The sequence below is a fragment of the Nitrospirillum amazonense genome, assembly GCF_029594735.1.
In the GTDB taxonomy this organism is placed as follows: domain Bacteria; phylum Pseudomonadota; class Alphaproteobacteria; order Azospirillales; family Azospirillaceae; genus Nitrospirillum; species Nitrospirillum amazonense.
The window spans coordinates 1,322,900-1,379,982 of sequence record NZ_JARPAF010000004.1 but is presented as its reverse complement, the minus strand read 5'-3'; the positions used below and the strand labels follow the sequence as shown (position 1 = coordinate 1,379,982).

Annotated in this window: 48 protein-coding genes and 1 riboswitch (2 of these 49 running past the window's edge); of the genes, 21 read left to right on the top strand and 27 right to left on the bottom strand. The window is 68.1% G+C overall.

Annotated features, from left to right (window positions below):
• Positions 1–2,678 carry the 3' portion of an ATP-binding protein gene (locus P5F91_RS26835; protein WP_145610244.1) on the top strand. It extends 253 nt beyond the left edge of the window, so the window shows 2,678 of its 2,931 coding nt (coding positions 254–2,931); the start codon falls outside the window, past its left edge; its stop codon occupies positions 2,676–2,678.
• 15 nt (positions 2,679–2,693) lie between these two features.
• On the opposite strand, the gene P5F91_RS26830 is transcribed toward P5F91_RS26835, so the two are convergent.
• The 8 genes from P5F91_RS26830 to P5F91_RS26795 form a co-directional block, all read right to left on the bottom strand.
• The gene (locus P5F91_RS26830; RefSeq protein WP_145610243.1) at positions 2,694–3,458 is read right to left on the bottom strand and encodes an SDR family NAD(P)-dependent oxidoreductase; all 765 of its coding nucleotides are present in this window, start codon (positions 3,456–3,458) and stop codon (positions 2,694–2,696) included.
• A gap of 63 nt (positions 3,459–3,521) precedes the next feature.
• The gene (locus tag P5F91_RS26825; RefSeq protein WP_145610242.1) at positions 3,522–4,079 is read right to left on the bottom strand and encodes a response regulator transcription factor; all 558 of its coding nucleotides are present in this window, start codon (positions 4,077–4,079) and stop codon (positions 3,522–3,524) included.
• On the bottom strand, positions 4,066–5,394 hold the full coding sequence (locus tag P5F91_RS26820) for an ATP-binding protein (RefSeq protein WP_145610241.1): 1,329 nt from the start codon (positions 5,392–5,394) through the stop codon (positions 4,066–4,068). The genes P5F91_RS26825 and P5F91_RS26820 overlap by 14 nt, the downstream gene beginning before the upstream one ends.
• A 233-nt stretch (positions 5,395–5,627) precedes the next feature.
• On the bottom strand, positions 5,628–5,999 hold the full coding sequence (gene cyoD / locus P5F91_RS26815; RefSeq protein ID WP_040849428.1) for a cytochrome o ubiquinol oxidase subunit IV: 372 nt from the start codon (positions 5,997–5,999) through the stop codon (positions 5,628–5,630).
• Positions 5,999–6,637: a cytochrome o ubiquinol oxidase subunit III gene (gene cyoC, locus P5F91_RS26810; protein WP_145610240.1), complete on the bottom strand. Its 639-nt coding sequence runs from the start codon at positions 6,635–6,637 to the stop codon at positions 5,999–6,001. Before cyoC ends, cyoD begins: the two co-directional genes overlap by 1 nt.
• Positions 6,638–6,641: 4 nt before the next feature.
• The gene (cyoB, locus tag P5F91_RS26805; protein WP_145610239.1) at positions 6,642–8,621 is read right to left on the bottom strand and encodes a cytochrome o ubiquinol oxidase subunit I; all 1,980 of its coding nucleotides are present in this window, start codon (positions 8,619–8,621) and stop codon (positions 6,642–6,644) included.
• Between the two features lie 3 nt (positions 8,622–8,624).
• Positions 8,625–9,521 carry a ubiquinol oxidase subunit II gene (gene cyoA / locus P5F91_RS26800; RefSeq protein WP_145610238.1) on the bottom strand — a complete coding sequence of 299 codons (897 nt, stop codon included), beginning with the start codon at positions 9,519–9,521 and terminating at the stop codon, positions 8,625–8,627.
• A gap of 651 nt (positions 9,522–10,172) precedes the next feature.
• Positions 10,173–10,940, bottom strand: coding sequence for a FadR/GntR family transcriptional regulator (locus tag P5F91_RS26795; protein ID WP_277908736.1), 768 nt, complete (start codon positions 10,938–10,940; stop codon positions 10,173–10,175).
• Between the two features lie 297 nt (positions 10,941–11,237).
• Between P5F91_RS26795 and P5F91_RS26790 the strand changes: the two genes are divergently transcribed.
• The 4 genes from P5F91_RS26790 to P5F91_RS26775 are packed head-to-tail and all read left to right on the top strand — an operon-like array spanning position 11,238 to position 17,230.
• Complete coding sequence (locus P5F91_RS26790; RefSeq protein ID WP_145610236.1) at positions 11,238–12,041, top strand: SDR family oxidoreductase; 804 nt, start codon at positions 11,238–11,240, stop codon at positions 12,039–12,041.
• 22 nt (positions 12,042–12,063) lie between these two features.
• The gene (locus P5F91_RS26785) at positions 12,064–13,896 is read left to right on the top strand and encodes an acyl-CoA dehydrogenase (RefSeq protein WP_145610235.1); all 1,833 of its coding nucleotides are present in this window, start codon (positions 12,064–12,066) and stop codon (positions 13,894–13,896) included.
• A gap of 27 nt (positions 13,897–13,923) precedes the next feature.
• Positions 13,924–15,102 (top strand): acetyl-CoA C-acyltransferase family protein, encoded by a 1,179-nt coding sequence (locus P5F91_RS26780; RefSeq protein WP_277908735.1) that lies wholly within the window; start codon positions 13,924–13,926, stop codon positions 15,100–15,102.
• A gap of 31 nt (positions 15,103–15,133) precedes the next feature.
• A complete protein-coding gene (locus tag P5F91_RS26775) occupies positions 15,134–17,230 on the top strand; it encodes a 3-hydroxyacyl-CoA dehydrogenase NAD-binding domain-containing protein (RefSeq protein ID WP_277908734.1) in 2,097 nt (698 codons plus the stop codon).
• A 6-nt stretch (positions 17,231–17,236) separates the two neighbouring features.
• Here the strand turns inward: P5F91_RS26775 and P5F91_RS26770 are convergent, their stop codons facing one another.
• Positions 17,237–17,419 carry a hypothetical protein gene (locus P5F91_RS26770; protein ID WP_145610232.1) on the bottom strand — a complete coding sequence of 61 codons (183 nt, stop codon included), beginning with the start codon at positions 17,417–17,419 and terminating at the stop codon, positions 17,237–17,239.
• Positions 17,420–17,761: 342 nt separating this feature from the next.
• Here P5F91_RS26770 and P5F91_RS26765 point away from each other — a divergent pair, with 342 nt between their 5' ends.
• Positions 17,762–18,235, top strand: coding sequence for a hypothetical protein (locus P5F91_RS26765; RefSeq protein WP_145610231.1), 474 nt, complete (start codon positions 17,762–17,764; stop codon positions 18,233–18,235).
• Positions 18,236–18,289: 54 nt separating this feature from the next.
• Here P5F91_RS26765 and P5F91_RS26760 read toward each other — a convergent pair whose 3' ends face one another.
• Positions 18,290–19,876, bottom strand: a complete 1,587-nt coding sequence (locus tag P5F91_RS26760; protein ID WP_277908733.1) for a porin — start codon at positions 19,874–19,876, stop codon at positions 18,290–18,292.
• A 595-nt stretch (positions 19,877–20,471) separates the two neighbouring features.
• Between P5F91_RS26760 and P5F91_RS26755 the strand changes: the two genes are divergently transcribed.
• Both P5F91_RS26755 and P5F91_RS26750 read left to right on the top strand, forming a co-directional pair.
• Positions 20,472–21,242 carry an AraC family transcriptional regulator gene (locus P5F91_RS26755; protein WP_277908732.1) on the top strand — a complete coding sequence of 257 codons (771 nt, stop codon included), beginning with the start codon at positions 20,472–20,474 and terminating at the stop codon, positions 21,240–21,242.
• 85 nt (positions 21,243–21,327) lie between these two features.
• A complete protein-coding gene (locus P5F91_RS26750; RefSeq protein WP_277908731.1) occupies positions 21,328–22,329 on the top strand; it encodes a DMT family transporter in 1,002 nt (333 codons plus the stop codon).
• A gap of 4 nt (positions 22,330–22,333) precedes the next feature.
• On the opposite strand, the gene P5F91_RS26745 is transcribed toward P5F91_RS26750, so the two are convergent.
• Both P5F91_RS26745 and P5F91_RS26740 read right to left on the bottom strand, forming a co-directional pair.
• Positions 22,334–24,070 (bottom strand): tannase/feruloyl esterase family alpha/beta hydrolase, encoded by a 1,737-nt coding sequence (locus tag P5F91_RS26745; protein WP_145610227.1) that lies wholly within the window; start codon positions 24,068–24,070, stop codon positions 22,334–22,336.
• A gap of 25 nt (positions 24,071–24,095) precedes the next feature.
• A complete protein-coding gene (locus tag P5F91_RS26740) occupies positions 24,096–26,231 on the bottom strand; it encodes a TonB-dependent receptor (protein WP_277908730.1) in 2,136 nt (711 codons plus the stop codon).
• Between the two features lie 404 nt (positions 26,232–26,635).
• Here P5F91_RS26740 and P5F91_RS26735 point away from each other — a divergent pair, with 404 nt between their 5' ends.
• Positions 26,636–27,934, top strand: coding sequence for an MFS transporter (locus tag P5F91_RS26735; protein WP_145610225.1), 1,299 nt, complete (start codon positions 26,636–26,638; stop codon positions 27,932–27,934).
• Positions 27,935–27,960: 26 nt separating this feature from the next.
• On the opposite strand, the gene P5F91_RS26730 is transcribed toward P5F91_RS26735, so the two are convergent.
• The gene (locus tag P5F91_RS26730) at positions 27,961–28,602 is read right to left on the bottom strand and encodes a YbhB/YbcL family Raf kinase inhibitor-like protein (protein WP_145610224.1); all 642 of its coding nucleotides are present in this window, start codon (positions 28,600–28,602) and stop codon (positions 27,961–27,963) included.
• Between the two features lie 408 nt (positions 28,603–29,010).
• Between P5F91_RS26730 and P5F91_RS26725 the strand changes: the two genes are divergently transcribed.
• Positions 29,011–29,976 (top strand): GlxA family transcriptional regulator, encoded by a 966-nt coding sequence (locus P5F91_RS26725; RefSeq protein WP_145610223.1) that lies wholly within the window; start codon positions 29,011–29,013, stop codon positions 29,974–29,976.
• 9 nt (positions 29,977–29,985) lie between these two features.
• Here the strand turns inward: P5F91_RS26725 and P5F91_RS26720 are convergent, their stop codons facing one another.
• On the bottom strand, positions 29,986–30,621 hold the full coding sequence (locus tag P5F91_RS26720; protein ID WP_145610222.1) for a helix-turn-helix domain-containing protein: 636 nt from the start codon (positions 30,619–30,621) through the stop codon (positions 29,986–29,988).
• Positions 30,622–31,131: 510 nt separating this feature from the next.
• Between P5F91_RS26720 and P5F91_RS26715 the strand changes: the two genes are divergently transcribed.
• On the top strand, positions 31,132–34,188 hold the full coding sequence (locus P5F91_RS26715; RefSeq protein WP_145610221.1) for an ATP-binding protein: 3,057 nt from the start codon (positions 31,132–31,134) through the stop codon (positions 34,186–34,188).
• 84 nt (positions 34,189–34,272) lie between these two features.
• Here the strand turns inward: P5F91_RS26715 and P5F91_RS26710 are convergent, their stop codons facing one another.
• Complete coding sequence (locus P5F91_RS26710; RefSeq protein ID WP_145610220.1) at positions 34,273–35,022, bottom strand: SDR family NAD(P)-dependent oxidoreductase; 750 nt, start codon at positions 35,020–35,022, stop codon at positions 34,273–34,275.
• A gap of 337 nt (positions 35,023–35,359) precedes the next feature.
• Between P5F91_RS26710 and P5F91_RS26705 the strand changes: the two genes are divergently transcribed.
• Positions 35,360–36,286 (top strand): Gfo/Idh/MocA family protein, encoded by a 927-nt coding sequence (locus P5F91_RS26705; protein WP_145610219.1) that lies wholly within the window; start codon positions 35,360–35,362, stop codon positions 36,284–36,286.
• On the opposite strand, the gene P5F91_RS26700 is transcribed toward P5F91_RS26705, so the two are convergent.
• The 3 genes from P5F91_RS26700 to P5F91_RS26690 form a co-directional block, all read right to left on the bottom strand.
• Positions 36,271–37,677: an MFS transporter gene (locus P5F91_RS26700; RefSeq protein ID WP_246134333.1), complete on the bottom strand. Its 1,407-nt coding sequence runs from the start codon at positions 37,675–37,677 to the stop codon at positions 36,271–36,273. The genes P5F91_RS26705 and P5F91_RS26700 overlap by 16 nt on opposite strands.
• Positions 37,678–37,807: 130 nt before the next feature.
• Positions 37,808–38,239, bottom strand: a complete 432-nt coding sequence (locus tag P5F91_RS26695; RefSeq protein ID WP_246134332.1) for a 6,7-dimethyl-8-ribityllumazine synthase — start codon at positions 38,237–38,239, stop codon at positions 37,808–37,810.
• Between the two features lie 110 nt (positions 38,240–38,349).
• Positions 38,350–38,829, bottom strand: a complete 480-nt coding sequence (locus P5F91_RS26690; protein ID WP_145610218.1) for a MaoC family dehydratase — start codon at positions 38,827–38,829, stop codon at positions 38,350–38,352.
• Positions 38,830–38,957: 128 nt separating this feature from the next.
• Here P5F91_RS26690 and P5F91_RS26685 point away from each other — a divergent pair, with 128 nt between their 5' ends.
• Genes P5F91_RS26685 through P5F91_RS26675 form a run of 3 tightly spaced genes read left to right on the top strand, consistent with a single transcriptional unit; the run spans position 38,958 to position 42,266 of the window.
• A complete protein-coding gene (locus P5F91_RS26685) occupies positions 38,958–39,500 on the top strand; it encodes a winged helix-turn-helix transcriptional regulator (protein WP_277908729.1) in 543 nt (180 codons plus the stop codon).
• 13 nt (positions 39,501–39,513) lie between these two features.
• Complete coding sequence (locus tag P5F91_RS26680; protein WP_277908728.1) at positions 39,514–40,659, top strand: HlyD family secretion protein; 1,146 nt, start codon at positions 39,514–39,516, stop codon at positions 40,657–40,659.
• Complete coding sequence (locus P5F91_RS26675; RefSeq protein ID WP_277908727.1) at positions 40,656–42,266, top strand: DHA2 family efflux MFS transporter permease subunit; 1,611 nt, start codon at positions 40,656–40,658, stop codon at positions 42,264–42,266. The genes P5F91_RS26680 and P5F91_RS26675 overlap by 4 nt, the downstream gene beginning before the upstream one ends.
• 35 nt (positions 42,267–42,301) lie before the next feature.
• Here the strand turns inward: P5F91_RS26675 and P5F91_RS26670 are convergent, their stop codons facing one another.
• From P5F91_RS26670 to P5F91_RS26660, 3 genes are all read right to left on the bottom strand, one after another.
• On the bottom strand, positions 42,302–42,694 hold the full coding sequence (locus P5F91_RS26670) for a catalase-related domain-containing protein (RefSeq protein WP_145610214.1): 393 nt from the start codon (positions 42,692–42,694) through the stop codon (positions 42,302–42,304).
• A gap of 176 nt (positions 42,695–42,870) precedes the next feature.
• Positions 42,871–43,935, bottom strand: coding sequence for an EAL domain-containing protein (locus P5F91_RS26665; protein ID WP_145610213.1), 1,065 nt, complete (start codon positions 43,933–43,935; stop codon positions 42,871–42,873).
• Positions 43,936–44,127: 192 nt separating this feature from the next.
• Complete coding sequence (locus tag P5F91_RS26660; RefSeq protein ID WP_277908726.1) at positions 44,128–45,324, bottom strand: cytochrome-c peroxidase; 1,197 nt, start codon at positions 45,322–45,324, stop codon at positions 44,128–44,130.
• Positions 45,325–45,484: 160 nt separating this feature from the next.
• Here P5F91_RS26660 and P5F91_RS26655 point away from each other — a divergent pair, with 160 nt between their 5' ends.
• Positions 45,485–47,026: an acid phosphatase gene (locus tag P5F91_RS26655; protein ID WP_422394498.1), complete on the top strand. Its 1,542-nt coding sequence runs from the start codon at positions 45,485–45,487 to the stop codon at positions 47,024–47,026.
• A gap of 74 nt (positions 47,027–47,100) precedes the next feature.
• Here the strand turns inward: P5F91_RS26655 and P5F91_RS26650 are convergent, their stop codons facing one another.
• Entirely contained in the window at positions 47,101–47,829 is a 729-nt protein-coding gene (locus tag P5F91_RS26650) for a hypothetical protein (RefSeq protein ID WP_277908725.1), read from the bottom strand.
• A 228-nt stretch (positions 47,830–48,057) separates the two neighbouring features.
• Between P5F91_RS26650 and P5F91_RS26645 the strand changes: the two genes are divergently transcribed.
• The gene (locus tag P5F91_RS26645; protein WP_277908724.1) at positions 48,058–48,777 is read left to right on the top strand and encodes a 4'-phosphopantetheinyl transferase family protein; all 720 of its coding nucleotides are present in this window, start codon (positions 48,058–48,060) and stop codon (positions 48,775–48,777) included.
• Here the strand turns inward: P5F91_RS26645 and P5F91_RS26640 are convergent, their stop codons facing one another.
• Complete coding sequence (locus P5F91_RS26640; RefSeq protein ID WP_277908723.1) at positions 48,778–50,820, bottom strand: TonB-dependent receptor; 2,043 nt, start codon at positions 50,818–50,820, stop codon at positions 48,778–48,780.
• 137 nt (positions 50,821–50,957) lie between these two features.
• Positions 50,958–51,187: riboswitch (cobalamin riboswitch) on the bottom strand.
• 397 nt (positions 51,188–51,584) lie between these two features.
• On the opposite strand from P5F91_RS26640, the gene P5F91_RS26635 reads away from it, so the two are divergent.
• The 3 genes from P5F91_RS26635 (at position 51,585) to P5F91_RS26625 (ending at position 53,999) form a co-directional block, all read left to right on the top strand.
• A complete protein-coding gene (locus P5F91_RS26635) occupies positions 51,585–53,192 on the top strand; it encodes a DEAD/DEAH box helicase (RefSeq protein ID WP_277908722.1) in 1,608 nt (535 codons plus the stop codon).
• A gap of 49 nt (positions 53,193–53,241) precedes the next feature.
• Entirely contained in the window at positions 53,242–53,478 is a 237-nt protein-coding gene (locus tag P5F91_RS26630) for a hypothetical protein (RefSeq protein WP_145610207.1), read from the top strand.
• 110 nt (positions 53,479–53,588) lie between these two features.
• Positions 53,589–53,999, top strand: a complete 411-nt coding sequence (locus tag P5F91_RS26625; protein WP_277908945.1) for a DUF2177 family protein — start codon at positions 53,589–53,591, stop codon at positions 53,997–53,999.
• Here the strand turns inward: P5F91_RS26625 and P5F91_RS26620 are convergent.
• The 4 genes from P5F91_RS26620 to P5F91_RS26605 form a co-directional block, all read right to left on the bottom strand.
• Positions 53,978–54,466: a hypothetical protein gene (locus P5F91_RS26620; RefSeq protein WP_277908721.1), complete on the bottom strand. Its 489-nt coding sequence runs from the start codon at positions 54,464–54,466 to the stop codon at positions 53,978–53,980. The genes P5F91_RS26625 and P5F91_RS26620 overlap by 22 nt on opposite strands.
• A gap of 92 nt (positions 54,467–54,558) precedes the next feature.
• The gene (locus P5F91_RS26615) at positions 54,559–55,374 is read right to left on the bottom strand and encodes a DUF1295 domain-containing protein (protein WP_277908720.1); all 816 of its coding nucleotides are present in this window, start codon (positions 55,372–55,374) and stop codon (positions 54,559–54,561) included.
• Between the two features lie 3 nt (positions 55,375–55,377).
• Positions 55,378–56,049, bottom strand: coding sequence for a ChrR family anti-sigma-E factor (locus P5F91_RS26610; RefSeq protein WP_186454685.1), 672 nt, complete (start codon positions 56,047–56,049; stop codon positions 55,378–55,380).
• Between the two features lie 8 nt (positions 56,050–56,057).
• Positions 56,058–56,684 carry a sigma-70 family RNA polymerase sigma factor gene (locus P5F91_RS26605; protein WP_246134330.1) on the bottom strand — a complete coding sequence of 209 codons (627 nt, stop codon included), beginning with the start codon at positions 56,682–56,684 and terminating at the stop codon, positions 56,058–56,060.
• Positions 56,685–56,900: 216 nt separating this feature from the next.
• Between P5F91_RS26605 and P5F91_RS26600 the strand changes: the two genes are divergently transcribed.
• Positions 56,901–57,083: the 5' portion of a DUF1365 domain-containing protein gene (locus tag P5F91_RS26600; protein WP_338424085.1), read on the top strand. The gene runs 681 nt beyond the window's last position; 183 of the gene's 864 nt are visible here — the first part of the coding sequence; it begins with the start codon at positions 56,901–56,903; its stop codon lies off the right edge, out of view.

The window sequence follows — 57,083 nt, the reverse complement described above, 5'->3', positions numbered from 1 at the left end:
GGGCGCTGGGGCAGGATGGCGACGACGGCCCCTATGTCGGCACGGTGCCAGGCCAAGGCTACCGCTTTGTCGCCCAGGTCCTGAAAGAGGGGGCGGGGCCCGCCCCCCCGACATCCCCCGCCATGGCCGCCTTCGCCCTGTCGCGGCAGATGGCCCCGCCACTGGGCCGGGATGAAACCATCGCGACGCTGGCGGCAAGCCTGGGTCGGCAGCGCCTGATTACCATCGTCGGGGCTGGCGGCATGGGCAAGACGACGGTGGCCCTCGCCGTGGCGGCCGCCGTGGCTGGGCGCTATCCGGACGGCGTGGCGTTGATCGACCTTTCCGCCGTGGGGGAGGGCGGGCTGGTAGAGACCGCGGTGGCCGCCCGCCTGGCGCCCCATATCCATGCCGCCAATCCCATGCCGGCCCTACTGGCCTTCCTGAAACCCCGGCGCATGCTGCTGGTGCTGGACAGTTGCGAGCCGGTGATCGCGGCGGCGGCGGCGCTGGCCGACGCCTTGTTGGCCGGCGCGCCCGGTCTCGACATCCTGGCGACCAGCCGGGAGCCGCTGGGGCTGGAGCGGGAGCACGTCCACCGCCTGGCGCCGTTGGTGGTGCCTATGCGGTCGGAAGGTCTGAGCGCCAGCCAAGCCTTGGCGCATTCCGCGGTGCAGTTGTTCATGGCGCGGGCGGCGGCGGGGGCTGGCGGCGGCGCGCTGACGGACGCGGAGGCACCCGCGGCGGCGGAGATCTGCCAGCGTCTGGACGGCATTCCCCTGGGTTTGGAACTCGCGGCCGGCCAGGTGGCCGCTTACGGCATCACCGGTGTGGCATGCCGGCTGGACGACCGCCTGGGCTTGCTGGTGCGCGGGCGGCGTACCGCGCCGCCGCGTCACCAGACGCTGCGGGCGGCTTTTGATTGGAGCTACGCCCTGTTGTCCGGCGCGCAGCGGGCGGTGCTGAACCGGCTGTCGGTGTTCGTCGGCGGCTTTGATGCCGCCGCCGCGATGGCGGTCGTATCTCCGGCCGACCTGGATGGCGAGGGCACCAGCGGGCATATCGTCGACGAACTGGTGGCCAAATCCCTGGTGGTGGCCGACCGGCGGGGGACGGAGGCGCGCTACCGCCTGTTGGACACGGTACGGACTTACGCGGGGGAGTGGCTGGAGGCCAGTGGTGGCGGTGCGGAAACCCGGGTGGCCCACGCCGCCCACTATCTGCGCCTGTTCCAGTCCATCCTGCCGGAGTGGGCCACCCGCCCGGCGGGCGAGATGGCGCACCGCTACGCGGTGGAGATCGATAACGTCCGCCAGGCGCTGGACTGGTGTTTTAACCATGCCGGTGATGAGGGAGTACGCGTGGGGCGGGCACTGGTGCTGGCCGTGGCCCCCCTTTGGCAGTGTCTGTCCCTTGGTATGGAATGCCACCGCTGGGCGGCGCTGGCGCTGGGCAGCCCCCTGCCCCACGCCGATGATCGGCAGAGCCTGGACTTGCAAATGTTATGGGTCATGGCCGTCACCGTGATGAGCATCGCACCGCCCGATCAGGTGGCCGCGTTGTGGGAGGGAGTCCTGGCCACCGCCGGCCGTCTGGGTGATGGGGACGGCCGGCTGCAGGCGCAACAGGGCCTCTATTTCTGCCATCTTCAGCAGGGCCGGGTGCGCCAGGCGCTGGAACTGGTCCGGGGCATGCGGAAGGATGTGGCCGAGGGGGGCGATCCGTCGGCTCTTGCGCTGGCTGAGCGTATGGTTGGCGGGGCGCTGTACATATTGGGCGACCCGGCAGAGGCCCGCCATCACACGGAGATGGCGTTAAGCCTGGCGGAGAGCGGGCCGGCCACGGGGCGCCGCATCCGGTTTCAAATGGACCAGCAGATCGTGGCGCGCGGCGCGCTGGCGGGCATGCTTTGGCTGCAGGGGAATATCGACCAGGGAATGGAACAGTTGCGCCGTTGCCTGGAGCAGGCAATGGCGCTGGATCACGCCTACACCACCTGCGTCGTGCTGGGGCAGTCGGCCTGTCCTCTGGCCATGATGACGGGGGATTGGGCCGCGGCGCAGCGACACAATGATCTGCTGACGCTGCTGGCGGAGCGGCACGGTTCGCTGACTTGGCAGCCGTGGGCACGCGGCTTCGGCCTGATCCTGCGCCAGAGAGCCGGCGGGACGGCGGAGGGGTTGGAAGAACTGCGTCGCCAGATGGCGAATATCGGCGACCTGTCCCATGCGCGCTATGGCATCCTGGTGCGCGAGACAGCGTTGGCCCTGGCGCGCGCGGGCGATTTGGAGGGCGGCTTGGCGATGGTCGGGGCGGCATTGGCCCGCGCCGAGGCCAATGAAGAAGGCTGGGCTCAACCGGAACTGATGCGCCTGAATGGCGAACTGCTGTTTCAGCGGGGCGACAAGGCGGCGGCCGAGATGCTGTATCGCCAGGCGTTGGCGGTGGCCGAACGTCAAGGGGCATTGTCCTGGCATCTGCGGGCGGCGATCAGCCTGGCCCGGTCGCAGGCCCGCCAGGGGCGCGTCACCGACGCGCCGGATCTGCTGGTCCGGGCGGTCGGCCGCGTCAATGGTGGACGACCAACGGCGGAGGTGGACGTCGCCCGGGTGCTGCTGGGTCACTTCCAGGGTGTTCCAGCGCCGGACCACGTGCTGGACGGCCCGGCGGGACCCGCTGGCGGCCTGCTGGCGGCTTGATGGTCCCGACGCCGATCAATCCGTGATCAGCGTCCCGCCGTCCACCACAAGGTTATGACCGGTGACGAAGGCGCCGGCGGCGGAGGCCAGGTAGACGGCGGTGCCCGCGATCTCGCGCGGCGTGCCCATGCGCCGCAGGGGCGTCTGGGCCATACGCTTCTCGAAACGGGCCGGGTCGGCCTTGAACACCGCCGATAGGTCGGTGTCGATCAGGCCGGGGGAGATGGCGTTGACCCGCACATTGCCGGGGCCGTACTCCACCGCCATGTTGCGCGCCATCTGCGCCAGGGCCGCCTTGGTCATGGAATAGACGCCCAGCCCGCGGTTGCCGCGCAAGCCGGACAGGCTGGACATCAGGATGATGGCACCGTCCCCCCGTGCCGCCATGGACGGAGCGATACGGTTGCATAGGCGGAAGGCGCTGCGCAGATTGATGGCCATGACACGGTCATAGGCCTCATCCGGTGTGGTGGCGCTGGGGCCGTTGTGCAGGTTCAGGCCGGCGTTGCAGACCAGGATGTCCATACCGCCCAGCCGACTTTCCGCGGCGGCCGCCAGGTCGTCCAGGGCGTTGTCATCACTGACGTCGCAGGGAATGGCCAGGGCGCTCAACCCCTGGGCCGCGAACGCCGCCGACACCTGGGCGCAGTCGTCCGGCACTTCGCTGGAGATGATGACTGTCGCGCCGGCGCGGGCCATTTCCAGGGCGATGGCGTGCCCAAGGCCCCGTGTCGATCCGGTGATGAGCGCCCGCTTTCCTTCCAGGCTGAACAGATCCATGACCCCTCCCGTTTTCTGGTGGGGCCCATTTCCAGCCAGCCAAGGTTGTGCCGTCAACCGGAATTAACTGACGCGCTGCTTGGCCAATTTGCGGGCCAGGGTCCGGCGGTGCATGCCCAGGCGGCGGGCGGCTTCCGAGACGTTAAAGCCGGTATCGGCCAGGGTCTCGTGGATGCGTTCCCACTCCAGCGTCTTGATGGAGGTGGCGCGGGTGGTCAGGCCGACGCCGCTGTCGCCCTCGGTGCGGCCGAAGGCGGCCTCGATGTCGTCGGTGTTGGACGGCTTGGCCAGGTAGTGGCAGGCCCCCAGCTTGATGGCTTCCACCGCCGTGGCGATGCTGGCGAAGCCGGTCAGCACCACGATCTTCATCTCCGGATCATGGGCGTGCAGCATCTTCACGCATTCCAGGCCGGAGGCCCCGGCCAGCTTCAGGTCCACCACGGCGAAGTCGGGCGCCTCTTTGGTCAGCAGGTCGGGCACGGCTTCCGCCCGGTCGCAGCTCACCACATGATATCCCCGCCGCTCGAACGACCGTTTCAGCGCCCGGCCGAAGGACGGGTCGTCTTCCACGATCAGCAGGACGGGGGCGTCCTCGTCGGCAATGGGATTATCGTCCATCATCGGCATCCTCGATCACCCCATCCGCGATTATTAGCGATTCGATGGGCAGGCGCAGTTCCACGGTGGCGCCACCGGCTGGGTTGTTGTCGGCGGTTACCCGGCCACCCAGTTTGCGCGCCACATTGACCGTAAGGAAGAGGCCAAGGCCACGGCCTGGTTTGTTCTTGGTGGACTGGTAAGGCTTGCCGAAACGGGCCAGGATGTCGGGCGCGAAGCCCGGCCCGCGGTCCTGCACCGTGACGGTCAGCAGGCCGTCATGGCAGGCGACGTCGATACCGACCCAGGCGGGGCTGGCCTCCAACGCGTTGTCGAAGACGTTGAACAGGCTCTGCTTGATGGCGGTGTCGGACACGATGGCCACATCGTCGGTGATGTGGTTGGTGTAGTCGATGGCGCGGTCGGCGTGAGCCCGGCGCCAGTCCGCCACCACGGCGTCCAGGAACCGCACCAGGGTCGTGCGCTCCGCCCCTTCGCCCCGCGCCTCGCCCGCCGTCAGCAGGATGCGCGACACGATCTCCTTGCAGCGGGCCAATGCCGCCTGCATCTCCGCCACGTCGTCCAGCAGTTCGGCGTCGCGCTCGTTGGCCGGCATGTGCTGCCAGTCGTTCAGGATGACGGACAGGGTGGCCAGGGGCGTTCCCAGCTCATGCGCGGCACCCGAGGCCAGCAGCCCCATGCGCACGATGTGGTCCTCCTCCACCGACTTCTGCCGCAGATCGGACAGGCGGGCATCGCGCTGGCGCAGGTTGCCGTTGATGCGGGTGACGAAGCTGACCGCCAGCACGGAAGCCAGCAGGAAGCAGATGAAGGTGCCGGCCAGGTACAGGTCGAACACCCGGGGCCAGGCCCCTCCGGCCGAGGCCAGCCCCTGGGAGAACAGGGCGATGTCCCGGTGATAGGCCGTCAGGCCGACGAAGCAGGCGCTGGTGAGGCCCACCAGGGTCCAGGTTAGGGCCGGCTGCAACAGCACGGCGCCTAAGATGACCTGCAGCAGGAACAACGAGACGAAGGGGTTGGTGGCGCCGCCACTGAGGTACAGCTGCACCGTCAGGGCGGCCACGTCCAGCAGCAGGCCCAGGAACAGTTCGCCATTGGCGATGTGCGGGCTGGTGCGGCTGCGGTACAGGCTGACCAGATTCAGCAGCACCAGGAACAGAACCACCCCGGCCATGGGAATGAGGGGCAGTTCGATATCGAACCAGGCCTGGGCCATGGCGATGGTCGCCACCTGGCCGCCGACCGCCAGCCATCGCAGGGTCACAAGAAGAAGCAGGTTCTTCTTGTTGGTGGTGTCCTGGATCGAAATCTCTTCCATCCTGTCCCTAGTCCCTCCCGGTGACGGATGTCTTTTCCGGTAGGACTAACGGTTCAACGGGGGGCCGGCAATGACGAAGGCGACCACGGGGCCATCCCGCCGCAGGGGGCCGGGTGGTCTCGTGGTCGCCCTGACGGTGCCCAACGGCACGGTGGTCAACAGCGCGGGTTTGGTGGGAAAGCGCCCGGGGGGAGGGGAGGATGCTGATCCAGCCCTGCCCCCGGGAAGACGCCTTACTCCATGGGCATGGCGCCCGGCATCATGTTGGCGTTCAGGTGCAGCATGACCCACCAGGAACCAACCACCAGGATGGCGACGATCAGCAGTGTGAACAGGAAGGCGGCCATGTTCCAGGACCGGGCCGACGAGCTGTTCATGTGCAGGAAGTAGACCAGGTGCACGATGATCTGGACGATGCCCAGGCCGAAGCACACCGGGATGGCGGTCCCGGCCGGCAGGGCGCCGGACATGACCAGGCCGAAGGGGATGGCGGTCAGGATGACCGACAGGACGAAGCCGACGATGTAGGACTTCACGCTGCCGTGAGCGCCCTCGCCATGGTGGCCATGATCATGGCCGTGAGCAGTGGTGTGTGCGGTAGCCATCACGCGGCCACTCCCGACAGGTAGACGATGGTGAACACGCCGATCCAGACGATGTCCAGGAAGTGCCAGAACAGGCTGAGGCAGGTCAGGCGGACGATGTTGGCGTGGGTCAGGCCGCGGCGCAGCACATGGGCGATCAGCGTCACCATCCAGACCATGCCGGACAGGACGTGCAGGCCGTGGGTGCCGACCAGGGTGAAGAACGACGACAGGAAGGCCGACCGGTCGGGGCCCGCACCCTCGCCGATCAGCTCGGCGAACTCATGCAGTTCCATGAACATGAAGCCCAGGCCCAGCAGCAGGGTGACACCCAGCCACCGCAGGGTGGCCGACTGCTTCTGCTTCTCGGCGGCGATCATGGCCATGCCGTAGGTGAAGCTGGACACCAGCAGGAAGGCGGTTTCACCGGCCACGTAGGGCAGGCTGAACAGCTCCTTGGCGTCCGGCCCGCCGGCCGTCTGTCCGCGCAGCACCGCGAACGCCGCGAACACGGCGGCGAACAGGATGCAGTCGCTCATCAGGTAGATCCAAAACCCCAGCGTGGTCTTGGAACCATCGTCGTGGTGGTGCTCGTCATGAGCCTCCACGGCATTAAGCAGGGCCGCGTCGGCGGCCGCGACGGAATGTGCGTTGCTCATCGTCTTAGACCTGCGACGTCAGTTGCTTGAAGTACTTGCCCTCGGTCTCGGCCACCGTCTCGGAGGGGACGTAGTAGTCCCGGTTCTCGTTGAAGGTGTGGCCGATGCCCACCGCCACGGCGGCGGCGAACGCGGCGACCGCCAGCCACCAGATGTGCCAGATCAGCGCGAAGCCCAGGACGGCGATGAAGCCGCCGAGGATGACGCCCGTGCCCGTGTTGTGGGGCATGTGGATCTTGCCGTAGGCCGGCAGGGGCTGGAGGCCGGCACCGGTAGTCTGCTTCTGCTCCCAGAAGGCGTCGCGGCTGGTGACGACTGGGTCGACGGCGAAGTTGTAGAACGCCGGCGGGGACGAGGTCGCCCACTCCAGCGTGCGGCCGTTCCACGGGTCGCCGGTCAGGTCGCGCAGGGCCTTGCGGTTCAGCACGCTGACCAGGATCTGCAGGACGAAGGCGCCGATGCCGCAGGCGATGACCGCCGCACCCAGGGCCGCGACCAGCAGGTAGTTGTGCCAGACGACGTTGTCGACATGGTTCATGCGGCGGGTCATGCCCATCAGGCCCAGGGCGTACAGGGGCATGAAGGCCAGGTAGAAGCCGACCAGCCAGCACCAGAACGACACCTTGCCCAGGGTCTCGTTCAGCTTGAAGCCGAAGGCCTTGGGGAACCAGTAGGTGAAGCCGGCCAGGTAGCCGAACAGCACGCCGCCGATGATGACGTTGTGGAAGTGGGCGATCAGGAACAGGCTGTTGTGCAGGACGAAGTCGGCGGCGGGCACCGCCATCAGCACGCCGGTCATGCCGCCGATGACGAAAGTGACCATGAAGCCCAGGGTCCACAGCACCGGAACGGTGAACTGCACCCGGCCGCGATACATGGTGAACAGCCAGTTGAAGATCTTGGCGCCGGTGGGGATGGAGATGATCATCGTGGAAATGCCGAAGAAGGCATTCACGTTGGCGCCGGCGCCCATGGTGAAGAAGTGGTGGAGCCACACGATGAACGACAGCACGGTGATGCAGACCGTGGCGTAGACCATCGAGGTGTAGCCGAACAGCTTCTTGGACGAGAAGGTGGAGATGACTTCGGAGAAGATGCCGAAAGCCGGCAGGACCAGGATGTACACCTCAGGATGGCCCCAGGCCCAGATGAGGTTCACGTACATCATGGCGTTGCCGCCACCGTCGTTGGTGAAGAAGTGCATACCCAGGTAACGGTCCAGCGACAGCATCGCCAGCGTGGCCGTCAGGATGGGGAAGGCCGCCACGATCAGCATGTTGGAGCAGAGCGTGGTCCAGGTGAAAATCGGCATGCGCATCAGCGTCATGCCCGGGGCCCGCATCTTCAGGATGGTCGTGATCATGTTCACGCCCGCCAGCAGGGTGCCGACGCCCGAAATCTGCAGGGCCCACAGGTAATAGTCGACACCGACGCCGGGGCTGTACTGCAGCTCCGACAGGGGCGGATAGGCCAGCCAGCCGGTGCGGGCGAATTCACCCACCGCCAGCGAGATGTTGATCAGCAGCGCGCCCGCGGCCGTCAGCCAGAAGCTGAGGTTGTTCAGGTAGGGGAACGCCACGTCGCGCGCGCCGATCTGCAGCGGCACGACGATGTTCATCAGGCCGACCATGAAGGGCATCGCCATGAAGAAGATCATGATGACGCCGTGGGCGGTGAAGATCTGGTCGAAGTGCTCGGGCGGCAGCGGGCCGGCGGCGCCGGTGGAGGCCATCGCCTGCTGGGTGCGCATCATCACGGCGTCGGCGAAGCCACGCAGCAGCATGACCAGCGCCAGGATAATGTACATGATGCCGATGTTCTTGTGGTCGACCGAGGTCAACCACTTGGACCACAGGGGGCCCCACAGGCGGAAGAAGGTGATGCCCGCGAACAGGGCCGCACCACCCAGGACCATCATCGCCACGGCGCCCATGATGATGGGCTCGTGGTAGGGAATGGCCTCGAGAGTCAGTTTACCGAACATGGATTAACCCCTCGGCTTGGCGGGATTGCACAGCTGGAGGTCGCCGCCGGCCACTTCCTTGGCCATCGCCAGGCTGACCGCCGCGTCCATGCAGGTGGAACCGTCCGAGCACTTGTTGAGAATGTCGTGGTAGAGCGTGGGCTCGACCTCGGCGTAGTAGGAGACCGGGTCCTTCTCGCTGGGCTTGGCGAGATCACGGTACTTGGCCATCGTCAGCTTGCCCTCGCCGGCGCGCGCCTTCTCCACCCACTGGGCGAAGGCGTCGTCGGTCATGGCGTGCGCCACGAAATGCATGTCGGAGAAGCCGCCGCCGCTGTAGTTGGCGGACAGGCCGTCGAAGTCGCCGGCGGCGTCGGCCAGCAGGCTCAGCTTCGTCTCCATGCCGGGCATGGTGTAGATCTGGCTGCCCAGGCGCGGGATGAAGAAGGAGTTCATCACCGTGGCCGAGGTCAGCTTGAAGTGGACCGGGGTGCCGGCGGGGAAGGCCAGCTCGTTCACCGAGGCGATGTTCAGCTCGGGGTAGATGAACAGCCACTTCCAGTCCATCGAGACGACTTCGACCTCGACGGCCTTCTTGTCGGCGACCAGCTCACGGCTGGGCTCCAGGGTGTGCGAAGACACCCAGGTGACATAGGCCAGCACGGCGATGATGACGCAGGGGATGCCCCACACCGCCAGCTCGATCTTGGAAGAGTGGTCCCAGTCCGGCTTGAAGGTCGCCGCCTTGTTCGAGGCGCGGTAGCGCCAGGCGAACAGGAAGATCATGGCGATGACGGGGATCACGACGATGAGCATCAGGCACGTGGCCAGGATGATGATCGACTTTTCCTCGGCACCGATGGGGCCCGCCGGATCCAGCAGGGCCATGTCGCAGCCGCTGAGGAAGGGCGCAGCGGCCATGAGTGCCGCCAGGGATTTTGTGCGGCCGCGAAGGCTCCGCAAAATTCTAAGGGTCGCAGTCATTCTGTCCACGTAAAGCCGTGATTGATCGTCAACTCATGATTCTAATTTTTGGGCGCTTAGCCATTGGCGCGCTTGGGTTGTGGTGTTGACCCCTCAATGCTGACCCTTGCCGGCCCGCACGCAAGGCACGCCACCCCGCCGCGTCGCGTGAGGTTTCGCACTGCAAAAGAACTAGACCTCCGCCGCGTCATTTATCGAGTTCATTGTGTAGGGGGGATTGGACAATTGGTCCAAGGGCGGGCACCCCACCGGTCCGCGTACGCGCGGGTGCGTCGTGGCATAAATGGATATAGTGGCTTGATATCGCTGCAGTATTTCCAATGCGGCCGGCAAATTGTCCGGACGGGCACACGATTGCCATCCTATGACATGCGTATGGCGTAGGCCAGCCGTGCCCGAGGTTCAACCGCCATTCACGGTTAAAAGGGCATGTGCGCATCCGTTCCATCCGAAACGGTCGCCCGATTCGGAATCTGTCAGCACCACCAACGGTTTATGGTTACCGACCTGTTAAGGGCCGGAGCCAGGGTTGTGGCCGCAATTGCTGCGTGCGCGAAACAGGAAAATGTCTCGCGCCACGGTGGTGGTTCACCGCCGTGGCGGGGGGGCGGCGGGCGGCGCCGCGGTGGGATCCAAGGCCTCGTCCAGGTCCAGCCCGGCGGTGTCGTAGCCCCGGCGGAAATCCACCATGTGCTTGCGCATCCATTCCCGCGCCACCTCGGCGTCGCCGTCGGCCAGGGCCTCGACGATGCGCCGGTGGGCTTCCACCAGGCGGCGGGGGCCCACCGCCGACGTCTTTGGATGGCGGAACAGCCGTTCCAGGGCGGGATAGAACAGCTGGGTCACCGGCTCGCGCGCCAGCAGCAGGGCGCGGTTGCCCGCCGCCTCCGCCACCAGGATGTGGAAGGCGACGTCCAGCGGGATGATGGAGGCACCGGCGGCGATGGCCTCCTCCGTCGCCTCCACGTTGGCGCGCAGCTGCGCCAGGCGGCTGGCGTCGATGCGGCCGGCGGCGTGGGCGGCGGCGCTGGGCTCCAGATCCATCGACACCTCCCACAACTCGCGGAAGGTGACGCGCTGCATCACCATGGCGCGGGACAGGCGGGGCGCCAGGTCGCCGTAGTGGGGTTCGGCGACATAAAGGCGCCGCCCGGCCTCCCGCCGTACCAGGCCGCTCTGCTCCAGGATGCGGATGCCCTCGCGCACGGTGTGGCGGGTGACGCCGAACTGGTCAGCCAGTTCCGTCTCCGTCGGCAGGATATCCCCGGCGTTCAACCTGCCGGCCAGTATCTCCCGCTCTATGGTGTCGCTGACCACCTTATAGGTGGGCAGGATGGCCAGCCGTGCGAACGCCATGCGCCGAATGCCCCTTTGCCCGCCGTGCCGAATAGGCCCGACACTGGTCCCGTGCGGATGATGAAACCCCAGGCGGCAGTTCACTGCGGCCCGTCCTTATGAAAGCCCCTCTAGCACAAGCCGCCGCGTGCCGGAATTGATCTTGTGTTTTCAGGGCGATATTTCAATTGTCCAACAAACGAACAATGGCATACAGTGCCCCCGCCCGGCAACCGCCCCGAAGGGGACCGGGCCACGGGTAAATACCGGCCCCGGCAACGCATCCGGGATGCCGAACGACAGGAGGAAACGCCCATCATGTCTTCGCTCGCCGCCCCCAAGACGGATGCTTTGCATCGCCTGTTCGACCTGTCCGGCCAGGTGGCTTTGATCACCGGCGGATCGCGCGGGCTGGGCCTGCAGATCGCGGAGGCGCTGGGTGAGTTCGGTGCCCATCCCGTACTGGTGGCCCGCAAGGCGGAGGAGCTGGAGGCCGCCGTGGCCCACCTGGCCGGCCAGGGCATCACCGCCACCGCCATTCCCGCCGACCTCAGCCGCCAAGAGGCCATGGCCCCGCTGGTGGAGAAGGTGATGGCGGACCTGGGCCGCATCGACGTGCTGGTGAACAACGCCGGCACCACCTGGGGTGCCCCGGCGCAGGACCACACGCCGGAACAGTGGGCCAAGGTGGTGGACCTGAACCTCAACGCCGTGTTCTTCCTGACCCAGGCCGTGGCGCGGGCCGCCATGCTGCCCCTGAAGCGGGGGCGCATCGTCAACGTCGCCTCCATCGCCGGACTGCAAGGACACCACCCGCGTATGGTGGGCACCGTCGCCTATGGCACCACCAAGGGCGCCCTGGTCAACATGACCCGCGTGCTGGCGGCGGAATGGGGCCCCTATGGCATCACCGTCAACGCCCTGGCGCCGGGCTTCTTCCCGTCCAAGATGACGCGCGGCACCCTGGCCAAGCATGAGGCCGACCTGGTGGCGGGCACCCCCCTGGGCAAGCTGGGCAACGACCAGGATCTGAAGGGTGCCGCCCTGCTGCTGGCCACGGCCGCCGGCGGCCACATCACCGGCCAGATCCTGGCCGTGGACGGCGGCGTCAGCGTCATCTGAAGCCAGCAGGAAGGAGCCACCCATGACCACGCCCCCGGTGCGCGCCCGCGACCTCGGCTTCCTGCTGCATGACTGGCTGGACCTGAAGGGCCTGCTGGCCTACCCACATTTCCAGGATCACAGCGTGGAAACCGTGGACGCCATGCTGGATATCGCCGGACGGGTGGCGGCGGACACCTTCCTGACCCATTACAAGGCAGCCGACAGCCAGGAGCCGCACCTGGTGGAGGGGCAGGTGCGCATCCTGCCCGCCATCCATCAGGCGCTGGCCGCCTTCGCGGAGGTCGGCATGTTCGCCGCCCCCTTCGATGCCGAGGTCGGCGGTTTGCAACTGCCGCAACTGGCCTACAGCGCCGCCATGGCGCACTTCATGGCCGCGAATGTGGCGACGTCGGCCTATCCCATGCTGACCACCGGCAACGCCAAGCTGCTGGTGCGCTACGCCAACGAGGCGTTGGTCAAAGCCTGCGCCCTGCCGGAGATCGAGGGCCGCTACTTCGGCACCATGTGCCTGTCAGAGCCCCAGGCCGGGTCCTCGCTGGCCGACATCGCCACCCGCGCGGTGCCCGATGGCGATGACGGGCTGGGTGCCCGCTATCGCCTGTTCGGCAACAAGATGTGGATCTCCGGCGGCGACCAGGACGCCAGCGAGAACATCATCCACCTGGTGCTGGCCAAGGTGCCGGGTCCGGACGGCAAGCTGATCCCCGGCACCCAGGGCATCAGCCTGTTCGTCGTGCCCAAGGTTCTGGTCTCGGGCTCGGACTACGCCGGCCAGCGCAACGACGTGGTGGTGGCGGGCCTGAACCACAAGATGGGCTATCGCGGCACCGCCAATTGCCTGCTGAACTTCGGTGAGGGCGCGCACCACCGGCCGGGCGGCATCGCCGGGGCCGTGGGCTACCGCGTGGGCGGGGTAGGGCAGGGCCTGCCCATCATGTTCCAGATGATGAACAGCGCCCGCATTTCCGTTGGCCTCGGGGCCGCCATGCTGGGCTACCGCGGCTACCGCCTGGCGGTGGATTACGCCCGCGACCGCCGCCAAGGGCGGCCGATTGGCGGCAGAGGGGGCGCGCCCATCGCGATCATCGACCACCCCGACGTGCGCCGCCTGCTGCTGGCGCAGAAGGCCTACGCCGAGGGCGCGCTGGCCCTGGTGCTGTATTGCGCCCGGCTGGTGGATGAGGAACTGCACGGGCCGGCCGAGGGACGGGATGAGGCGGCCGGCCTTCTGAGCCTGCTGACCCCCATCGCCAAGACCTGGCCCTCGGAATGGGGCTTGGCCGCCAACGACCTGGCCATCCAGGTGCATGGCGGTTACGGCTACACCCGCGATTTCGATGTGGAGCAGCTGTACCGCGACAACCGCCTGAACCCCATCCATGAGGGCACCACGGGCGTGCAGGGCCTGGACTTGATGGGGCGCAAGACCCTGAAGGATGACGGTGCCTCCCTGGCCACGCTGCGGCACCGGGTGACCGCGACGGTGGAGCGGGCGCGCCATCTGCCGGCCTTGGCCGACTTCGCCCATGTGCTGGACGTTACCTGGGCCCGCATCGGCGCCCTGGTGGGCCACCTGAAGGCTGCCGGCGACGATGTCGCCAGCCTGGCCCAGGCGACCTCCTTCCTGTCGGCCTTCGGCCATGCCGTGGTGGCCTGGCAGTGGCTGGACCAGGCGGTGGTGGCGGGCAGCCTGGCCGCCACCGATGACCCGGACGAGACGGCCTTCCGTGCCGGCAAGCTGGCCGCCTGCCGCTTCTTCTTTGAGACTGAGGTGCCGCGCGTCGATGTCTGGCTGGGCATCGTCGGCCGGCGCAGCGACCTGACCCAGACCTTCGATCCCGCCGGCTTCTGACGCTGGCCCCAGATAGGAAAAAGCACCATGACCGAGGTGTTCATCGTTTCCGGCGTCCGCACGGCCATCGGCGATTTCGGTGGCGCGCTGAAGGACATCGCCCCCGGCGAACTGGCGACCAAGGTGACCCGTGCCGCGCTGGACCGCGCCGGCGTGGCCAACGACGCCGTGGGCCATGTCGTCTTCGGCCAGGTCATCCCGACGGAGCCGCGCGACGCCTATCTCGCCCGCGTGGCCGGCATCGGCGCCGGGCTGCCGGTGGAGGTCCCGGCCCTGACCGTCAACCGCCTGTGCGGTTCCGGCCTGCAGGCGGTGGTGTCGGCGGCCCAAAGCATCCTGCTCGGCGACTGCGACGTGGCGGTGGCCGGCGGGGCGGAGAACATGAGCCGCGCGCCCTATCTGCTGCCCGATGCCCGCTGGGGCAGCAAGATGGGCGATGCCCGCGTGGTAGACTATCTCAACGGCGCCCTGTCCGACCCCTTCGACCGCAACCTGATGGGGGTGACGGCGGAGAGGGTCGCGCAGCGCTATGGCATCAGCCGCGATGACCAGGACGCGCTGGCCCTGGAAAGCCACCGCCGTGCCGCCCGCGCCCAGGCCGAGGGCCGCTTCACCGAGCAGATCCTGCCGGTGGAGGTGACGGTGAAGCGCCAAACGGTGCAGTTCGCCACGGACGAGCATGTGCGCCCGGACCTGGCGCCGGGGGATTTGGCCAAGCTGCGTACCGTGTTTCAGAAGGACGGCACCGTCACCGCCGGCAACGCCTCGGGCATCAACGATGGCGCTGCCGCCGTGGTGCTGGCCTCGGGCGAGGCGGTCAAGCGCCTGGGCCTGACGCCGCTGGCCCGCCTGGTGGGCTATGCCCACGCCGGGGTGGACCCGGCCTACATGGGCATCGGACCCATCCCGGCGACGCGCAAGCTGCTGGCCCGCACCGGCCTGACGGTGCAGGACTTGACCGTCATCGAATCCAATGAGGCCTTCGCGGCGCAAGCCTGCGCCGTGGCGCGTGAGCTGGACTTCGACCCCGATCGGGTGAACCCTAATGGCAGCGGCATTTCCCTGGGCCACCCGGTGGGCGCCACCGGCGCCATCAACCTGGTGAAGGCGCTCTATGAGCTGCGTCGGGTGAGCGGCAGGCGTGCGCTGGTCACCATGTGCATTGGTGGCGGGCAGGGTATCGCCGCCGTCATCGAAGCCGTTTGAGCCCAACCCTCACCAGGAAGGAAGCCGCCCCATGCCGGTGCACATCGATATCCGCGACGGCGTCGCCGTCCTGACTCTGGACCGCCCGCCGGTCAACAGCTTCGACCTGGCGCTGCGCCGCGACCTGCGCGCCGCCCTGGCGATGGTCATGACCAAGCCGGGGGTCGAGGCCGTGGTGCTGACCGGCGGCACGCGCCACTTCTCGGCCGGGGCGGACATCGAGGAGTTCGCCGCCGGCACCCGGGGTGGGGCCACGGCCGTGCCCACGCTGCCCGATGTGATCATCGATCTGGACCAGGCGGCCAAGCCGGTGGTGGCCGCCATCGCCGGCACCTGCCTGGGCGGCGGGCTGGAGGTGGCGCTGGGCTGTCACCACCGCGTGGTCGCCGCCAATGCCACCTTGGGCCTGCCGGAGGTGAAGCTGGGCATCCTGCCCGGTGCCGGCGGCACCCAGCGCTTGCCCCGCGCGATCGGTGTCAAGGCGGCCTTGGACATGATCCTGTCCGGCGCGCCGGTGAACGCCGCCACGGCAGCGAAGCTGGGCCTAGCCACCCTGTCGACCGGTGACCTGATCGAGGATGCGGTGGCCGTGGCCAGGCAAGCGGTGCGGGACGGCGCCAAGCCGCGGCTGTCCTTGCTGCGGGCGGAACTGCCCGCCGACGCCGGGGCCGACTGGTTCCAGCGTCAGATCGATGGGCTGAAGCGACCGCTGCCGGCGCCGCTGGCCTGCATCGAGGCGGTGCGGGCGGCGGTGGAGCTGCCCTTCAGCCAGGGACTGCAGCGGGAATTCAACCTGTTCCGCGAGCTGGTGGTGACGCCGGAATCCAAGGCGCTGCAATACGCCTTCTTCGCCGAGCGCCGCGCCGCCCGGATCGAGGGGCTGAGCCCCGACGTGCAGCCCCGGGCCATCGAACGCGTGGCGGTCATCGGCGCCGGCACCATGGGGGCCGGCATCGCCACCGTGGCCGTCAACGCCGGGCTGGAGGTCATCCTGCTGGACCGGGATGAGGCCGGGGTGCAGAAGGGTGTCGCCGGCATCACCAAGGGCTATGACGCCGCCGTGGCCAAGGGCCGCATGGATGGGGCCGAGCGGGACCGCCGCCTCGGCCGCCTGCACACCGCCACTGATCTGGCGGCCTGCGCCGCTGTCGATTTGGTGATCGAGGCCGCGTTCGAGGATATGGGCGTGAAGCAGGATATCTTCCGCACCCTGGACAAGGTCTGCGGGCCGGACGCCATCCTGGCCAGCAACACCTCCACCTTGGATCTGGACGCCATCGCCGCCATCACCAGCCGTCCGCAAAGCGTGGTGGGCCTGCACTTCTTCAGCCCGGCGCCGGTGATGCGCCTGCTAGAGGTGGTGCGGGGGGCCGAGACCGCGCCCGAGGTGCTGGCCACGGCCATGGCGCTGTCGCGCAAGCTGGGCAAGGTCGGCGTCGTCGCCGGCGTCTGCAACGGCTTCATCGGCAACCGCATGGTCGAGGAATACCTGCGCCAGGCCTATTTCCTGGTGGATGAAGGCGTGCTGCCCTGGCAGGTGGACGGCGCCCTGGAACGCTGGGGCATGGCCATGGGGCCTTTCGCCATGATGGACCTGGCGGGCAACGACATCGGCCGCGCCATCCGCGCCGGGCGCAAGGCGCTGGGCGATGAACGCCCCTACTCCACCTTCCCCGACAAGATTTGCGCGCTGGGCCGGTTCGGACAGAAGACCGGCAAGGGCTATTACCAGTACGACCCAGCCACCCGGGCGCGGGAAACGGATCCGGAGGTCGATGCCCTGGCCCAAGCCCACGCCAAGGAGATCGCCCAGGAATTCGGCCTCAGCCCCCGCGTCATCGGGGATGAGGAGATCGTGGCCCGCTGCCTGCTGGCGTTGGCCAACGAAGGGGCGGCCCTGCTGGGCGAGGGCATCGCCCAGCGCGCATCGGACATCGACGTCGTTTATCTCAACGGCTACGGCTTTCCCGCTCACAAGGGTGGGCCGATGTTCCACGCCGACAGCCTGGGGCTGGAAAACGTGCTGCGCTTGATGGAAGGCTTCCTGGAGGGCTATCAGGGCCAGTTCTGGAAGCCGGCCCCCCTGTTGTGGGAAAAGGCCAGCGCCGGCGGTCGCCTGACCGCCTGAAGGGGGTCAAGAGGGCGTGCCGGGCAGCCCGCCGTCGGCGGGTGTTCCGTCCTCGGCTTCATCCTGGGCCAGGTGCCTGTCCAGGGTCTGCTTCAGGGCCAGCAGCATGGACCAGCCCAGTTGGCCTTGGGACAGGTTGTAGGCGCTCATTATTCCGGACAGGCTGCCCAATATTACAGTGCTTTCCATGGTGCCGGGCACCTCGCGTTGATCAGGTCGTGGACCGGTTCTCGCTGGGTGATACGGCGGGAAAAAGGCGACCCGTCGCGGCCCGAAGGCCTGGCCGCACCGACAGGCAGGGCCTGAGCATTCGTCAACTATCTATATATTTCAAAGAATTAACATGATCTTCGGCGTATTGGCCCACGGGTCATGCATCTTTCGGGTGCGCGGTTTTGGCGCGGGGCGTGCCGTGGACACGCCGCCGCCGCGCCCCATTTCGGCTCCAATCCGCCGCGACCGTGGGCGGACGAAAGGACGGACGGGCCCGGTTGGGGGTAACCGCCGCCTGGAAGGAAGGAGCAAACCATCATGAAGCATATCAAAGTCTTGGGCGCCGCCCTGGTTCTGATGGCCGCGTCGGCCTGCGCCACCGCGCCCGGTCCGGCGCACGCCCAGCCGGCCCACCCCGCCTATCTGCACGCCCTGTCTGATCTGCGCATGGCCCGCGCCCTGCTGGATCGCCCGGCGGAATACAACGTGGTGCGTGACCAGTTCGCCGCCATCGACCATGTGAACGGCGCCATCGGCGAAATCCGCCACGCCAGCTATGACGATGGCAAGGACCCTAACTGGAACCCGCCCATCGACGCCAACATCAACCATCGGGGCCGTCTCACCAAGGCGCTGGACCTGATCGCCACCGCCGAGCGCGACCTGCGGTCCGAGGAAGACAATCCCCGCGCCGCGGGTTGGCGCAACGCCGCCTTCCATCACCTGGAAGAGGCGCGGCACGCGGTGGAGCACGCCATCATGGACAAGCGCATCGATGAGGATCGGTACTGATGATGCAGCGTGCGGGCGGCGGCGGCCGCCGCCCGCTTCGCCATGGGGCAAGTTCTAGAAGTTGAACCGGACACCCGTGGCGGGAGAGATGTTGTCGGTATGCAGGTAACCCGCCGCCAAGCCGCCCGCGACCTCGGAGTACATGACGCCCAGATAGGCGTCGAAGCGGCGGGCGAAGCGGTAGTCGGCCACCAGGGAATAGGCGTTCAGCGTGCCGGAGCAGGTGGCGGCGCTGGCGTCGGAGCAGCTCTTGGCCCCGAAGCTGTTCTGGTCGTAGTGGTAGAAGCCCGCCGACAAATCCACCTTGGGCGTGACGGCATAGCGGGCGCCGGCCCAGGTGACCTGGATGATCTTGTCGTGGACGAAGGCGCTATTGTTCACGAAGGCCAGGGTATAGCCGCCGATGTCGGTCGAACCGGCGCGCAGGGGGACGGAAGGATTGGCGAAGTCGATGTGCTCGTAACCGGCATAAAGCTTCCACTGCGGGTCCAGGACATAGGACCCCATCAGCGCGTAGGACGTGTTGTCGGAAATGGTGGCCGCCAGTGAGTTGCTGGGGCTGTATCCCAGCGCGGTGGCTTGGGTCACCTGGGCCGCGGTCAGACTGCCCGCCGACACCATGTCCTGCTTCTGCGCATACGTGGCGTCCACGGACAGCCCGCTGACCTCGGCACCGGCGTTCAACTGCAGGGCGTTGCCGTGCATACCGCCGTTATCCTCACCGAATTGGTACATGGCGCCCAGGTGCAGCGGCCCGAACTTGTTCATGTACTTGACGGAATTATCGAGACGGAAGTCCTCCGTGCTGCCGCCGCCGCCCGTCAGGCCCGAGAAGCCGATGACGGAGAAGGCGTAGGAGCTTTGCTGCGGGTCGTAGGTGATGATGTTGTCGGCCAGGATGGTGTTCTGGCGGCCGAAGGTGACGGTGCCCCAGTCCTTGGAACTGGCGCCGACATAGGCGGCGCGGTTGAACGCCTGGCCGGCATGGCTGGAATCGCCGTTGGCGGTCTGCTTGGTCAGGGCCACGCCGTTATTGGCCGCCATGGAATGCGGACCGTCGGCCAGCTGGCCGGACTGCGGGTTGAAGCCTGTCTCCACCTTGAACAGGGCCGACCAGCCGTCGGCGAACTCCTCCGACCCGCGCAGGCCGACCTTGGACTGGCTGAGGCCGTTGCCGGCTAATGAGGCGATGCCCTTGTTGCCGTTCTTGCTGACCAGGAAGTCCAGCCCTGGCGGGTAATAGGGGCTGAGCGGCGCGCCGTGCGACTGGTAGGAGAAGCCCATGTCGACGGTGCCGTAGAGGGTGATGCCGTAGAAGGTCAGGCTGCCGTCCTTGGGCAACTGAGGATGGGCGGCCGCGTCCGCCACCTTCTGCGCCGCTTGCGCCGCGGACTGGGCGGCCTGGGCCTGTTGCGCCGCCTGTGCCGCCGTCTGGGTGCTGGCGGCCGTCTGGCCCGCCGTCTGGGTCTGCTGCGCCTCCAGCGTGTTCAGCCGATCCTGCATCGCCTGCATGGCCTTGGCCTGGGCCGCCATCTGGGCCTGGGCCTCCTGCATCTGCTGGCGCAGCTTGCGCAGTTCATCGGCGTCGTTGGCGCGGGCCGTGGCCGGCGCCAAGGCCAGCAGGGCGCACACGGCGGTCATGGCCCAGAGACCCCCGGTCACGGGCGCCATGCGCCCGCGGGCCGCCCGGCATGCCGGTGCCAAGGCATGATTCATCGTCAAGGTCACGAGAGACCCTCCCACATTTGATGGTTTTTCTTGTTCGCGGCATGGAAATGCCGCCTCCGGTGGCCGATTTCGGGCCGACGGAATACATTTCCCAAAGACTGAAGCTTGAGAATCTGGCCTCGTTTCTCTAGCGTCCGTCAGGCCGGCCTTTTTCAATGCCGATTCCATCAGTATCGCTAATCATTTGATTAGAGGGCGTGATGGCTTTTTAAGAAATTAAATACGCTTTTATGAGTCTAAATTTATTTTTAATATCCGCCGATGCGCCAAGATCTGAGGGATTTCGTGGGTGATTATTGGTTAACAGATGGTTGCCGGACTAATGTTCGTGGTCGCCGTCACTTTAGCCTCCTTTTCTTCTCTCTCCTGGATCTCCCCGCCGAGGAGCCCTCGATCGGCGCGACTGGTATGGGGGCTTCACCCTTGGTGGTGCTTTCCCGGGGCCGCCAACCGTGACACGATGGGTTGACCTCTCAACCCCCGTTGGCCGCATCTGCGCCCGCAACCCATGACCGCCTCTTCCGCCGACAGCCACCTCAGCTTCCGCCGGTATCGTTCGGTTGGGTTTTGCCACACCCATGACCATGCCCAGATCGTGCTGCCTTGCCAGGGAACCCTGGAGATGGAGGTGGGCGGACGTGGGGGACGGGTGGATGCCGCCGTCGCCGCCTTCGTCCTGCCGGGGGAAGTGCATTGCCAGCGGGCCGAGGGCGATAATCGCTTCCTGATCGTGGACTGCGCCGGCGGTGAGGGAGCCGGTGCGCCGGACGGGCGCGTGCTGGAACGGTTGGGCCGCCGTACTTTCCTGCCCATGACGCCGGCCGTGCGTCGCCTACTGGATTTCATTACCCTGACGGCCGGCAATGCCGATGCCGGCGGCATGCACCTGGACGGCCTCGCCCGGCACTGGACGCCCCTGCTGCTGGATACGCTGATGGCGGAACCGGCCCGCCCTGTCTCACGCCTGCATGCGCTACTCGCCCGTGTGGAGGCGGCGCCCGAGCGGCCCTGGACGGTGGAGATCATGGCGCGTACGGCGGGCCTAAGCGCCAGCCGGCTGCACGCCCTGTTCCGGGAGGAATTGGACCAGACGCCCCAGGCCTACGTGGCGTCGTTGCGCCTGGCCCGTGTCATGGACCAGCTGGCCGGCACCACCCTGTCCATCGCCCAGATCGCCTATCAGTCCGGCTATGCCGACCAGAGCGCGCTGACCCGCGCGCTGCGCCGCGCCGTGGGCCTGACCCCCGCCGCCTATCGCCGCCAGCATGGGCGGGGGTGATAGCCTCGGTCCAAACAATTGGAGGATCCGTCTATCGCAGCGGCCGCCCTCTCGCCATTTTCAGGGCGATGAAAGGGGAAGGGGCATGAGGACGGACAGGACCATATTGGCCGGGATCGGCTGTGGCGTGATGGCGGGGGCGTTCTGGGGCGTGGTGTTCCTGGGCCCCCGCGTGCTTCAAGCCTTTTCCCCGCTGCAGCTGGCGGCATCGCGCTATCTGCTGTACGGCCTGGTCTCGGGGGGGCTGATCCTGCCGCGCTGGCGGCTGCTCAAGGCCCAGGTGGGGCATGGGGAATGGCTGGCGCTGCTGCGCCTCAGCCTGCTGGGCAACATCGTCTATTACATTTTCCTGGCCAGCGCCGTGCACTTGGCCGGCGTCGCCGCCACCTCCCTGGTCATTGGCCTGCTGCCCATGGCCGTCACCCTGGTGGGCAGCCGGGAGCAAGGGGCGGTTCCCCTGCGGGCATTGATCCTGCCCTTGTCCCTGGGGGTGGCCGGTGTATCGCTCATCGGCGCCGACCTGATGGGGCGTCCAGGTGTCGGCGAAATTTCGGTAGCGGAACGATTTCTGGGCCTGGCGTGTGCCGGCGGGGCGCTGGCCTGCTGGACCCTCTACGCCGTGCTGAACAGCCGCTGGCTGGCCCGCCTGCCCGCCGTGTCGGCGCACGACTGGTCGCTGCTGACCGGTGTCGCCACCGGTGCCCTGGCCCTGCTGCTGGCCCTGCCCGCCTTCCTCTGGCACACCACGCCGAATGCCGCTGGACCGCATGCCGTTGGCGATTGGGCGCTGTTCTGGGGCGTCAGCGCCGGCGTGGCCATCGGCGCCAGCGTGGTCGGCAACGCCCTTTGGAACCGGGCCAGCCGTTTGCTGCCCCTGACCTTGGTGGGGCAGATGATCCTGTTCGAAACGCTGTTCGCCCTGCTGTACGGATTTCTTTGGGACGCGCGGTGGCCCACCCTGCTGGAGGGCCTGGCCATCCTGGCCCTGGTCGCCAGCGTTGGCCTGTGCGTCGGCCGGCATCAACGTCGACCGGAAGACGCCGCCCCCGAGGCCGTGTGCCCGGAGGCGGCCTCGGAGGCGACGTAAGGCCTCACAACGCGCAGTCGAAGCTGTCGGCGCTGTTGAGGTCACCCGTGCCTTTATAGCGCGCCACCTTGGGGTAGGGGCACAGGGGCCGGGTACGGCCGGGCCAGGGGGTGTCCGGCCCGGCGCTGGCCAGGATGCGGTCCGGCGCCTGGCCTTGCTCCACCCAGCGCACCAGGGCGCCGAAGGCGTCGTAATGGGTGGTGGCGGGGCCACCGGCGCAATGGTTCATGCCCGGCACGGGGAAGACCCGGACGAAGGCGGCGGCCTTGCCCCCCTGGCGGCTGTCCACCTCCCGCCACCAGGCCAAGGTGTCGTTGATGGAGAACACGGGGTCGGAGGCGCCGTGGGGCACCATCAGCTTGGCGCCCCGCGCCTTGAGGCCGGACAGGTCGGGGGAGCGTGCCGACACGTCCTGCCAGGCTGACCGGGGGAACGTGGCGCTGGTCGCCGTCAGCTGAGCCGCCACCTGGTCGATGTCCAGGCCCATCTGCCAGCGCAGCAGCGCCTGCGGATCCGGCGGCAGGGGCGTGGGCGGTGTGGTGAAGACCGAGGCCAGCGAGGCGCCGCCCAAGGCGACGTTCAGGCTGGGCACCTTGTCGGCCAAGCCCAGCTTCCAGATGCGCCAGCCGGGGGCGGCCACACCGGCATCCCAGGGCCAGTCGCTGTAGATCGCCTGGCCGGCCTTGGTGCGGGGGCCTCCGTAGGACTGGGTGATGGCGGTGACCTGGTTGGGGCTGAGGCAGCCGTCCACCTTGGCGCCGGCGCAGGTGCGGGTCTTCAGCGCCGGCGCCACCTTGGCGGCGGTGCACTGGGCGAAGGTACCGACGATGCCGTCCTTGGCGCCATCGTCGGCGTCGCACGCTTCCAGCACCGCGTCGCGGACAAGGCCCAGGTCGGCGTCGCTGAAGGCGGCGGACAGCAGGGGGAACGACGGTTGGCCGTCCGGTCCCTTGGCCAACGCGGCAAAGGCCTGCACGTCCCACGCCTGGGCCAGCGCGGCGCGGGGCAAGGCGAAGCCGGGGGCGCTGGCCAGGATGCCGTCGAACTCTTCCGGATGTTGCTGGGCGAAGACCATGCCTTCCTCCCCACCCTTGGAACAGCCGACAAAGTAGGAACGGTGGGGGGTGCTGCCGTAGAAGGCCGCGACCAAGGCCTTGGCCGCGTCGGCCACCGGCTTCAGCGAGGCATTGCCGTAGTCGGCCCGCGCTTGCGGGTCGAAGCCGAAGGCGGCGGTGCCGCCGTGTGTCGGATCAGTATTGCGGGCGTTGTCATGGCCGGAGTCCTGGCTGACCACGGCGTAACCCTGCAGCAGGGCCGGTGGCGTGTCCGACCCCGTTGGGCCGATGGCGTTGCCGACCTCGCCGTTGGTGCCGCCGCCGCCCTGGAAGAAGAAGCCCTGGTTCCAGGTAGTGGGCAGGCGGACATGGAAGCGGATGGCGTAGGCCTGGCCGTCCACGCCGGTTCGCTCATGCATCACGCCGTAGACTTCGCAATGTTCCGGCAGCTGCACCGGGGTGCCTGGGGCGCCCGGCATCATGGGTGGCAGGGTGATGGGGCCGGCGGCCTGCGGCGTGGACGAGACGATGCGGGTGTCGGCGTCCGGCCAATGGCCGGCCATGGTCTTTTCAAGCGCCAGGCAGCGACCTTTCAGGTCCGGTTCCGCCGCGTGCGCGGTCGCGGTTAGGGCCAGCAGGCTGGCGCTGGCGGCCAGGCCCAATGCTGCGCGGGAACGGGATGGCATGGGATGTTTCCCTCTCTTGGGCGGGTCAGAACTCGACATGCAGGCGCAGGCCGTATTCACGCGGCGCGCCATAGAATTCGTTGTTGCCGGACTGGCCGGTGACGTACTTCCGGTCGGTCAGATTGGTGCCGTAGGCCTCCACCGTCCAGTCGCCGGCGCGCAGCGTGACCAGGGCGGACAGTAGGGTGCGGCCGGCCAGGTAATCGGTCACGCGGGAATAGAGGATGTCGGTATAGCTGGGCCCGACATAGGCGATGTTCAGACGGGGCGTCAGGGTCATGCCGCCGGGCAGATCGACGGTGTAGTCGACGCCGGCATTGCCGGTCCATTTGGGCGAGAACAGGTTGGGCCCGCCGCCGCCCGTGCGCAGATAGCTGGTGTAGTCGAAACAGGTGGGCGGGTTGCTGGCCGTGCCAGCGGGGCATTGCGGCCCCAGGGTGCCGGAGGGGAGCTGGCGCAAATTGACCACGGTGACGGAACCCAGCTGGCTGTCGACATAGGCGAAGCCGGCATCCACGCCAAAGCCGCCATATTTGGCCTGCACCTGGCCCTCGATGCCTTTGATGGTCGCGTCCGACAGGTTGGTCACGCCGTTCTGGCCATTGGTCAGGTCGATACGGCCAAACTGGAAGCCCTTGTAGTCGTTATAGAAGGCACCCAACTGCGTGCGCAGGTGGCCGTTCAGCAGCGTGGTCTTCCAGCCCACCTCATAATCCCATACCGTTTCCGGGGCGAATTGGGAGGTGGAGGAGTTGAAGCCGCCCGGTTTGTAGCCGCGCGCGGCGAAGGCATAGAACAGGGTGTCGGCGTCGGGTTTCCAGTTCAGCGCCACCTTGCCCGTGGGCATGCTGTCGTCATGCCGGCCGGCTGTGTCGGCCACCTTCAGGCCGTTGCCGGGGAAGCCCGGAATCCCGCGGCCGATGTAGACGCCGCCGTCGCCGGTGACATGGAACCAGCTTTCCCGCGCACCGACCTGCAGTTCCAGGTCCGGCGTGATCTTGTAGCCGCCCTGGGCGAAGACGCCGGTGGTCAGCTTGTTGTTCTTGGTGCCGATGTTGGTGGGGAATCCCGCGTTCTCGTTCAGGATGTCGACATCGATCTTGTTGCGCTGGTAATAGCCGCCGACGATCCAGTTGAAGGCGCCGTCGGTGGGGGAGAGGATGTTGACCTCCTCTGTCCATTCCCGTTCGCGCACATATTGTTGTTCGGTCTGGGTCGCGGCGGTGGTGGCGTCGCTGTCGTACAGGTTGTTGATGCGCTTGTTCTGGAAGCCGCTCAACGACCGCACGGTGATGCCATCCTCGAACTCATAGCGCAGTTCCAGGCTGTTGATGATGGCGCGTTCGGAATTCTGCGTGGGCGCGTTGTAGTCCAGGTTGCGGATGCCGGGCACGGCGTCATCGGCATACTGGGTGCCTGGGATGGGGCGGTAGGCGTAACCCCCGGTGTTCTTGTTCGCCGCCTCCACCTTCAGCAGCGCCTGGAAGGCGCCGGGGTGCCACAGCACGCCCAGCCGCCCGTCCGTCTCGTTCAGCCCGCCGGGCTGGTTGTGATAGGGGCCGACGTCGTCATAATAGCTGTCGTGCTCGCGATGGTTGGCCGCCAGGCGGATCGCCAGCGTATCGGTCAGGGGGATGTTGATGGCGCCCTGCGTCGCCACAGCGGCGTAGTTGCCGTAGGCGACCTCGCCATAGCCCTCCACCCGATCCAGCTCGGGGCTTTTGCTGGTGATGAACATGGCGCCGCCGGTGGAGTTCGACCCCACCAGCGTACCCTGGGGGCCGCGCAGCACCTCGACATTGGCGATGTCGTAGAAGCTGTTGGTGGTGACGATGGGCGGCTGGAACAGGCCGTCGATATAGGTGGCCACGCCGTTGGCCACCTGGGGCGATCCGCTGGCCAGGCCGATGCCGCGGATGTTGACCGATTGGGTCAGGCCGGCATCCGTCACCGTCAGGGCGGGCGAGGCGAACTGCAGGTCCGACAGGCGCGTCACGGCCTTGTCGGCCAGCTTGTCGCCACTGATCGCCATGGCGGCGATGGCCACGTTCTGCAGGTTCTCGGTGCGCCGTTCGGCCGTCACCACGATCTCCTGCAGCGTGTCGCTTGCGGGTTGAGGGGCCGATTGCGCCAGGGCCGATGCGGACAGGCATAAAGCCATGGCCGTCGCCATCGCCGCGGAAGTGGCCTGTAAAGTAGCCTTTACCATTTTGTAATGCCTCCCTCGGATTTTATTGGGCGGCCTCCGGATTGCCCGGGGCGCCGACGTTTGGTGCTTGGGTACAGGCGGTGCTTAAGGCTGCGCGGGGCCGATACGGTGTCGGCCGGCATAACGTGCGGCGGGCCCGTCGGCGATGCGAACGCGGTGTGGTGCTGGAGCCATGCTTTTAATCCTCCCCGCCGGTCTTCTACGAACCGTGCTTGGCCAACACTGTTATATTTCATAACTTCTGTCAATGGCTCCGTATGCAGGAGGATCTCGGGACTTGGCCTTGACCTCATGGCATCCGCCCGCCATACCCCAAGGAACGGATAAGAACGGTTGAAAATCGGGGTTGAAATAAAATGTCAAACGCAGCGGGCGGTACCCCGTCTTCGGCGCGCATCCTTGTCGCCAGCCTGGTGGGCACGGCGGTGGAGTTCTATGACTTCTACATCTACGCCACCGCCGCCTCGCTAGTCTTCGGGCCGCTGTTCTTCCCCGTTGCGTCGCCTTCCGCCCAATTGATGGCCGCCTATGGCAGTTTCGGCATCGCCTTCCTGGCGCGGCCGCTGGGCTCCATCGTCTTTGGCCACTTCGGCGACCGCATCGGGCGCAAGTCCACGCTGGTGGCCTCGTTGCTGTTGATGGGCGGATCGACGGTGCTGATCGGCCTGCTGCCCACCTATGACAGCATCGGCTGGCTCGCCCCCTTCCTGCTGTGCGTCCTGCGCTTCGGCCAGGGCTTCGGCCTGGGTGGGGAGTGGGGCGGCGCCGTCCTGCTGGCGGTGGAGAACGCGCCGCCCAGCCACCGCGCCCGGTATGGCATGTTTCCGCAGATCGGCGCGCCGGTGGGGTTCATCGCCGCCAACGGGCTGTTCCTGCTGCTGGGGGAATTCCTGACGCCGGCCCAGTTCCATGACTGGGGCTGGCGCCTGCCGTTCCTGGGCAGCGCCGTCCTGGTGCTGCTGGGCCTGTGGGTGCGCCTGAAGCTGACGGAGACGCCGGCCTTCGCCAAGGCGCTGGAGGAGGGGCCGCCGCCCGCCGTGCCGCTGGCCGAGGTGGCGCGTGACTTCCCCCGCCAGACCTTGGGCGGCACCTTCGCCGCCATCGCCTGCTTCGCCCTGTTCTACCTCGCCACGGCCTTCGCCCTGGGCTACGGCACCACCACCCTGGGCTACAGCCGCACGGCCTTCCTCGGGGTGCAGTTGGGCGCCATCCTGTTCCTGGCCGTGGGCATCATCGCGGCCGGCTGGTGGGCGGATCTGACCTCGCCCCGCCGGGTCTTGATGGCCGGCTGCGTCATGACGGTGCTGGTGGGCCTGGCCCTGGCCCCGATGATGGCCAGCGGCTCGCTGACGGTGGTGGCTTTGTTCCTGTGCCTGGCCTTGCTGGTCATGGGCTTCGTCTACGGTCCCCTGGGCGCCTGGCTGCCCAGCCTGTTCCCGGCGCGGGTGCGCTATACCGGCACGTCCATGACCTTCAACCTGGGCGGCATCCTGGGTGGCGGCATCGCGCCCGTGCTGGCGCAGTCGCTGGCCCAATCGGGTGGGCTGCCCTATGTCGGCGCCTATTTGGCTGGTGCCGCCCTCATCAGCCTGGCGGCATTGTATCCGCTGCGGGGCCGGACGGCCGGCGTGGCGGTGGAGACGCCGGGCCCGTAAGGGGGAGCATCCCAAGGTGACCGGTGTCAACTCGTGCCCAGCAGGGCCGGGTTCAGGGAATAGCCGCCCACGATGCTGGCCCGGTCCAACACATGCCCCGCCATGGCCAGCAGGGTGGAGGTGCCGTTGATGGGACCCACCACCGGCAGACGCGGAATGTCCAGGGCATGGATGGTGAAGATGTACCGGTGGAAGATGCTGTCGTTCCACGGCGGGCAGGGACCATCATAGCCGTAATAGTCGCCCGTCCGCGCCCTGTCCTCCAGGAACAGGATGGTGAAGTCGTTCAGGCCGTGCCGGGCGCCCGCCGGTTCCGGTGCCGAGGGGCCTTGCTTGCCGCGGTTGGTGATACCGGCGCTGTGCCGGCCCTCCTTAACCTCCCGCGTCCGGGCGGGCAGGTCGATCAGAATCCAGTGATAGAAGGGCACGCGGGGCAGGTCGGGTGACAGGGTCCTACCTTCCCGATTGGCGTCGTTCCAGCGGTGCGGGGCGTCGGGGCTGTGCATGGTCAGCACGAAGGACCGCGTCCCCGCCGGCGGGTCGCTCCACGCCACATGCGGATTGCGGTTGGGGCCCGGCCGGACGCGGCCGATGCCGGAAGTGACGGCGTAGGCGCAGGCATCGGGGAGGCGGCCGCCATCACGAAAGCTGTTGCTGGTGATCTGCATAGGGTCCTTTCTCACCCCAGCAATATGCCCTGATTTGACGTGCAAAACTCAAGTTGTTTTCAATCCTTTGGTCAATTGGGTGGGGCGGCGGAAGATAACGTCACTGCCGCATACCCGCGCATCCCAAGCGCTGCGCGGCCGCCCGCCCCCCGTGGGGAAAGCTATCCGTGACACGATGGTGGCGCCGTTTCGGGACGGTTGTGCAGTGAAATGTTGTAAACGGCGTGCGAATCAAGGCCTCGCCCACCACTGACGGCAGGTGCTCGGGGCGGTGGCGTTGCGCCAGGCGTTGCCGGTTTCATGCCTGTCCGGTTCTGGCAGTAATTGCATCGATACGTCGTTTACTGCCAAAGTTAGGGTCTCTTCACCAAGATCCCAGCCATTGAACCAGAAGTCGGGGGTCGTTCCGTGCGTACCGTCGCCATCGCCATCTTTCCCGGCGTCCAGGCCCTGGACGTGGCGGGTCCGCTGGACGTCTTCGCGGAGGCCAACGGCTTCCTGCCGCCGCAGGATCGCTACGCCCTGACCGTGCTGGGCACGGCGGCCGGACCGATGCGCGCCTCCAACGGCCTGTACCTCGCGGCCGACCGGGTCATCGACCCGGTGGCCGATCGTTTCGACACCCTGCTGGTGGCGGGCGGGCCGGACCTGCCCAGGGGTCCGATGGACCCCGGGCTGGTGGAATGGTTGCGCGTGGCGGCGCCGCGTTGCCGGCGCTACGGCTCCATCTGCACCGGCGCTTTCGCGGTGGGGGCAGCCGGCCTGCTGGACGGCCGCGCCGCCACCACCCATTGGCAGAACGCACCGGCGTTGGCGGAGCGCTTTCCCGCCGCGCGGGTTGAGCTGGACCGTATCTACTTGCGCGACGGTCCGCTGGTGACCTCGGCCGGCGTCACCGCCGGCATCGACTTGTGCCTGGCCCTGGTGGCGGAGGATCATGGGGCCGCCATTTCGCTTGCCACGGCCAAGCGCCTGGTGGTCGTGGCGCAGCGCCAGGGCGGCCAGTCGCAGTTCAGCCCCTATCTCACGCTTCCTGCGGATGACGGTTCCCCCATCGCCCGCGTGCAGACCCATGTCATGCAGCATGTGGCGCAGGAGCATACGGTGGCCAGCATGGCGGAGGTGGCGGGCATGAGCGCGCGCAACTTCGCCCGTGTTTTCGTGCAGCAGGCGAAGGTGACGCCGGCCGAATTCGTGGAGCGGGCGCGGGTGGACGCTGCCCGTAACCTGCTGGAGGGCGGCGACCTTCCCCTGAAGACGGTCGCCTTCCATAGCGGATTCGGCAGTGCCAACCGCATGCGCCTGGTGTTCGTCAAGAACATGGGCATGACGCCCAGCCAGTACCGCGCCAGCTTCCAGCCCGTCCCCCTGTAGCGACGGGAATCAGGCCGCTTCGGTCTGGAAAACCGGTTCCAACGGGGCGTCGCGCCACTGCCGCCGCCAGGTGCTGGGGCTGAGGCCCACGACGCGCCGGAACAGCTTGGAGAAATGGGCTTGGTCGCACAGGCCGCAGGCCAGCGCGATCTGACACAGCGGTTCCTGGGTGGTCAGCATCAGGTGCTGCGCCTGCTGTATGCGGCGCTGCACCACATAGGTATGCGGTGGCACGCCGAAGCTGCTCTTGAACGCGCGCGAGAAATAGCGGGTGCTGAGCCGCGTGACGGTGGCGCAGTCGTCCATGCGGATGGCGCCAGCCAGATTGGCGTCGATATGGCTGATCACGCGGCGTATCTGCCAGGGGGCCAAACCGCCGCGCAAGGGCTCGGTGGTCGCCGGTCGCGCCGGGACGGCGGGCGGGAAACCCTTGGCCTCTCGCCGGGCCCCATCCGTCCGGCCGGCGGCGGGGGCGGCCTCTCCCCGCAGGAAGGCGGCGGCACGGGCGATGCAGACGCGCGCCGCGTCGCGGTCGCTGTCCAGGATGTCGCCGGCGTCGTCCAGCAGCTTCACCACCACCGCGGCGATCCACTGTGTGTCAGTGGCGGCCGGTGTTTCGATGTTCCCTTGGCCTGCGTCCATCATGGCTGCCCCCCGTCATGGGTGCCCCCGCACCCCGCGGAAGGCTGTCCTTGCGATGGGGGAAGTCTGCCGTCAGCCCGCCGTGATGGCGAATTAAGTGCTGTAATTTGTTGTAAGTTGCCGTCAACCGGCGCTCCACTAGTAACGAAATGGACATGGAGACGACGCGGATAGGCGAAAACTGCGGGATTTTTTAAAATCTGGCTGTCTCGATGGGGTATTGCCTCTTGGAGGATTGCCCGCCGCGACCTCATGCGCCAGCATCATTTCGTTCGCTGGCGGCGGGGCGGCCGGCATTCCTCTCGCCGCGTCTGAAGGAATACGGCCGTATGTTCCAACGGTTCCGCCTGGTGTTCCTGTTCCCCTGGGCATCCCTGCCCGTGACGGGATTTCTTGGTGAGTTTCATTGGCATTGAGGCGCCATAAGCCGGGTTGCGGCAGATATCGCCATTTTATTGGGGACCTGACGACGGGTCCCCGCCGCAAAGGGGGTGGGACCGTGGGGCGCGTGGCATGACCGATACGACGGTTGGTTCAGGCTCCGAACGGCTGCTCACGTTCGGCCCTTTCCGTCTTTCGCCGGGGCGCAAGATCCTGTTGGACGGTGACGTGCCGCTGCGCCTTGGCAGCAGGGCCTTGGACATCCTGATCGTCCTGGCGGAACGCGCTGGCCAGGTGGTGGCCAAGGACGACCTGGTGGCCAATGTCTGGCCCGACACCTATGTCGATGACGCCAACCTGCGGGTCAATATCGCCGCCCTGCGCAAGGCCCTGGGCGAGGGCCGCGATGGCGCCCGCTACATCGCCAATGTTCCCGGACGGGGCTATTGCTTCGTGGCGCCGGTGATGCGCTTGGACGGGATGCCGGAACCGGTCTCGGCGCCGCCGCCCCCGCCCGGCGGCACCGGGGGGGACTTGGCGGGGCATAACCTGCCCGTTCGGCTGACCCGCGTCGTGGGGCGGGAAGCCCTTGTCCGCGCCCTGTCCGAACAGTTGCCCGCCCGTCGCTTCGTCACCCTTGTCGGGCCGGGCGGCATCGGCAAGACGACGGTGGCGCTGGCCCTGGCCGAAGCGGTTGCGGCCGGCTATGCCGATGGCGCGCGCTTTGTGGATTTCGCGCCGGTGACGGACGCGACCCTGGGCGACGCCACGCTGGCGGCCAGCGTGCTGGCCGGGGCTCTCGGCATCTCGGTCGATCGCATCGCCGACCTGGGCGCCATCCTGCAGGACAAGAAACTGCTGCTGATCCTGGATAATTGCGAGCATGTGGTGGGAACGGCGGCGGTGCTGGCCGAGACCGTGCTGCGGGGCGCCCCGGGCGTCCATATCCTGGCCACCAGCCGCGAGCCACTGCGGGCGGAGGGGGAGTGGGTGCAGCGCCTGGCCTCGCTCGAAACCCCGCCGGTGACCGCCTCCGTCGACGCTGCCCAGGCCCTAGGCTACTCGGCCGTGGCCCTGTTCGCGGAGCGGGCCGCGGCCTGTGTCGACACCTTCACCTTCACTGATGCCGACGTGCCGCTGGTGTCCGAGATTTGCCGTGGCCTGGACGGCATCCCGCTGGCCATCGAACTGGCGGCCGCCCGCCTGGACTTGTTCGGGCTGCGTGGCTTGGCCACCCGTTTGAACGACCGCTTCGCCCTGTTGGTGCGGGGCCGTCGCACCGCCTTGCCCCGGCACCAGACGCTGCGCGCCATGCTGGACTGGAGCTATGAACTGCTGCCTGTGGCGGAGCGGACGGTGCTGCATCGTCTGGCGATTTTCGCCGGTGGTTTCACCATGGAATCCGCCGCGACCGTGGCTGGCGACACGCTGCTCAGCCAGACCGACATTCTGGTGGCGTTGTCGAACCTCGTGGCCAAGTCGCTTTTGATTGCGGATGTTAGCGGTAACTATGTCCACTATAAGTTGCTGGAGATGACTCGGGCCTATGCCCTGGAAAAGCTGATGGAAAGCGGGGAGCTGCCTCGTCTGTTGCGTCGGCATGCCGAATGCCACCGCGACCTGCTGGTGCGGGCGGAACAGGAATGGGATCACCGGCCCACGGCGGAATGGCTGGAGGTCTACGGCCGGCAGATCGACAATTTGCGCGCCGCCCTCATCTGGGCTTTCGGGCCGGAAGGGGACGCCAGCCTGGGCCTTTCTCTCACCGCCGCGGCCGTGCCGCTGTGGATGCAACTGTCGCTGATGAACGAATGCCGCGAGGCAGTACGTCGCGCATTGGACATTGTGCCGCCATCGTCGCCGGCGGAGCTGGCGCCGGGCCCGGATGCGGAACGGATGCTGCGCCTGCTGGCGGCCCTGGGCCTGTCGCTGATCTACACCAAGGGGCCGGGGCCGGAAATCCGGGCGGTGCTGGGCCAGGCGCTGACCCTGGCGCGCCATCTGGACAACATCGACTATCAGCTGCGCGCCCTGTGGGGCCTGTACGTCGAGACTTTCAATGAGGGCCGCTACAGCCAGGCGCTGGAGATTTCTGAGCAGTTCCGCGCCGTGGCGGTGCGGTCGGCCGATCCGGTGGATCTGATTGCGGCGGATCGCATACGGGGCTTCGCCCTGCATCTGATTGGTGATCATGCCGCCGGCCGGCAGCACATCGAGGATGGGCTGCGCCGCTATGTCCGACCCAATCATCGCGGTCACCTGGTGCGTTACCAGTACGACCAGCGGGTTGCGGCGTGCGTGCCGCTTTCCTTCATCCTGTGGATCCAGGGCTTTCCCGACCAGGCAGCGGCCATGGTGGCCATGGCGGTGGAGGAGGCGCAACAGCTGGACCATGCCCTGACGCTGGGGTACGTCCTGTCCACCGCTGCCTGCCAGGTGTCCCTGCTGGTAGGGGATTTGGCCGCGGCCGATCGCTATGTCGGGCTGCTGCAGGACCAGGCCACCCGTCATGGCCTGGGACCGTGGGCGGTGATGGGCCGCTATTTCAAACATCGGCTGCAGACACTGCGGGATGAGCGCGCGGCCGGCCTGGCCGGGATGCGCGCCGCGATGGCAGACCTGGAAGCGATAAACTTCGCCCTGCGTTACATCGGCTATCTGGGCGAATGGGCGGATGCCTTGGGTCAGGCCGGCCAGGCGCGCGAGGGACTGCAGGTCATCGATCAGGCGCTGGGCCGGTCGGAGACGCGCGGTATCCATTGGGCCATGCCCGAATTGCTGCGCATCAAGGGTGAGCTGCTCTTGCGGCAGGACAGTTCCAGCGCCGTGCGCCTGGGTGCCGCGCAGGCGGCGGAGGCCCTTTTCCACGACGCGATAGCCTGGGCGCGGCAGCAGGAAGCCCTGTCGTGGGAGTTGCGCGCGACCCTCAGCCTGGCGCGGCTTTGGCGCAGCCAGGGCCGATCCGCCGACGCCCATGCGCTGGTGCACGGCGTCCATGGCCGCTTCACCGAGGGATTCCTGACCGCCGATTTGATGGCCGCCCGCGACCTCATGGTGGCCCTGGTGCAGGACATGGCCTGCCCGCTGGCGTTCGGCTTGTTGAATGGCGCCGTCGGCCCCGCACGGCCCTGGCCAGTGCGCGAGGGGCGGGATGGGGAGGTCATTCCCTTCCCGGGCGTGGCCTGCTAGGCGGGCGGCCTTTATAACCGGGGTGTTGGGAACATCCAGGATCGCCAGGGCACTTTACTGGCGTCCGAGGACGCGAAAGCGGCGTCAGGCCCCGTAACCGCCATCTATGGTCAGGACCGAGCCCGTGACGAAGGAGGCATCCGGGCTCGCCAGGAAAAGGATGCCGGCCGCCACCTCTTCCGGCCGGCCATAGCGCCCGAAGGCGTTCATCGCGGCCTGCACGGGCGCGAAGGGTCCGTTGGCGGGATTGAGGTCGGTGTCGATGGACCCGGGCTGCACCACGTTCACGGTGATGCCGCGGGGGGCCAGGTCGCGGGCGGCACCCTTGCAATAGCCGGCCACGGCCGCCTTGGCGGCGGTATAGTCGGCCAGGCTGGGGAAGCCGACGCGGGCCGCCACGCAGGCGCCCACCGTAATGATCCGGCCGTTGTCCGCCAACACCCGCGACGCCGCCCGGATGGCGGTGACGACGCCGGCCAGGTTCACGGCGTACTGCCGGGTCAGCGCCTCGATGTCGCAGTCGAGATCATCCACGTCACCGGTGGCGAACATGCCGGCGTTGTTCACCAGGATGTCCAGACGGCCGAACTGGGCCACGACACTGCGAACCAGGCCCTCGACCTCGCGTGGGTTGGCCTGATCGACCTTGAACGCCGCCGCACGGGGGCCCGCCGCCCGCATGTCCCGCACCACGGTGTCGGCCAAGGTGGATGAGGCCAGGTAGCTGATCGCCACGTCCGCCCCTGCGCCGGCCAAGGCTTTCGCGGTCGCGGCCCCGATGCCGCGCGAGCCACCAGTGACCAGGGCCACCTTGCCCGCCAATTTCTTCGTCATGCCTGCCATTTCCGGGATTGAGGAAGTGTCGCGGAAGGTGCGCGAGCCGGGCCTTCCGGAATGTTCCTGTTTTCAGGATTGGGCCGTAAAGGCGGGATAACGGGGATATATTCCCATGATGGAAATCGCTATCCATGAACGCTGCGGCTCCCGTCAGTCAGGTCCCCGCCCGGGGGCCGTTTTACGGCGCAGGGTGCCGCTGTTCCGTCGCCGCCGATTGTACGATTCACCCTCTAATTTGAAACTGCATGCGACATCGTGTCCGACGGCGGCTGGTTTTTTCCGCCCGCCTGGCGCTAAGGTTCCCGCCGGATATCTAGGGACTACCGGGGGATGCATGCGTGTCGCGATGATTGGTTTGGGGGATATCGCCCGCAAGGCCTACCTGCCGGTCCTGGCGGCGCGCGGTGACGTCACGCTGTCGCTGATGTCCCGCGACGCGGACAAGGTGCATGCCATCGCCGCCGACTGGCGCGTGGCCCACGCCCACAGCGATCTGGATGCCTTGCTGCGCGATGGACTGGACGCCGCCTTCGTCCATGCCGCGACGGCGGCGCATGAGGAACTGGTGACCCGGCTGTTGACGGCCGGCATCCCCACCTATGTCGACAAACCGCTGGCCGATACCGCCGCCGCCGCTGAGCGGCTGGTGGATTTGGCGGAGGCGCGCGGCGTCAGCCTCATGGTCGGGTTCAACCGCCGCCACGCCCCGGCCTACGCCGCCCTGGCGGCGGCCCCCCGGGACCTGGTGCTGATGCAGAAGCATCGCGTCGATTTGGCCGACACGCCGCGCATGGTGGTGTTCGATGATTTCATCCATGTCGTGGACACGCTGCGCTTCCTCATGCCGGCGCCGGTGCGTGACCTGCGGGTGGACGCCCGCGTGCGGGACGGCCTGCTGCACCATGTGGTGCTGACCCTTGCTGGGGGCGACGGCGCCACGGCCTGCACCGCCATCGGGACCATGAACCGGGTGGCCGGCGTGAATGAAGAGGTGCTGGAAGTGTCGGGCATGGGGCGTGACGGCCAAGCCCTGCGCCACCGTGTCGTTGACATGGCCGACATCCACATCGCCGAGGCCGGCACCCACACCAGCACCCGGCGGGGCGACTGGACGCCCGTGTCGGATCAGCGCGGCATTCGCCAGGCGGTGGACCATTTCCTGGGCGCCCTGCGCGCCGGCCGCGTCTTGAGCGCCCGCGATGCATTGGAAACCCACCGCCTGTGCGAGACGGTGGTCCAGCAGGTTCAGGCCGCGGCCTGAGGCTTCACTGTCAGGCGCAGGAAGCTGGCGACGCTGGCGGCCCCGGCGGCGAAGGCGCCCAGCCACAGGGCCAGCGTGGCGCCATAGGTCAGGTCATGGTTGGCCAGCAGGCCGAAGCAGGCGGCGGTCAGCGCGGCACCGGTCGATTGGCCCAGCAAGCGCGCGGTGGCGACGATACCACTGGCCCCGCCGCTGCGGTGCAGGGGGGCGCTGCTCATGATCGCCTTCAGGTTGGGCGACTGGAAAAAGCCGAAACCGGCGCCGCAGACGCCCAGGCGCCAGGCGATGTCCAAGCCGGATGGCTGGGCCGGCATCAGCGCCACCAGCGCCATGCCCAGGCACAGCATGGCCAGACCTAAGCCGCCCAGGACGCCGGCGGGATAGCGATCGGACAGCTTGCCCGCGATGGGGGCCATGACCGCCACCACCACCGACCAGGGCGTGATCAGCAGGCCCGTCTCCACCGCTGTCCGGCCCATGACCGACTGGAACAGGAAGGGCAGGGCGACGAAGGCCAGGCCCTGGGCGATGAAGGTGCAGACCGAGGTCAGGGCCGACAGGGCGAAAACCCGGTTGCGGAACAGGTCGATGGCCAGCATGGGGGCGGGATGACCGCGCTGCCGGCGCAGCAGTAGGAAACCGCACAGGGCGGCCCCCGCCAGCTCCACCGCTAGCTGTGGCCAGGACGCCGCGTGCGCCGCCTCGCCCATCCCAAGCACCAGCAGGGCGAAAAGGCCTGCGGTCAGCAGTGCGGCCACGCCGTCGAAGCGATGGCCCAGGGGCGGAATGGCGGGCAGGGTGACGGTAGCCAAGCCCAAAGCCAGCAGGCAGAACGGTACGTTCACCAGGAACAGCCAATGCCAGGTTGCCACCGACAGGATGGTTGAGGTGACGGTGGGTCCAATGGCGAAGGAGATGGCGACGGCCAGGGCGTTGCGGCCGAAGCCCCGGCCCATGATGCGGGCGGGATAGATGTGGCGGATCAGCGCGATGTTGACGCTCATGATGGCGGCGGCGCCCAGGCCCTGCACCACGCGCGCCACTTCCAGCAGGAACAGGGTGGGCGCCATGCCGCAGGCCAGCGACGACAGGGCGAACAGGGCCAGGCCCGCCAGGTAGACGCGCTTTTGTCCCAGAAGGTCGCCCAGCGAGGCCAGCGGCAGCACGGCGGCGGCCACCGCCAGCTGATAGGCGTTCACCACCCAGACGGAATCGGCGGCCGTGGCGTGGAAATCGCCGGCGATGGTGGGCAGGGCGGTGTTGGCGATGGCCGTGTCCAGCGTGGCCATGCCCACCGCCGTCAGGATGGCGGCCATGGCCCAGAACCGGGGGCGGTCGGGCAGGCCGTCGGTCTGCGTCGGCTTGGGGGTGTCCATCACGTCTGCGGTCATCGGCCTTTCCCAGGCGTCCGGTCATCGATCCGCTTCCGGGATAGTCGAAGTCGGCCCTGTCCAGGCGCGCCGAAAGCGCTGGCGTGCCATGCCGCCGCCCCGGCCAAGCCAGGGCGGCGGGCTTGAATGATCAGACCTCGTAGGGGGATTCGGCGCCGATCAGCATGACCTCCACGGCGGCCACGGCGGCCACGGCATGACCCACCAGGCGGGGCTGAATCTGGGTGGGGAAGACCTCAGGGCCGATGATGCCGATGCCGATCGGCTTCATGAATTCCAGCTGCATGTTGACCAGGGCGTCGCTGACCGACTGGCCCATGACGCGGCCGTGCGCCGTCTCGCCATGCTCGATGATGCCCAGCACCACCACGGCGTCGACGTCGTCGCGCTGCAGCAGGCGCTTGGTGGCCAGCGGCTTTTCATAGGAGCCCGGCACGCGCACCACGGCGCGCAGCGTCATGCCGCGTTCCTTGATGGCCCCGGCGGCGGCGGCCAGCATCGTCTCGCATTCATTTTTGTGGAAGGAGCCGACGACGATGGCGACTCCGCTTTTCTTGGGCACGGGATGCTACTCCTGGAGAGGGCGCGGACGCTGTCAGGCGTCCGCCCAATTGGAAGGCGGCCACTATGGCGAAAAGAAGGGGCGGCGGAAAGACGTCGCCGCTCCCCCTCTCAGCCTTCCGAAGGGCGGCGGAACACCACCACTCGGGTTGTCATCAGCTGCACCACCTCGCCCCGCTGGTTCCGCGTTTCGGTCCGCATGGTGATCATTCCCCGGTCGGGTCGGGAGCGGGACGGCTTTACCTCCAGGATCTCGCAGTGCGCCTGCAGGATGTCGCCGGGCCGGGTGGGCGCAGGCCAAGTGATGTCCGCACCCGCGCCGATGACGCCGCCGGCGATGGGCAGGCCGTCGACCATCAGCCGCATGGTGACGGCGGCCGTGTGCCAGCCACTGGCCGCCAACCCGCCGAAGAAGCTGCGGTCGGCTGCCTCCTCATCCAGATGAAAGGGCTGGGGGTCGAACTGGGCCGCGAAGGCCTTGATCCCCGGGGCGTCCAGCGTGTGCGTGCCGGTCACGTGGCGCTGACCGGCTTGAAGGTCGTCCAGGTACAGCTTTGGGCCGGTGGAAGGGGGTGTCGCCGTTTCAGACATAGGTGGTTTGCTCCCATCGCGGGGTGCCGAGCCGGGTGGGTCGGCTTTGTCACTTGCATAATGAAAGCCACTGAGGCTAGATGGCGTCCTGTGGCTTTCATTATGAAAGTAACACAAGGACGGCCATCATGCACAATAGCAGCCTGATCAATCCGCAGTGCCCCATCGCCCGCAGCCTGGAACGGGTGGGGGAGTGGTGGAGCATGTTGATTTTGCGCGAGGCGTTCCTGGGCGCCAGCCGTTTCGACCAGTTCCAGAAGAATCTGGGCATCGCGCCCAACATGCTGACCCGCCGGTTGCAGACGCTGGTGGCCGACGGCCTGTTGGAAAAGCGGCCCTACAGCACGCGGCCGCTGCGCCACGAATATGTGCTGACGGCCGCCGGCCAGGACTTCCGCCCCGTGCTGTGGACCATCATGGCCTGGGGCAACCAGCATTTCGCACCCGAAGGCCCGGCCATTCAGCTGGTGGACAGCGCCACCGGCGCGCCCGCCGAACCGATGCTGGTCGACCGCCACACCGGCCGGCCGCTGACCTACCCCGCCTTCCGTGTCGTGGCCGGCCCCGCCGCCGACGCCCGCACCAAGTCGCGCTATCCCACCTGGCCTGCTACCGCGCCCATGCCCAGCCCCACCGAATCCGCCGCCGCCCCGACCGGCGCCGCCGCTTGAAGGATGCGATCCCATGTCCAGCCAGACCTATGAACAGCAGCAGGACGGCCGGCTTGCCGGCAGCCCGGTGAAGTCGCGGCGCCTCGGCCGCACGCTCCTCCTCTCCGTCCTGGGCCTCGGTCTGGGCGTGGCCGCCGCGGCCTATGGCTATGATTGGTGGACCACGGGCCGCTTCATCGAAAGCACCGACGACGCCTATGTCGGCGGCGACGTCACGGTGATCGCGCCCAAGGTCTCCGGCTTCATCGCGCAGGTGGCGGTGACCGACAATCAGGCGGTACACGCCGGCGACCTGCTGCTGAAACTGGATGACCGCGACTACCGCGCCGCCCTGGCCCGTGCCGTGGCGGCGGTGGAGGCGCAGGAGGCCACGCTGGCCAACCTGGAGGCGCAGCGCCGCCTGCAGCAGGCCGTCATCAACCAGGCCGCGGCCGGCGTCGGCGCCGCCAAGGCCGAGACCGACCGCGCCAAGTACGACCAGGACCGCTACCGCGCCCTGTCGGCCACGGCCGCCGCCTCGATCCAGGCTTTCGAGAAGGCGGACGCCGCCTACAAACAGGCGGTGGCGAATGGCGAGAAGGCCACGGCCACCCTGCAGGCGGCCCAGCGCCAGATCGATGTCATCGACACCCAGAAGCGCCAGGCGGAGGCAGCACTTGCCGGCGCCATCGCCGACCGCGACACCGCGCAACTGAACCTCAGCTATACCGAGCTGCGGGCGCCCATCGACGGCACCGTCGGTAACCGCAGCGCCCGGCCGGGCGCCTATGCCACCATCGGCGCGCAGCTGATCGCCATCGTACCGGCACAGGGGCTGTGGGTGGACGCCAACTTCAAGGAAAGCCAGATCGCGGATCTGAAGGCCGGCCAGCCGGTGTCGGTCGAGGCCGACGTGCTGCCGGGCCGCCGGTTCCACGGCCGGGTGGTCAGCATGGCGCCGGCGACGGGCGCGCAGTTCAGCGTGCTGCCGCCGGAGAACGCCACCGGCAACTTCACCAAGATCGTGCAGCGCGTGCCCGTGCGCATCCTGCTGGATGGTGAAGGCAGCCTGCTGGGCAGCCTGCGCCCTGGCCTGTCGGTCACCGCCGCCATCAACACCAAGGAGGGCGCCGCCACCCCGGGCAAGGCGGTTGCCGTCGCCGGAAAGACGGCGCCGTGACCGCCGCAACGGCCGCCGGGGGTCCAGGGGTGGCGATAGCCGCCCCGCGGAGGAAGGAACTCTCCCCCCGGGGCAAGATCGTCGCCTTCGCCATCATGTGCGTGGGCATGTTCATAGCACTGCTGGACATCCAGATCGTCTCCGCCTCGCTGCGCGACATCGGCGGCGGCCTCTCGGCCGGCACGGATGAGACGGCCTGGGTCCAGACCAGCTATCTGATCGCCGAGATCATCGTCATCCCCCTGTCCGGCTGGCTGGCGCGGGTCATGTCCACCCGCTGGCTGTTCGCCGTCTCCGCCGCCGGCTTCACCCTGACCAGCCTGCTGTGCGGCTGGGCCTGGGACATCCAGAGCATGATCGCCTTCCGGGCGCTGCAAGGCTTTCTGGGTGGGTCCATGATCCCCATGGTCTTCACCTCCGCCTTCGCCTTCTTCGCCGGTCCCCGCGTGGTGGTGGCCGCTGCCACGGTGGGGGCCTTGTCGTCGCTGGCGCCCACCTTGGGCCCGACGGTGGGCGGTTGGATCACAGACCATTATTCCTGGCACTGGCTGTTCTTCATCAACCTGGTGCCCGGCCTGTTCGTCACCATCGCCGTGCCCCTGATGGTGCGCATCGACGAACCCGACTGGTCGTTGCTGAAGGGTGCCGACTATCCCGGCATGCTGCTGATGGCCATCTTTCTCGGCTGCCTGGAATACACGCTGGAGGAAGGGCCGCGCTGGGACTGGCTGGACGACGACACCATCCGCCTGACGGCCTGGATCTCGGCCGTCGCCGGTGTCGCCTTCATCGTCCGCAGCCTGACCTATGCCAACCCGGTGGTGGATCTGCGGGCGCTGAAAAGCCGCAACTTCGCCCTGGGTTGCCTGTTCTCCTTCATCACCGGCATTGGCATCTTCGCCACCATCTACCTGACGCCGCTGTTCCTGGGCCGGGTGCGGGGGTTCAGCGCGCTGGACATCGGTCTCACCGTGTTCTCCACCGGCCTGTTCCAGGTCAGCGCCATCCCCCTCTACACCATCCTGGCCAAGCGGGTGGACCTGCGCTGGCTGATGATGGTGGGGTTGACCGGCTTCGCCCTCAGCATGTGGAACTTCACCCCCATCACCCATGACTGGGGCTGGCGCGAACTGCTGCTGCCCCAGGCTTTCCGGGGCTTCTCCCAGCAATTCGCGGTGGCGCCCATCGTCACCCTGACCCTGGGCGGCCTGCCGCCGGCCCGGCTGAAGCAGGCGTCGGGCCTGTTCAACCTGATGCGCAACCTGGGCGGCGCCATCGGCATCGCCGTCTGCGGCACCATCCTGAACGACCGCACCAACCTGCACTTCGAACGTCTGGCCGAACATCTGACGCCCGCCAGCGACCCCATGCGCGCGCTGGTGGCCAAGGTGGGGGCGTCCGACGTCGCGACCCTGGGCGGGGATGCGCTGCGGGGGCAGGAGGCGGCCCTGAAGCAGCTGTGGACCCTGGCCTATCGCGAGGCCCAGACCATGGCCTATGCGGACGCCTTCCTGGTCATCCTGGTGTGTTTCGTCATCGCCACGCTGCTGGTGCCCGCCATGCGCAAGGTGGGGCCGCCCAAGGGGCCCTCCGCCGACGCGCATTGAGCGTTCCGGGAAATTCCAGGCCGGAGACCTTCCGGTCACCCGGCCTGGTTACCGGCATCCACCAGGGTGGGAAGTGATATGCCCAGGCGGGCGGCGACGCCGGCGCCGTAGGCCGGGTCGGTACGGCCGAAATGGGCCAGTTGCCGCTGTTGCAGGGCGACGGGCATGCCCCGCATGCTGGCGGCGACATCGTCCATCAGGATGGCGCGCTGGGCTGGGCTCAACAGCCGGAACAGGGCGTTCATGCTGGCCATGATGCGTGCTCCTTCATTGAGCGTTGGGCTGCTGGGCGTTGGGACCATCATCGCGTCCGCCCGGTTGGCGTCGGCCCGGTCGTTGGCGGCGGGTTGATGGCTGACGTCGGCCAGACCGGGTACGGATTCGACGCGGCCGCAGGTCATGCAGAACAGGGCGGGATAGCGGGCCATTCACGTCATCTCCTACGGGCTGGGCACGCGTTGGCTTGGGGGGGACCAGGCGGCCGGTTGATCCAACGGTGCACAGCATGATCGTCGCCGGCGCCCTTGGATTGTACGGGGCAGCGGCCTTTTGTTCGTCTGTGTGGCGACATTGGGCCGCGCCGGGCCGGCCTGGAAAGATCCGCTTACAGCGACAAGGTCAGGGCCGGCTGAGCCTGCTGGGCAAAGGCGATCAAGTCGGGCGCCGGCATGGGCCGGGCGTAGACGTAGCCCTGGATGTGGCGCACGCCCATCTGGCCCAGGCGGTCGCGTGTTTCCCAATCCTCCACCCCTTCCGCCACCAGCGACAGCCCCAGATCGCGGGCGATGGCCACGCTGGCCCGCACGATGGCGTCGGCGCGGGGGTCGTCGCGCAAGGTGCGGATGAAGCTCTGGTCCAGCTTGATGCCGGTGAAGGGGATGCGGTGCAGCACGCTGAGCGAGGCGTAGCCGGTGCCGAAGTCGTCAAGGTACACGGCCATGCCGGCCTGGCGCAGGGTGGTCACCGCCTTGTTGACCACATCGAAATGCACGATCGACTGGGTTTCCGTCAGTTCCACCCGAATGGCGCCATGGGGCACGCCGTACTGGTCGCACAGGGCGATCAGGTGGTCCACCAGGTCACTGGCCTCCAGATCCTCCACCGACAGGTTGATGGAGATGGGGATGTCCAGGTCATGCAGCTCGCGCCAGGTGGCGGCGGTGCGCACCGCGTGTTCCACGATGGCCTTGGTCAGCAGGCGGATCAGGCCGCCGCGCTCCGCCAGGCCGATGAATTGGCCGGGGGACAGCATGGTGCCGTCGGCCTTGACCCAGCGGGCCAGCGCCTCGACCGCCACCACCTTGCCGCTGTCGGCGTCCACCACGGGCTGGAAGTGCGGCTGAATCTCGCCACGCACCAGCGCCTGGGGCAGGCTGCGCAGGATGCGCCGCTCCTCCGGCGAGAAGCGGGTGTGGGGGATCAGGTCCCAGATGCGGCGGGCCAGATAGACGACCAGGCCAGCGATGGCTGCCAGTGCCAGCAGGCTCAGCATTTCTCCCCGCGCCATGCTGAGGCCCGTGGCCTCCGCCACCACGTCGCGCAGGCCGTCCCAGGTCAGGACGGCCAGCAGGACAGCCAGCAGGGCGCCGCCGGCCAGCAGGTTCAGCAACCCGCTGTCGTGCCGGGTGGGGGAAAGCAGGGGCAGGAACATGGCATGCTCGTGGATCATGCGGGCATCCCCCGCAGGGTGCCTCATAGGATGCAATTTTACTGTGATGGCCATCGCCGGTTGCCCCCGTCATCCCCGTCATCGACGGGGCTGATCATGGCGGCGCCACCCCAGTCTCGTAATCCCTACCTAGGTGTTAGCCGCCGGTCGCCCAAGTGCGGCCAACTGTCATCATCCTGAGATGCGCCTGGACTATGGTCCGGCGGTTTTCGGGGCCGGCCAGCCATCCGTCAGGGTGCCCAGAAAGGCGATGATGTCGTGAATGTCCCGATCGTTCAGCGCCGGCGGATCGCCCGGCCGCCGGCCGAAGGGCGCCTCCATGTTGATGGCCGCCGGCACCGTGCCATGCGCGGCCACCGGCAGGTCGTCAAACTTCATGACGCTGCCGTCGGTCCGGCGCGGGTACCATTTGCCGGGGTCGCTGTCGCGCTCCGCATAGAACTCCATCACCTGCCGCAGGGTGTGGAAGACGCCGTTGTGCATGAACACCTGGCGCAGCGCCACATTGCGCAGGGTGGGGGTGCGGAAGCGGCCGCAGTAATTGGCGACGCCGGTGAAATCCGTGCGCAGCGGCCCGCACAGGCCCTGGTCGAAATAGCGGGGGTCGGCGTTGGCCGGGATGTCGCGGTTGCGCGGCACCCCGATGGCGATCAAGCCATAGTCGGTGAAGTGCGGCGGCGTGCCGTCGTTGCCGCGCCGGCTGACGTGGCAGCTGGCGCAGTTGCCGCGCGCCGGATCCTCGAACGCCTCCAACCCGCGCCGTTCTTCGTCCGTCAGCGTCGCCTTGCCCGTCAGAAAGGCGTCGTACTTGCTGGTATAGGGATGGAACAGGGCCCCGTCTTGCTGGAACACATCCAGCGCCCGCAGCGCCAGGTCCACCACGTCCGCCCGTTCCCCCGCTGTCCCGCCCACCGCGGCGCGCAGCTGGGCGCCATAGCCCGCCCGCTCCAGCCGGACACGCAGATCGGCAGGATCGGTGTTGCTCATCTCGAACGGGCTGAACAGGGGGACGCGGGCCTGTTCCCGCTGGCCGTCCACCCGGCCGTCCCAGGTCAGGCCGCCGGTGGGGCCGTTGTCGATGCTCTCATCCCCTTCATCCTCCGGCGTGCGGTAGTGTTCGGCGAAGGGGGGCACGTCCTGCAAGTACATGAGGGACGGCACGGCGCGCAGGCCCGGCGTTCTGCCGTTCGCGCCGCCCAGGCGCACGGCCGCCCCGTCGGGCGGGCCGAAGGCGTGCGCCGGGTCGTGGCAGCTGGCGCAGGCGAGGGTGCCGCTGGCCGACAGGCTGGGGTCGAAGAACAGCCGCCGCCCCACCTCCGCCAGGGCTGCCGCCTGGCGGCGCACCTCTTCCCGGCTCAGGCCCTGGGCCGTGGCGGGGGGCGGGACCATCAACCAGCCGGCCCCCAGGCCCAGGAAAATCGCCGCACCCAGCGCCACGCGGCCGCGCCGGGGGATGTGTTTTTTCGTGTCTGCGTATAAGACCTTCAGCAAAAGTGAAACGACGAAGAAGGGGAACATCATGGCAGTGGGCATGGGGCGGAGCGGAAGCTTGCGTCAGGGTGTGGCCGCGGTGGCGCTGGCCGCCGGCATCATGGCAGGGTTCGGTGACCAGGCGATGGCGGCCAAGCCGGCCGATGGCCTGGACAAGATAAAGACCGTGGTGGTGATTTACGCGGAAAACCGCGGCTTCGACAACCTGTACGGCACCTTCCCCGGCGCCAACGGCATCGCCAACGCCCCGCCGGACAGCCTGGCGCAGCGCGACCGCGACGGGTCGGTCCTCAAGGAACTGCCCCCCATCTGGAAGGGCCTGACCGCCCGCGGCGTGACGCCGGAGGTGACGCAGGCCCAGACGGAGCATCTGCCCAACCAGCCCTTCGCCATCGACGACCCCAAGGGTTTCAACCTGGGCCAGGGCGTTGTGACCCGCGACCTGGTGCACCGGTTCTACGAGAACCAGATGCAGATCGACGGCGGCAAGAACGACAGGTTCGTGGCCTACGCCGACAGCGGCGCCCTGGTCATGGGCCATTACGACGGTGCCAAGCAGGCGATGTGGACGCTGGCGCAGCAGTACACGCTGGCCGACAACTTCTTCATGGGCGGATTCGGCGGTTCCTTCTTCAACCACTTCGTCCTGATCTGCTCGTGCGCGCCCTATTATCCGCATGCCGACCAGGGCCCGGCCAAGGGGTCGATCTCGGTGGTGGAACCCGACCGTGTCAGCCTGACGCTGGCGCCCAACTCGCCCAAGTCAGCCCTCGAGGGTGTGCCGAAATTCGTGAACAGCGGCAACCTGACGCCCGACTTCTATGCCGTGAACACCATGCAGCCGCCCTATCAACCCAGCGCCAACAAACCGGTGCCGGGCGGCGATCCCGCGCTGGCCGATCCGGCCAACCCCACGACGCTGCCGCCGCAGACCATGACCAACATCGGCGACCTGCTGAGCCAGAAGAAGGTCAGCTGGGCCTGGTACAGCGGTGCCTGGCAGGCCACGCTGGACCACGGCAACGCCGAGCCCGTGCCTAACTTCCAGTACCACCACCAGCCCTTCAACTACTTCGCCAGCACCGCCCCGGGCACGAAGGCGCGCAAGGAGCACCTGCGCGACGGCGGGCTGGAGGGCAAGGCCTTCATCAAGGACATCGACGCCGGCACGCTGCCCGCCGTCACCTTCTACAAGCCCCAGGGAAACCTGACCCAGCACTCCGGCTATGCCGACGTGGCCTCGGGCGACGCCCACATCGCCGACATCGTGAAGCACCTGCAGGCCTCGCCGCAGTGGAAGAACATGCTGGTGGTGGTGACCTATGACGAGAACGGCGGCTACTGGGACCACGTGGCCCCGCCCAAGGCCGACCGCTGGGGCCCCGGCACCCGCATCCCTGCCATCATCATCTCGCCCTACGCCAAGAGGGGCTATATCGACCACACCTTCTACGACACCACCTCCATCCTGCGCTTCATCACCCGCCGCTTCGACCTGCCCAAGCTGGAAGGCATCAAGCAGCGCGACGCCGCCCTGGCCGCCAACGGCAGCCCGGCCCTGGGCGACCTGACCGGGGCGCTGGATCTCGCCCAGAAATAGGTGGCCGAGGGGTTCAGATTTAAGCGGAGCGGGCGCCGGCGACGGCGCCCGTCTTCGTTTCAGCCCGTTTCACTTCAGAACACGTACTTCACCGTCAGGCTCAACACCGGGTACCAGCTGTAGTCCTTCACATCATCGCGCAGTTCCTGGCGCTCGGCTTCTAGGCGGCTTTCGAAGTCGGGGGTGGTGGTGACGGGGCCGCTGGCGTCGAGGGAGACCTTGGGCGTGCCGTGGTACATGGCCCCGAGGTCGAAGCCGAAGCGCCAGTGGTCGGCCACCGCGCCCTCATAGCCGACGCCGACATAGGGGGCGAAGCGGTTGAAGGCGATCTTGCCGTTCAGGCTGCCGACCTCGCTGGCGGTGTAGGTCATGCCGTGGATGGTGTAGGTGGCGTTCCGCGGCGTGCCCTTCAGGTCGACCTCGTTCAGGTTCAGGCGCGCGCCGGCGGTTACGCGCCAGCCGTCGCCGAAGGGATGCAGGTCGGCCAGCAGGCCGAAGGACTCCAGCGTGGCGTCGCCGTCATAGCGGACGTCGCGCACCGTGTGGTTGGCGGAAAAGCTGAAGCCGCTGGCGTTGAGGCGCAGGCCGAAACGGTCATCGAAGCGGGCACCGACCTCCGCCCCCAGGCCCAGGGTGCTGACCACCGGCCCGACGCTCAGCAAGGGACCCCAGCCCGCCGGATCGGCCGTCTGCGCCTGGGCGGTGAGCGCGGCGGACACGGTCGCCAGCGCCACTGTGGCGGCCAGGATGCGGCGGGCGTTGCGGCGGTTGGGCATAGTCGTCGGGGCTCCGGTCACGGTCATGCTGCGCTTCAACAGGCTGGCCGCACGCCGTGTTCCTTGGGGATTCGGGGGATCATTTTCCGGATAGGGCGGCAATACCTTCGGCGATGGGGATATCCCCAGCCGTAGCGGGGCAATATATGGATTACCGCGTCGGTTGGGGGCCGGGGGACCGGACCCTTGACAGGGGGCGGCCGGGCGCCTGTTCTGGCCGGGCTTTCTGATCCCCTGTCGCCTGAACGGATGACCATGCCGCTGCTGCGGACCCTGCCCCTGAGCACGCTGGATGACGCGGCCTATGACCGCCTGTGGCCCCTGCTGGATGAGGGGGAACGGGCGCGGGCCCGTCGCTTTGTGTTCGAGGTCAACCGGCGGGAATATGTGGCGGCCCACGGCCTGGCCCGGCTGTGGCTGGGCCGCCTGCTGGGCCGGCCGCCGGCGGCGCTGGCCTTCGCCCCCCTCACACCGCAGGGCAAGCCTGGTCTGGTGGACGCGCCTGCGGGGCTGGATTTCAACCTGTCGCACACCGACGGCCTGGTGGCCTGTGCCGTGACCCTGGAGGTTGGCACACGGATAGGCGTGGATGTGGAGCGCGGCGAACGCCGCATCGGGGCGGAGTTGGCGGCGGCCATGTTCGCACCCGAAGAACTGGCCTGGCTGGATGCCCGCCCCGCTGGGCGCAGCGGGCGGGATCTGGTGACCTTCTGGACCCTGAAGGAAGCCTACATCAAGGCCCTGGGCCTGGGCCTGTCGCTGCCCACCGACAGCTTCGCCATGGCACCCGAAGGCCCCGCGCTGATCCGTCACGACGGGTCGTTGCCGTCAGGCCAAGCCTGCCGGCTGTGGACCCGTGATCTGCCCAGCGGCCACGCGGCCGCCGTGGCCTGGATGGGGTCGGCCCGGATGGAGGGGGACGGCCAGCCCCCCACCGATCTGGTGATGGAGGAGGGGCTGGCCGACCTGTGGTGATCAGAAACTTTGGGCCACGGTAAACCGGACGGAGCGGGGCTCCAGCGGGTGGGCGTGCAGATCGCCGACACCTTCCGCCGGTTCGCCCTTCAGGCGGTCGGTGTAATAATAGTCGGCGGCGTCATCCTTGCTGTCGAAGACGTTGTAGAGGCCGATGCCGAAGCGCAGGCCGCTTTGCAGCGTGTAGTTGGCCGTCAGGTTCCATTCCTGGCTGCCCGCCGAGTGCACGCTGTTGTCCTCGACCAGCGGGTGGGCGCCGAAATAGCGGTACTCCACGCCACCTGACCAGGGGCCGAGATCGCGCAGATAGATCCCCAGCGAGCCGATCAGCTTGGGCGCGTCGGGGATGAAGCTGCCGGCTGGATCGCTATCGGTATAGCGGGCGTGGCTGAAGGCGACGCTGCCGTAGAATTCCAGCCAGCTGAACGGGTTGTAGGTGGTGTTCAGCTCCACCCCGCGCCGGCGGCTGGGGCGCCCCGCCTCCGTCTGGCCGACGTCGGCGTCGTAGGTCAGCTCCGACACGAAATCCATCTGGAAGGCCGTCAGCGTGGCGGTCAGGTTGGGCAGGATGGTGCTGCGGATGCCCACCTCCTCGCCATCGGCCTTGGCCAGCAAGGGGGCGTTCCCCTGCGACGCTCCCCGCACGTCGTCGCTGTGGAAGCCGCGGCCGGCGCTGAGGTAGACCTCAGTTCCCTGCCACAGGGTGGCGATGGCGCTGCCCTTCGGCTGGAACAGGCGGGCCGCCACCACGCCGGCGTTGCTGCCGTGGTCGGTGGCGGCCAGGTAGTCCTCCCGCATGCCCACCACGGTCCGCAGCCAAGGCGTCCAATGGCTGGTCGCCTGGACATAGGCGCCGCCGCCGGTCTCCTGAACGTTGTCGTTGCTCAGCTGGGCATAGGCCACGCGGGCTCGGGTCGCCCGCAGGTCGACATGCACATCGTCGAAGCGGGTGTCCAGGCCGGCGACCACCTCATGGTCCAGGCCCAGCAGGTTCAAGGGACGGCTGTAGCTGATGGCGCCGCCGGCAACCATGCGGTTCTCATCCTGGGCGTGCTGGTCGCCCTGGACGGGATTGTCCAGGAAATGGGTGAAGTTGTTCCACAGCGTCAGCTGGTTGTTGATAACATAGGCGTTGGCCGTCACCTCGCCGCCAGCCAGCCAGCCGGCATCCACCGGCATGGCAAAGGTGCCCGACAGGCTCATGCGCCGCGCCTGGCCGCCATCCGTGGGGTCCAGGGTGCCATAGCGGCCGATCAGGCCTTGCGCGATGGCGCGTTCCGGCTGGTCGGTGGTGGCGTTCCACAGGCCACGGTAATACATGGCCGTGACGCTGAAGCCGTCGGCCCGCGCGCCCTGGCTGTAGCGCAGCACGGCATTGCCCTTGCGCAAATTGTCCGGATGGTCCCAGGGCCCGTCATAATGCACCAGCTCACCGCCCGCCATCAGCTGGCCGGCGCCCAACGCCGTAGCGCCGGCGGCGAAGGCACGCTGATAGCCCAGCGTGCCCGCCGTCAGCGCCACCTGGGCCGGAAGCTGGTCCAGGTAAGCCATCTGGATGGAACCGACGGCGGAGAAGTCGCCCTGCGCCGCGAAGTAGGGGCCCTTGGTGTAGCCGATGCCGCGGGCCAGTTCGGGAATCACGAAATTCAGGTCGGTGTAGCCCTGGCCATGCGCATGGGTGCGCATGTTCACCGGCATGCCGTCCACGCTGGTGGCCATGTCGGTGCCGTGGTCCAGGTTGAAGCCACGCAGCAGATACTGGTTGGCCTTGCCCTCGCCACTGTGGCTGGTGACCACCAGGCCCGGCACGGTCTCCAGCATCTGGCCCACACGGTAGGCCGGCAGCAACTCCAGTTCCTCCTTCACCACCACCCCTTGGCTGGAGGTGGCGGCGGCGCCGATGAGATCGCGGCGGGCGGCGGTAACCAGCACGTCGTCGACGGTGTTGGACGCGGTGTCGGCGGCATCGTCGGTGGCGGCGAAGGCCGCCGGGCTGGTCAAGACCAGCAGCGCGGTTGTTATTCCGGGAACGAAACGACCCATGTTTGTTGGCCTCTGGCAACGTGACACGTCACCACGGGCCAAAGACCGGATCGCCCATCACCGGCCTGGATATCCCCAAGCGGCCGGGACGGCGGGCGCCCTTTCCCCACTGGTGCACCCCGCCCAATGTGCCCGTGCGTGACCACGGCGTGACGGCAGGTCTCCTGGCTCACGGGTCATCACCCTGGCACCGCCTTCCCGGTTTCCCAGTGGCTTCGATCCCCGCCGCGATAGCATGCGCGGGGATGGTGTCGGGCTCGCCGTTCACAGTTGCGGGGGCAGCCGCGGCGTCGGGGAGGGGATTCCCCACCGCGTTCCCTTTTCATCCCGCCCGGTCAGGGCGGGAACCGTCAGGGCTTTTCTACGGGGAATTGTAGGCGCATGCAAACGCGATGTCGCTGCGTTGGGGGGTGAGCACCCTGGCGAACAAGCTTGGCGGTTGTGTGACAACGGCCACCCACGCCGGGGCATGGCAGCAATTCGGGGGGCTTCGAGCGATTTCCCTTGTACCTGGGACCGGTCACAGCCACTTATGCGGTCTTAGGGAATGGATGGCATCATCCGTTCCCATGCCGGGCCGCTGGGCCTGGCGGTATCCCCCGGGTGGCGCGTAGCGGTGGCGGCCAAATCGCCCCTGTAGCACCCAGGGCATACTCGACCTTCTGACACATGCCTGCCGGCACGCGCCCGGGCAAGGGCTTGACCGCGATCCGCGGCCGCGAGAAACGAACGCGGCCGGCGCGTCGCCCTGGGATTCCAAGACATTGACCGCTTTCGACACCCTTTCCCTGCGGCCTGAGATTCAGGCCGCCCTGGCCCAGTTGGGCCATCACACAGCCACCCCCATCCAGGCGCGGGCCATTCCCCATGCGCTGGAGGGCCGCGACATCCTGGGCATCGCCCAGACGGGCACCGGCAAGACCGCCGCCTTCACCCTGCCCATCCTGCAGCGCCTGGGGGCCGCCCCGTCGGCCCTGCCGCTGCGCATGCCCCGCGCCCTAATCCTGACCCCGACGCGTGAGCTGGCGGTGCAGATCGGCGAGAGCATCACCAACTACGGCGTGGGCCTGAAGCTCAGCCACACCGTCATCCTGGGCGGCGTCGGCCAGGGCAGCCAGGTGAAGGCGCTGGCCAACGGCATCGATATCCTGGTGGCCACCCCCGGCCGCTTGCTGGACCTGATGACCCAGGGCCACGTGCGCCTGGACAAGGTCGAGGTGCTGGTGCTGGACGAAGCCGACCGCATGCTGGACATGGGCTTCATCCACAGCCTGCGGAAGATCATGGCCAAGCTGCCGGCCAACCGGCAGACGCTGTTCTTCTCCGCCACCATGCCGGCCGACGTGTCGGAACTGGCGGGCAAGATGCTGCGCGACCCGCTGCGGGTCGAGGTCACGCCCGTTTCCACCACGGCGGAGCGCATCGAGCAGAAGGTCATCTTCGTGCCGGCGGCGGAAAAGCGCCACGTGCTGGTCGACCTGATCCGCGGCGATGCCGGCATGCAGCGCAGCATCGTCTTCACCCGCACCAAGCATGGCGCCAACCGCGTGTCGGCCCAGCTGGAGCAGGCGGGCATCGAGGCCGCCGCCATTCACGGCAACAAGTCGCAGAACGCCCGGCAGAAGGCGCTGGACGGTTTCCGCGCCGGTACCGTCCGGGTGCTGGTGGCGACCGACATCGCGGCGCGCGGCATCGACGTGGACGGCGTCACCCACGTGGTGAACTTTGAGCTGCCCAACGAGCCGGAGACCTATGTCCACCGCATCGGCCGCACCGCCCGTGCCGGTGCCTCGGGCGTCGCCGTGTCGCTGTGCACGGCCGACGGGGATGAGCGCATCTACCTGCGCGATATCGAGAAGCTGATCCGCAAGTCCATCCCGGTGGGTGAGCGGCCCGAGGCCACGCCCCAGGCCGCCGCCGCCCCGGTGAGCCGTCCGCCCCTGCCGGCCCGCCAGCCGCGCAACGGCGGCGGCAATGGCGGTCGCGGGCAGCCCCGCGGCCAGCGCAGCGCCGAGGGCCAGGCGGAGGCTCGGCCCCAGGGCCAGCGGCCCGCCCGTAGCGACGGCCAGCGGCCCGCCCGCGCCGACGGTCAGCGTCCTCGCGCCGAGGGCAACCGCCCGCAGGGCCAGGGTCCGCGCCCCGAGGGCGCACGGCCTGAAGGTGGCCGCCAGCAGCAGCAAGCCCGTCCTCAGGGCCAGCGTCCGGCCCAGCCGCAGGGGCCGCGTCCGAACGCCCCCCGTCCGGCCGCGCCACGCCCCGTCCAGGATGGTCGTGGCACCCAGTTCTCCAGTTTCGTGGCGGCCTTGAACGCCAACGAAGACCAGCAGCAGCCGGCGCGCGAGGATCGCAACCGCCCGCGTCGCCGCCGCTGAGCCGTACCACGCCTGAGTTGTGATGGTTCTTTAGGAAGAGGAGGTCCCCATGGGCCGCAGCAGCAAGCCGAAATCCAAGTCCGTCAGCGAATTCGTCCTGTTCGACGTCCTGTATGACGATGGTTCGCGGTCGTCCAACCGCCGCGTCCCCTCGTCCGAACTGGGCGGCCTGGACGGTGACGAGCCCGCCCGCGCCATCATCGAGGCGCAGGACCGCGAAATCGCCGCCATGTCCGGCAACCCGCGTGGCCGCATCAAGTCGCTGACCCGCTCGCCGGTCCGGTGAACGCCGGGCTGATCCATCCGCATCGCCGACGCGTATTGAAAAACGTCCCGTGCCCAGGCCGGGGCGTTTTTCTTTTTTGGCTTTGCGGGGAGGAAAAGGCCTTGGGACCAGTGCTGCGCCAGGCCGCGATCTACGCGGCAACCCTTATCGCCTTCCTGGCCCTGGATGCCGTCTGGCTGACCCGCATGGTGGGGTTTTACCGCCAGGTGATGGGCGACATGGTGGCGCCCCAGCCACGCCTGGGGCCGGCTGCCGTGTTCTACCTGCTTATGGCGGGCGGCATCATCTTCTTTTGTGTGGAACCGGCGACACGGTCGGAGGCGCCGCTGATGCAGGCGCTGATGCGCGGCGCGGTGTTCGGTCTTCTCACCTATGGCACGTACGACCTTACCAACCACGCCACCTTGCGCCTGTGGTCCGCCCGGCTGAGTGCGCTGGATATGGCATGGGGGGCGGTTCTGACCGCCGTGGCGGCGGCGGCCGGCTGTGCCGTCGCCCTCTATTTCAGCAAGAATCCATAATGATTGCCGCCGGCTGTGCGGTTCACGATTTGGCCGGGGGTGTAGTCGAAGGTATCGTCCAGGGTCAGGCGCACGAAGATGGGTTTTCCCACCATGTCCAGGTGCGCCAGATCCGCGATCTCATAGTGAACATGCACCTTGCCGCCCGCCAATGACACCAGGGTGACGTCGCCGCCGATGCAGACCTGGCCGTTGAACTTGGCGCGCACGTAATAGGTGTCGCGCCCATCGGCCAGGACGGTGGATTCGACACGGCGCACGTCCACCGGCGTCAGCGGCAATTCGATGCGGTACATGGTCAGCACGTCGGTGCCGGTGGGGCGCGTGGTGTGCAGTTCCAAGGCGCAGGCGGCCTGCAACATCTTCTGGTCGGGGCCGGGGCCCATCGGCTCCTCGCTGGAACAGCCGCCCAGCGCCAGACCGGCGCCCAGGGCCAAGGCGACCCCCAACTTCTTCCCGTCGCGCATGCCATCCCCCGATGTGGTGTCCCCAGGGCGGTCGACCCCCGTCGATCCCCAGGGTCAGCTAATCGCCCGAGGCGCGGCGGATGGTCAAGGATCTATTCCGTGTCCGGCCGTGGCGGCCAAGGGAAGAAGGCGCTGGTGCGCCGGCGATAATCAGCGAACGCGGCCCCCCGCGACCGCGCCATGTGCGCCTCCAACGGCGGCAGTCCAGAGACATGGACCAGCAGCACGTACATCAGGACGGGGCCGATCAGCCCCAGCCAACCCCACGGCCAAACCCCTTCCGGCCCCGGCGTCAGGGCGAAGCAGGGGTAGGCCAGCCACACCAGCCATTCGAAGAAATAGTTGGGATGGCGCGACCAGCGCCATAGTCCGGCGTCGCACACGCGCCCGTGGGCATTGGGCCGCCGGCGGAAGCGGGCCAATTGGGCGTCGGCCACCCCTTCGCCGGCGATCCCCGCCAGCAGCACCACCGCGCCCAGAACGTCCCCGCCGCCAAGGCCGGGCGCTGGGTTACGGGCGGCGGCGTAAACGGTGATCGTCAACAGCGCCGCGGCCAGCGCCTGGCTTTGCAGGAACCAGAACAGGCGCATGGCGGCTTTCGGACCCCAGACCCGCATCAACTCGGCATATCGCGGATCGTCACCGCCACCTCGGGTGCGGACGGCGATATGGGCGGCCAGCCGCGCCGACCAGAGTCCCACCAGCGTCGCCACCAATATCTGCCGGGGGCTGGCAGGCGCCCCGTCCACCGGCGCCAGCACGGCGGCCAGGGCGCCCGCGCCCACGGTCATGGACCAGCAGGCGTCCACCCAGCCGGACTGGCGGGTCCGCCGCTGGATGGCCCAGGCCAGCGCCATGGCGGCGCACTGCCCGAGTGCCACCGCCGCCAGCAGGATGGCCGGCGCCAAGGGTCAGAGCCCGACCAGCGGCTGGACCAGGCGGCCCAGCAGGCTGTGGATGCGCAGCCGACCGCGCACGGCGATCAGGCACAGGCAATCGCCATCCGGCTCTGCCAGCGGCTGGTGATCCACGCTGGCATCCACCGCCGCCATGTCGCCGGAGGCGAAGCGGCCGAAGACGTCGCTGAAGGCGCCGTCGACGACACAGGTGTATTCCTGGCCCCGATGGCCGTGCATGGGTATGGCCATGCCCGCCGCCACACGGAACAGCATGACCTTGTAGCCCTGGGCGGGGTCGACCCGCACCGCGCGTCCCCGGATGCCGGGTGCGACGAAGCGCCAGGGGCCCAGGCGCTGGCGACGCAGGGCGGGGGGCAGCACCGGATCGGCGTCGAGGACGGGCATGTCCGCAGGCGGCCATTTACCTTCCAGCCGGCCGCCATCGAGCCGGGCAAGCGTACGCTCCAGCGCGTCATCGGCCAGCGCCACGGGACGCTGGCTGTTCAGCAGGGCGCCGCCCAGCGCTTCCCACACCCGCACCTGGTGGCGGCAGACGGGGCAGAAGTCCAGATGGGTGGCCACAACCAGCGCGGGGCCATCGGCCAGCGTGCCGGCCGCGTGGCGCGACAGCAGCTCGGCGTCGGGATGGTGGGTGGGGCAGGGCAGGGAGGGGGGTGGGCGCATGGCAGCGATCATCGTTCAGTCCCCCCGGGATCGATCACGCCGCGCAGGCGGGCCATGGCCAGGCGCAGGCGCGACTTGACCGTCCCCAGTGGAATACCCAGGCGGCGGGCGATGTCCGGGTGCGGCGCGTCTTCAAAAAAAGAAAGCCGCACGACCGCCAATTGATCCGGGGGCAGGGTGTCGAGGGTGGCGCGCAGGCGGTCCGCCGCCTCCGCCGCGGACAACAGGTCGTCCGCCGGCTCAGGCTCGGACGGCGTCAGGCTTTCCTGCGCCACGGCGGCCTCCGCCGCGCGGCTGCGACGCGCCGCGTCGATGCGCAGGTTGCGGGCGATGGTGAAGATCCAGGTGGCGGCCCGCGCGCGGGATGGGTCGAAGATGGCCGCCTTGCGCCAGACGGTCAGCATAACCTCCTGCGCCAGCTCCTCCGCCTCCATGGACGGCAGGCCGGTGGTCAGGAGATAGCTTTTGATACGGGGGGCATAATGCCGGAACAGGGCCGAGAACGCGGCGCGGTCGCCCTGTGTGGCGATGGCCCGCAGGTGGCGGGCGTGCACATCCTCCAACACGACCGTGCCAGCCGTGGCGCCGGCCGCGGCGCGGCCTTCCGGCAGGATACCATCTCCACCGCCGGTCAAGCGGCCGTCCCCCGGCCGGGGCCAGGACATGCTGGGCCGGCCGGTCGATGGCCGGCGGCGGGGGGATGCGGTTCGAAGGGTGCGAGCGTCATGCATGCCACTTTATACGAACCACGGCGGATTTGGATCAGCCGCTGTAGCGACTGATCCAGCATTCACCCTGGCGCGTATAGGGGGCACAAGCTTTTACTGCCGGGCGTGGGAGGCATGGGGCCGATGTCGGACATGGATGCGGACTTGGCGGATGCAGGGAACCCCGGCGCCCCAATGTCCGGCCACAGCGGCCTCTACCGGGGCTGGGTGGCCCACCGCCGCGCCTGGCCGCGCCGCCACCATTTGCGTTATCGCGTCTGGTCCATGCTTCTGGACCTGGATGAGCTGCCGGCCCTGCACCTGCGG

Bases quoted from the DNA above. Each gene is read 5' to 3' on its own strand.
- P5F91_RS26830 (WP_145610243.1), bottom strand. From the start codon at position 3,458: ATGGATCTGTTCAGCCTGGAAGGAAAGCGGGCGCTCATCACCGGATCG.
- P5F91_RS26825 (WP_145610242.1), bottom strand. From the start codon at position 4,079: ATGATGGACGATAATCCCATTGCCGACGAGGACGCCCCCGTCCTGCTG.
- P5F91_RS26820 (WP_145610241.1), bottom strand. From the start codon at position 5,394: ATGGAAGAGATTTCGATCCAGGACACCACCAACAAGAAGAACCTGCTT.
- cyoD (WP_040849428.1), bottom strand. From the start codon at position 5,999: ATGGCTACCGCACACACCACTGCTCACGGCCATGATCATGGCCACCAT.
- cyoC (WP_145610240.1), bottom strand. From the start codon at position 6,637: ATGAGCAACGCACATTCCGTCGCGGCCGCCGACGCGGCCCTGCTTAAT.
- cyoB (WP_145610239.1), bottom strand. From the start codon at position 8,621: ATGTTCGGTAAACTGACTCTCGAGGCCATTCCCTACCACGAGCCCATC.
- cyoA (WP_145610238.1), bottom strand. From the start codon at position 9,521: ATGGCCGCTGCGCCCTTCCTCAGCGGCTGCGACATGGCCCTGCTGGAT.
- P5F91_RS26795 (WP_277908736.1), bottom strand. From the start codon at position 10,940: ATGGCGTTCGCACGGCTGGCCATCCTGCCCACCTATAAGGTGGTCAGC.
- P5F91_RS26790 (WP_145610236.1), top strand. From the start codon at position 11,238: ATGTCTTCGCTCGCCGCCCCCAAGACGGATGCTTTGCATCGCCTGTTC.
- P5F91_RS26785 (WP_145610235.1), top strand. From the start codon at position 12,064: ATGACCACGCCCCCGGTGCGCGCCCGCGACCTCGGCTTCCTGCTGCAT.
- P5F91_RS26780 (WP_277908735.1), top strand. From the start codon at position 13,924: ATGACCGAGGTGTTCATCGTTTCCGGCGTCCGCACGGCCATCGGCGAT.
- P5F91_RS26775 (WP_277908734.1), top strand. From the start codon at position 15,134: ATGCCGGTGCACATCGATATCCGCGACGGCGTCGCCGTCCTGACTCTG.
- P5F91_RS26770 (WP_145610232.1), bottom strand. From the start codon at position 17,419: ATGGAAAGCACTGTAATATTGGGCAGCCTGTCCGGAATAATGAGCGCC.
- P5F91_RS26765 (WP_145610231.1), top strand. From the start codon at position 17,762: ATGAAGCATATCAAAGTCTTGGGCGCCGCCCTGGTTCTGATGGCCGCG.
- P5F91_RS26760 (WP_277908733.1), bottom strand. From the start codon at position 19,876: ATGACCGCCGTGTGCGCCCTGCTGGCCTTGGCGCCGGCCACGGCCCGC.
- P5F91_RS26755 (WP_277908732.1), top strand. From the start codon at position 20,472: ATGACCGCCTCTTCCGCCGACAGCCACCTCAGCTTCCGCCGGTATCGT.
- P5F91_RS26750 (WP_277908731.1), top strand. From the start codon at position 21,328: ATGAGGACGGACAGGACCATATTGGCCGGGATCGGCTGTGGCGTGATG.
- P5F91_RS26745 (WP_145610227.1), bottom strand. From the start codon at position 24,070: ATGCCATCCCGTTCCCGCGCAGCATTGGGCCTGGCCGCCAGCGCCAGC.
- P5F91_RS26740 (WP_277908730.1), bottom strand. From the start codon at position 26,231: ATGGCTTTATGCCTGTCCGCATCGGCCCTGGCGCAATCGGCCCCTCAA.
- P5F91_RS26735 (WP_145610225.1), top strand. From the start codon at position 26,636: ATGTCAAACGCAGCGGGCGGTACCCCGTCTTCGGCGCGCATCCTTGTC.
- P5F91_RS26730 (WP_145610224.1), bottom strand. From the start codon at position 28,602: ATGCAGATCACCAGCAACAGCTTTCGTGATGGCGGCCGCCTCCCCGAT.
- P5F91_RS26720 (WP_145610222.1), bottom strand. From the start codon at position 30,621: ATGATGGACGCAGGCCAAGGGAACATCGAAACACCGGCCGCCACTGAC.
- P5F91_RS26715 (WP_145610221.1), top strand. From the start codon at position 31,132: ATGACCGATACGACGGTTGGTTCAGGCTCCGAACGGCTGCTCACGTTC.
- P5F91_RS26710 (WP_145610220.1), bottom strand. From the start codon at position 35,022: ATGACGAAGAAATTGGCGGGCAAGGTGGCCCTGGTCACTGGTGGCTCG.
- P5F91_RS26705 (WP_145610219.1), top strand. From the start codon at position 35,360: ATGCGTGTCGCGATGATTGGTTTGGGGGATATCGCCCGCAAGGCCTAC.
- P5F91_RS26700 (WP_246134333.1), bottom strand. From the start codon at position 37,677: ATGACCGCAGACGTGATGGACACCCCCAAGCCGACGCAGACCGACGGC.
- P5F91_RS26690 (WP_145610218.1), bottom strand. From the start codon at position 38,829: ATGTCTGAAACGGCGACACCCCCTTCCACCGGCCCAAAGCTGTACCTG.
- P5F91_RS26685 (WP_277908729.1), top strand. From the start codon at position 38,958: ATGCACAATAGCAGCCTGATCAATCCGCAGTGCCCCATCGCCCGCAGC.
- P5F91_RS26680 (WP_277908728.1), top strand. From the start codon at position 39,514: ATGTCCAGCCAGACCTATGAACAGCAGCAGGACGGCCGGCTTGCCGGC.
- P5F91_RS26670 (WP_145610214.1), bottom strand. From the start codon at position 42,694: ATGGCCCGCTATCCCGCCCTGTTCTGCATGACCTGCGGCCGCGTCGAA.
- P5F91_RS26665 (WP_145610213.1), bottom strand. From the start codon at position 43,935: ATGATCCACGAGCATGCCATGTTCCTGCCCCTGCTTTCCCCCACCCGG.
- P5F91_RS26660 (WP_277908726.1), bottom strand. From the start codon at position 45,324: ATGGTCCCGCCCCCCGCCACGGCCCAGGGCCTGAGCCGGGAAGAGGTG.
- P5F91_RS26650 (WP_277908725.1), bottom strand. From the start codon at position 47,829: ATGACCGTGACCGGAGCCCCGACGACTATGCCCAACCGCCGCAACGCC.
- P5F91_RS26645 (WP_277908724.1), top strand. From the start codon at position 48,058: ATGCCGCTGCTGCGGACCCTGCCCCTGAGCACGCTGGATGACGCGGCC.
- P5F91_RS26640 (WP_277908723.1), bottom strand. From the start codon at position 50,820: ATGGGTCGTTTCGTTCCCGGAATAACAACCGCGCTGCTGGTCTTGACC.
- P5F91_RS26630 (WP_145610207.1), top strand. From the start codon at position 53,242: ATGGGCCGCAGCAGCAAGCCGAAATCCAAGTCCGTCAGCGAATTCGTC.
- P5F91_RS26620 (WP_277908721.1), bottom strand. From the start codon at position 54,466: ATGCGCGACGGGAAGAAGTTGGGGGTCGCCTTGGCCCTGGGCGCCGGT.
- P5F91_RS26610 (WP_186454685.1), bottom strand. From the start codon at position 56,049: ATGCGCCCACCCCCCTCCCTGCCCTGCCCCACCCACCATCCCGACGCC.